The sequence below is a fragment of the Williamsia sterculiae genome (assembly GCF_900156495.1).
Lineage (GTDB): Bacteria > Actinomycetota > Actinomycetes > Mycobacteriales > Mycobacteriaceae > Williamsia_B > Williamsia_B sterculiae.
This window is the reverse complement of sequence record NZ_FTNT01000001.1, coordinates 286230-343900: the sequence shown is the minus strand read 5'-3', so window position 1 is coordinate 343900 and position 57671 is coordinate 286230. Positions and strand designations below refer to the sequence as shown.

General features: G+C 67.7%; 55 protein-coding genes (2 of these 55 cut by a window edge). 26 read left to right on the top strand and 29 right to left on the bottom strand.

Going from position 1 to position 57671, the window contains the following annotated elements; translation table 11 throughout:
- Nucleotides 1-462, bottom strand: the 5' portion of a protein-coding gene (locus BW971_RS01435) for an Rv0361 family membrane protein (protein ID WP_083709158.1). The gene continues 15 nt to the left of window position 1, outside the view; the window shows 462 of its 477 coding nt (coding positions 1-462); it begins with the start codon at nt 460-462; its stop codon lies beyond the left edge, outside the window.
- Between the two features lie 135 nt (nt 463-597).
- Between BW971_RS01435 and BW971_RS01430 the strand changes: the two genes are divergently transcribed.
- Both BW971_RS01430 and BW971_RS01425 read left to right on the top strand, forming a co-directional pair.
- Nucleotides 598-1602 (top strand): ABC transporter substrate-binding protein, encoded by a 1005-nt coding sequence (locus tag BW971_RS01430; protein ID WP_076475846.1) that lies wholly within the window; start codon nt 598-600, stop codon nt 1600-1602.
- Between the two features lie 159 nt (nt 1603-1761).
- Nucleotides 1762-3150 (top strand): FAD-dependent oxidoreductase, encoded by a 1389-nt coding sequence (locus BW971_RS01425; RefSeq protein ID WP_076475844.1) that lies wholly within the window; start codon nt 1762-1764, stop codon nt 3148-3150.
- A gap of 85 nt (nt 3151-3235) precedes the next feature.
- On the opposite strand, the gene BW971_RS01420 is transcribed toward BW971_RS01425, so the two are convergent.
- Nucleotides 3236-3670 carry a hypothetical protein gene (locus BW971_RS01420; protein WP_076476314.1) on the bottom strand — a complete coding sequence of 145 codons (435 nt, stop codon included), beginning with the start codon at nt 3668-3670 and terminating at the stop codon, nt 3236-3238.
- 288 nt (nt 3671-3958) lie between these two features.
- Here BW971_RS01420 and BW971_RS01415 point away from each other — a divergent pair, with 288 nt between their 5' ends.
- The 4 genes from BW971_RS01415 to BW971_RS01400 are packed head-to-tail and all read left to right on the top strand — an operon-like array spanning nt 3959 to nt 7644.
- Nucleotides 3959-4930: a FecCD family ABC transporter permease gene (locus tag BW971_RS01415; protein ID WP_234974204.1), complete on the top strand. Its 972-nt coding sequence runs from the start codon at nt 3959-3961 to the stop codon at nt 4928-4930.
- Nucleotides 4927-5970: a FecCD family ABC transporter permease gene (locus BW971_RS01410; protein WP_076475840.1), complete on the top strand. Its 1044-nt coding sequence runs from the start codon at nt 4927-4929 to the stop codon at nt 5968-5970. The genes BW971_RS01415 and BW971_RS01410 overlap by 4 nt, the downstream gene beginning before the upstream one ends.
- Entirely contained in the window at nt 5967-6797 is an 831-nt protein-coding gene (locus BW971_RS01405) for an ABC transporter ATP-binding protein (RefSeq protein ID WP_076475838.1), read from the top strand. The genes BW971_RS01410 and BW971_RS01405 overlap by 4 nt, the downstream gene beginning before the upstream one ends.
- Nucleotides 6798-6843: 46 nt before the next feature.
- The gene (locus tag BW971_RS01400) at nt 6844-7644 is read left to right on the top strand and encodes an enoyl-CoA hydratase/isomerase family protein (protein ID WP_076476312.1); all 801 of its coding nucleotides are present in this window, start codon (nt 6844-6846) and stop codon (nt 7642-7644) included.
- Between the two features lie 6 nt (nt 7645-7650).
- On the opposite strand, the gene BW971_RS01395 is transcribed toward BW971_RS01400, so the two are convergent.
- The 3 genes from BW971_RS01395 to BW971_RS01385 form a co-directional block, all read right to left on the bottom strand.
- Nucleotides 7651-8130, bottom strand: a complete 480-nt coding sequence (locus BW971_RS01395) for a DUF456 domain-containing protein (RefSeq protein ID WP_076475836.1) — start codon at nt 8128-8130, stop codon at nt 7651-7653.
- A 4-nt stretch (nt 8131-8134) separates the two neighbouring features.
- Complete coding sequence (gene purT / locus BW971_RS01390; protein WP_083709157.1) at nt 8135-9601, bottom strand: formate-dependent phosphoribosylglycinamide formyltransferase; 1467 nt, start codon at nt 9599-9601, stop codon at nt 8135-8137.
- Between the two features lie 72 nt (nt 9602-9673).
- Complete coding sequence (locus BW971_RS01385) at nt 9674-10018, bottom strand: UBP-type zinc finger domain-containing protein (protein ID WP_083709156.1); 345 nt, start codon at nt 10016-10018, stop codon at nt 9674-9676.
- 126 nt (nt 10019-10144) lie between these two features.
- Here BW971_RS01385 and BW971_RS01380 point away from each other — a divergent pair, with 126 nt between their 5' ends.
- The gene (locus BW971_RS01380) at nt 10145-11743 is read left to right on the top strand and encodes a Na+/H+ antiporter (protein WP_076475834.1); all 1599 of its coding nucleotides are present in this window, start codon (nt 10145-10147) and stop codon (nt 11741-11743) included.
- A 22-nt stretch (nt 11744-11765) separates the two neighbouring features.
- Here the strand turns inward: BW971_RS01380 and BW971_RS01375 are convergent, their stop codons facing one another.
- Nucleotides 11766-13307 (bottom strand): adenylate/guanylate cyclase domain-containing protein, encoded by a 1542-nt coding sequence (locus BW971_RS01375; protein ID WP_076475832.1) that lies wholly within the window; start codon nt 13305-13307, stop codon nt 11766-11768.
- A gap of 109 nt (nt 13308-13416) precedes the next feature.
- Between BW971_RS01375 and BW971_RS01370 the strand changes: the two genes are divergently transcribed.
- The gene (locus tag BW971_RS01370; RefSeq protein ID WP_076475830.1) at nt 13417-13776 is read left to right on the top strand and encodes a VOC family protein; all 360 of its coding nucleotides are present in this window, start codon (nt 13417-13419) and stop codon (nt 13774-13776) included.
- A 17-nt stretch (nt 13777-13793) separates the two neighbouring features.
- Here BW971_RS01370 and BW971_RS01365 read toward each other — a convergent pair whose 3' ends face one another.
- From BW971_RS01365 to BW971_RS01355, 3 genes are all read right to left on the bottom strand, one after another.
- Nucleotides 13794-14345, bottom strand: a complete 552-nt coding sequence (locus tag BW971_RS01365; protein ID WP_076475828.1) for an HdeD family acid-resistance protein — start codon at nt 14343-14345, stop codon at nt 13794-13796.
- A gap of 63 nt (nt 14346-14408) precedes the next feature.
- Nucleotides 14409-15752, bottom strand: coding sequence for an NAD-dependent succinate-semialdehyde dehydrogenase (locus BW971_RS01360; protein ID WP_076475826.1), 1344 nt, complete (start codon nt 15750-15752; stop codon nt 14409-14411).
- Between the two features lie 96 nt (nt 15753-15848).
- Nucleotides 15849-17135: an adenylosuccinate synthase gene (locus tag BW971_RS01355; protein ID WP_076475824.1), complete on the bottom strand. Its 1287-nt coding sequence runs from the start codon at nt 17133-17135 to the stop codon at nt 15849-15851.
- A 114-nt stretch (nt 17136-17249) separates the two neighbouring features.
- Here BW971_RS01355 and BW971_RS01350 point away from each other — a divergent pair, with 114 nt between their 5' ends.
- Both BW971_RS01350 and BW971_RS01345 read left to right on the top strand, forming a co-directional pair.
- Nucleotides 17250-17945: a hypothetical protein gene (locus BW971_RS01350; RefSeq protein ID WP_143690151.1), complete on the top strand. Its 696-nt coding sequence runs from the start codon at nt 17250-17252 to the stop codon at nt 17943-17945.
- 13 nt (nt 17946-17958) lie between these two features.
- Entirely contained in the window at nt 17959-18741 is a 783-nt protein-coding gene (locus BW971_RS01345; protein WP_076475822.1) for a site-2 protease family protein, read from the top strand.
- Between the two features lie 25 nt (nt 18742-18766).
- On the opposite strand, the gene BW971_RS01340 is transcribed toward BW971_RS01345, so the two are convergent.
- Entirely contained in the window at nt 18767-19675 is a 909-nt protein-coding gene (locus BW971_RS01340) for a cation diffusion facilitator family transporter (protein ID WP_076475820.1), read from the bottom strand.
- A gap of 367 nt (nt 19676-20042) precedes the next feature.
- Between BW971_RS01340 and BW971_RS01335 the strand changes: the two genes are divergently transcribed.
- Complete coding sequence (locus tag BW971_RS01335; RefSeq protein WP_076476306.1) at nt 20043-20960, top strand: alpha/beta hydrolase family protein; 918 nt, start codon at nt 20043-20045, stop codon at nt 20958-20960.
- Nucleotides 20957-24415, top strand: a complete 3459-nt coding sequence (gene lysX, locus BW971_RS01330) for a bifunctional lysylphosphatidylglycerol synthetase/lysine--tRNA ligase LysX (protein ID WP_083709154.1) — start codon at nt 20957-20959, stop codon at nt 24413-24415. The genes BW971_RS01335 and lysX overlap by 4 nt, the downstream gene beginning before the upstream one ends.
- A gap of 7 nt (nt 24416-24422) precedes the next feature.
- Here lysX and BW971_RS01325 read toward each other — a convergent pair whose 3' ends face one another.
- A complete protein-coding gene (locus BW971_RS01325; protein WP_076475818.1) occupies nt 24423-25535 on the bottom strand; it encodes an FUSC family protein in 1113 nt (370 codons plus the stop codon).
- Nucleotides 25522-25938 carry a DUF3151 domain-containing protein gene (locus BW971_RS01320; RefSeq protein ID WP_076475816.1) on the bottom strand — a complete coding sequence of 139 codons (417 nt, stop codon included), beginning with the start codon at nt 25936-25938 and terminating at the stop codon, nt 25522-25524. The genes BW971_RS01325 and BW971_RS01320 overlap by 14 nt, the downstream gene beginning before the upstream one ends.
- A 190-nt stretch (nt 25939-26128) precedes the next feature.
- Here BW971_RS01320 and BW971_RS01315 point away from each other — a divergent pair, with 190 nt between their 5' ends.
- The 3 genes from BW971_RS01315 (at nt 26129) to BW971_RS01305 (ending at nt 29031) form a co-directional block, all read left to right on the top strand.
- Nucleotides 26129-28141 carry an Rv0361 family membrane protein gene (locus BW971_RS01315; protein WP_076475814.1) on the top strand — a complete coding sequence of 671 codons (2013 nt, stop codon included), beginning with the start codon at nt 26129-26131 and terminating at the stop codon, nt 28139-28141.
- 19 nt (nt 28142-28160) lie between these two features.
- The gene (locus BW971_RS01310) at nt 28161-28499 is read left to right on the top strand and encodes a hypothetical protein (RefSeq protein WP_076475812.1); all 339 of its coding nucleotides are present in this window, start codon (nt 28161-28163) and stop codon (nt 28497-28499) included.
- A gap of 277 nt (nt 28500-28776) precedes the next feature.
- Nucleotides 28777-29031 (top strand): hypothetical protein, encoded by a 255-nt coding sequence (locus BW971_RS01305; protein WP_076475810.1) that lies wholly within the window; start codon nt 28777-28779, stop codon nt 29029-29031.
- 190 nt (nt 29032-29221) lie between these two features.
- Here the strand turns inward: BW971_RS01305 and fbaA are convergent, their stop codons facing one another.
- Nucleotides 29222-30262 (bottom strand): class II fructose-bisphosphate aldolase, encoded by a 1041-nt coding sequence (gene fbaA / locus BW971_RS01300; protein ID WP_076475808.1) that lies wholly within the window; start codon nt 30260-30262, stop codon nt 29222-29224.
- Between the two features lie 115 nt (nt 30263-30377).
- Here fbaA and BW971_RS01295 point away from each other — a divergent pair, with 115 nt between their 5' ends.
- Nucleotides 30378-31088: a DedA family protein gene (locus tag BW971_RS01295; RefSeq protein ID WP_076475806.1), complete on the top strand. Its 711-nt coding sequence runs from the start codon at nt 30378-30380 to the stop codon at nt 31086-31088.
- Nucleotides 31089-31103: 15 nt separating this feature from the next.
- On the opposite strand, the gene BW971_RS01290 is transcribed toward BW971_RS01295, so the two are convergent.
- The 7 genes from BW971_RS01290 to BW971_RS01260 all read right to left on the bottom strand — a co-directional run bounded on the left by BW971_RS01290 (nt 31104) and on the right by BW971_RS01260 (nt 35748).
- On the bottom strand, nt 31104-31778 hold the full coding sequence (locus BW971_RS01290; protein ID WP_234974155.1) for a TrmH family RNA methyltransferase: 675 nt from the start codon (nt 31776-31778) through the stop codon (nt 31104-31106).
- A gap of 9 nt (nt 31779-31787) precedes the next feature.
- Entirely contained in the window at nt 31788-32333 is a 546-nt protein-coding gene (gene pyrE, locus BW971_RS01285; RefSeq protein ID WP_076475802.1) for an orotate phosphoribosyltransferase, read from the bottom strand.
- A complete protein-coding gene (locus BW971_RS01280; protein ID WP_076475800.1) occupies nt 32330-33178 on the bottom strand; it encodes a type III secretion system chaperone family protein in 849 nt (282 codons plus the stop codon). Before BW971_RS01280 ends, pyrE begins: the two co-directional genes overlap by 4 nt.
- 88 nt (nt 33179-33266) lie before the next feature.
- Nucleotides 33267-33752 carry a hypothetical protein gene (locus BW971_RS01275; RefSeq protein ID WP_076475798.1) on the bottom strand — a complete coding sequence of 162 codons (486 nt, stop codon included), beginning with the start codon at nt 33750-33752 and terminating at the stop codon, nt 33267-33269.
- A 74-nt stretch (nt 33753-33826) separates the two neighbouring features.
- Nucleotides 33827-34147, bottom strand: coding sequence for a hypothetical protein (locus BW971_RS01270; protein WP_143690150.1), 321 nt, complete (start codon nt 34145-34147; stop codon nt 33827-33829).
- A gap of 80 nt (nt 34148-34227) precedes the next feature.
- Nucleotides 34228-34521 carry a hypothetical protein gene (locus BW971_RS01265; RefSeq protein ID WP_076475794.1) on the bottom strand — a complete coding sequence of 98 codons (294 nt, stop codon included), beginning with the start codon at nt 34519-34521 and terminating at the stop codon, nt 34228-34230.
- Nucleotides 34522-34773: 252 nt separating this feature from the next.
- Nucleotides 34774-35748 (bottom strand): D-2-hydroxyacid dehydrogenase, encoded by a 975-nt coding sequence (locus tag BW971_RS01260; RefSeq protein WP_076475792.1) that lies wholly within the window; start codon nt 35746-35748, stop codon nt 34774-34776.
- 89 nt (nt 35749-35837) lie between these two features.
- On the opposite strand from BW971_RS01260, the gene BW971_RS01255 reads away from it, so the two are divergent.
- The 4 genes from BW971_RS01255 to BW971_RS01240 are packed head-to-tail and all read left to right on the top strand — an operon-like array spanning nt 35838 to nt 42368.
- Nucleotides 35838-38777 carry an FAD-binding and (Fe-S)-binding domain-containing protein gene (locus BW971_RS01255; RefSeq protein ID WP_076475790.1) on the top strand — a complete coding sequence of 980 codons (2940 nt, stop codon included), beginning with the start codon at nt 35838-35840 and terminating at the stop codon, nt 38775-38777.
- A gap of 3 nt (nt 38778-38780) precedes the next feature.
- Nucleotides 38781-39974 (top strand): M24 family metallopeptidase, encoded by a 1194-nt coding sequence (locus BW971_RS01250; RefSeq protein ID WP_076475788.1) that lies wholly within the window; start codon nt 38781-38783, stop codon nt 39972-39974.
- Between the two features lie 7 nt (nt 39975-39981).
- Nucleotides 39982-41196 (top strand): aminotransferase-like domain-containing protein, encoded by a 1215-nt coding sequence (locus BW971_RS01245; RefSeq protein ID WP_076475786.1) that lies wholly within the window; start codon nt 39982-39984, stop codon nt 41194-41196.
- A complete protein-coding gene (locus BW971_RS01240) occupies nt 41193-42368 on the top strand; it encodes a M20 family metallopeptidase (protein WP_076475784.1) in 1176 nt (391 codons plus the stop codon). The genes BW971_RS01245 and BW971_RS01240 overlap by 4 nt, the downstream gene beginning before the upstream one ends.
- Nucleotides 42369-42539: 171 nt before the next feature.
- On the opposite strand, the gene BW971_RS01235 is transcribed toward BW971_RS01240, so the two are convergent.
- The 3 genes from BW971_RS01235 to BW971_RS01225 all read right to left on the bottom strand — a co-directional run bounded on the left by BW971_RS01235 (nt 42540) and on the right by BW971_RS01225 (nt 46452).
- The gene (locus BW971_RS01235; protein WP_076475782.1) at nt 42540-43919 is read right to left on the bottom strand and encodes an MFS transporter; all 1380 of its coding nucleotides are present in this window, start codon (nt 43917-43919) and stop codon (nt 42540-42542) included.
- 230 nt (nt 43920-44149) lie between these two features.
- Nucleotides 44150-45556 carry a DUF2079 domain-containing protein gene (locus BW971_RS01230; RefSeq protein WP_076475780.1) on the bottom strand — a complete coding sequence of 469 codons (1407 nt, stop codon included), beginning with the start codon at nt 45554-45556 and terminating at the stop codon, nt 44150-44152.
- Complete coding sequence (locus tag BW971_RS01225) at nt 45553-46452, bottom strand: SCO6745 family protein (RefSeq protein ID WP_076475778.1); 900 nt, start codon at nt 46450-46452, stop codon at nt 45553-45555. Before BW971_RS01225 ends, BW971_RS01230 begins: the two co-directional genes overlap by 4 nt.
- Before the next feature lie 180 nt (nt 46453-46632).
- Here BW971_RS01225 and BW971_RS01220 point away from each other — a divergent pair, with 180 nt between their 5' ends.
- Nucleotides 46633-48075, top strand: coding sequence for an amino acid permease (locus tag BW971_RS01220; RefSeq protein ID WP_076475776.1), 1443 nt, complete (start codon nt 46633-46635; stop codon nt 48073-48075).
- On the opposite strand, the gene BW971_RS01215 is transcribed toward BW971_RS01220, so the two are convergent.
- Together BW971_RS01215 and BW971_RS21420 are read right to left on the bottom strand one after the other, a co-directional pair.
- A complete protein-coding gene (locus BW971_RS01215) occupies nt 48072-49367 on the bottom strand; it encodes a DUF222 domain-containing protein (RefSeq protein ID WP_143690149.1) in 1296 nt (431 codons plus the stop codon). The genes BW971_RS01220 and BW971_RS01215 overlap by 4 nt on opposite strands.
- Before the next feature lie 33 nt (nt 49368-49400).
- Entirely contained in the window at nt 49401-49568 is a 168-nt protein-coding gene (locus tag BW971_RS21420) for a hypothetical protein (protein WP_159441814.1), read from the bottom strand.
- Between the two features lie 229 nt (nt 49569-49797).
- Between BW971_RS21420 and BW971_RS01210 the strand changes: the two genes are divergently transcribed.
- A complete protein-coding gene (locus BW971_RS01210; RefSeq protein WP_076475772.1) occupies nt 49798-50529 on the top strand; it encodes a dienelactone hydrolase family protein in 732 nt (243 codons plus the stop codon).
- 88 nt (nt 50530-50617) lie between these two features.
- Entirely contained in the window at nt 50618-50836 is a 219-nt protein-coding gene (locus BW971_RS01205; protein ID WP_143690148.1) for an ABC transporter C-terminal domain-containing protein, read from the top strand.
- Here BW971_RS01205 and BW971_RS01200 read toward each other — a convergent pair.
- Nucleotides 50827-51567, bottom strand: coding sequence for an SDR family oxidoreductase (locus BW971_RS01200; protein ID WP_076475768.1), 741 nt, complete (start codon nt 51565-51567; stop codon nt 50827-50829). The genes BW971_RS01205 and BW971_RS01200 overlap by 10 nt on opposite strands.
- A gap of 95 nt (nt 51568-51662) precedes the next feature.
- On the opposite strand from BW971_RS01200, the gene BW971_RS01195 reads away from it, so the two are divergent.
- Complete coding sequence (locus tag BW971_RS01195) at nt 51663-52058, top strand: winged helix-turn-helix transcriptional regulator (protein ID WP_076475766.1); 396 nt, start codon at nt 51663-51665, stop codon at nt 52056-52058.
- A gap of 28 nt (nt 52059-52086) precedes the next feature.
- Here the strand turns inward: BW971_RS01195 and clpB are convergent, their stop codons facing one another.
- The gene (gene clpB / locus BW971_RS01190) at nt 52087-54642 is read right to left on the bottom strand and encodes an ATP-dependent chaperone ClpB (RefSeq protein WP_076475764.1); all 2556 of its coding nucleotides are present in this window, start codon (nt 54640-54642) and stop codon (nt 52087-52089) included.
- Nucleotides 54643-54925: 283 nt separating this feature from the next.
- Between clpB and BW971_RS01185 the strand changes: the two genes are divergently transcribed.
- The gene (locus BW971_RS01185; RefSeq protein ID WP_076475762.1) at nt 54926-55222 is read left to right on the top strand and encodes a putative quinol monooxygenase; all 297 of its coding nucleotides are present in this window, start codon (nt 54926-54928) and stop codon (nt 55220-55222) included.
- A gap of 74 nt (nt 55223-55296) precedes the next feature.
- Here the strand turns inward: BW971_RS01185 and BW971_RS01180 are convergent, their stop codons facing one another.
- Complete coding sequence (locus BW971_RS01180; protein ID WP_076476303.1) at nt 55297-56193, bottom strand: DUF5995 family protein; 897 nt, start codon at nt 56191-56193, stop codon at nt 55297-55299.
- A 202-nt stretch (nt 56194-56395) separates the two neighbouring features.
- On the opposite strand from BW971_RS01180, the gene BW971_RS01175 reads away from it, so the two are divergent.
- Entirely contained in the window at nt 56396-57247 is an 852-nt protein-coding gene (locus BW971_RS01175) for a 1-acyl-sn-glycerol-3-phosphate acyltransferase (RefSeq protein WP_083709152.1), read from the top strand.
- Nucleotides 57248-57281: 34 nt separating this feature from the next.
- Here the strand turns inward: BW971_RS01175 and BW971_RS01170 are convergent, their stop codons facing one another.
- On the bottom strand, nt 57282-57671 hold the 3' portion of the coding sequence (locus BW971_RS01170) for an amidohydrolase family protein (RefSeq protein WP_076475760.1). 639 nt of this gene lie beyond the right edge of the window; 390 of the gene's 1029 nt are visible here — the last part of the coding sequence; its start codon lies beyond the right edge, outside the window; it ends in the stop codon at nt 57282-57284.

Here is a 57671-nt window from a genome sequence, read left to right as displayed (position 1 = left end):
GCACACCTTCCAGTCGTCACCCTGCTTGACCAAGGTCGTCGCGGTGACGGTGGTGTGCGAGTCCTTGCCCGCGCGATGCCAGGTGACGTTCGCGGTGGCCTGCGCACCGTCGACCGTGGTGTCTGCGATCTCGTCGATGACGAGTTGCCCCTGCGTGTCGCGCAGCTTGCCGTTGTCTGCGGTGAACGCCTGCTGGCCGGGAAAATCGGGCGCGTTCACATCATCCGCACAGGTCAACTCGCGGAATGTGGCGTAGTCGAGAGAGTTGCGTGCGGTGTACTGGTCGTTGATCACCCGCGAGATCAACGCGGAATCGGTGAGCCGGTCCGACGCCGGGTGCAGCACGTTGAGCAGTACCACGATGACGATGGTGACCGCGACGACTCCCACCGCGATGAAGAACGGCCACGCGTCGCGCCAGGATCGAGGATCGTCGGCCGGGGAAACGTCGGTGTCAGCCACGGCGCCCGAGTCTAGACGCAGTTTGACCACGGTCTTCCGACGTGCTTGGCTCGTTTAGCCAAGCCTAACCATAACCTGGCTGTCATTCAGGGAAACCGTCCGTGACGAACCGGACGAGCAAGGAGTTCCACCGCCGTGCGCCGACTCACCATCGCCCTCACCGGTGTCGTCCTGGCGGTGGCCACCGCCTGTTCGGCGCCCGCCGAGACGTCCGACTCGACCAGTTCCTCGGCGAAGGCGGAGAGCGGCGCCCTGCCGGTCACCATCTCGCACCTGTACGGCTCGACCACCATCGACAAGCAGCCGTCGCGGATCGCGACCATGGGCCCCGGTGACGGTGACCTCTTACTGGCCCTGGGTCTGAAACCGACCACGCTGACCCCCTTCGCCGACGCGAGCGGCAAGACGAACGTGTTCCCGTGGAACGAGAAGTACATCGACAAGGCGAATCCCCCGGCAGTGCTGGGCACCGCGACGTCGCAGCTCGGCGACACCATCACCCAGGCACTGGCCACCAACCCCGACCTCATCCTCGCGGTGAACCAGTCGGTGACCAAGGACCAGTACGCGTCGCTGTCGAAGGCCGCACCCACGCTGCTGCACGACGCGAAGTACCAGGACTGGCAGGTGCCGTGGACGTCGTCCACCGAGGAGATCGGCAAGGCCATCGGCATGCCCGCGGCCACCGAGAAGCTGATCGACCAAACCCGGCAGAAGTACGCCGACGCCAAGAAGCAACATCCGGAGATGGTCGGCAAGACCGCGGCGGTGGTCATCGGCGGTGCCGACGGCAGCGTGTCTCTCTACAGCCCCGGCGACGGTCGCGGACAGACCCTGACCAACCTCGGCTACACCTTCCCCGACTCGTTGAAGCCCGCCCTGAGCGGCGGCTTCTACGGTGACATCTCCAACGAGAACCTCGGCATGCTGTCCAAGCTCGACAAGCTGGTGGTGGTCGACTGGGAGGGTGCGACCGAGAAGGTCAAGGCCAATCCGGCGTTCCAGGCTCTCGACGTGGTCAAGCGGGGTGACGTGGTCTACGCCGATCAGGTCACCGGTAGCGCCATGTCGGTACCGACGGTGCTGACCATCCCGTGGGTGGTCGACCAACTGGTGCCCGAACTGACTGCCAAGTCCTGACCCGAGGAAATCCTGACCCGGCTCTGACCTGCCGGTTGCCGATCCCCCGAGCCCGGGGAACTACCATGGAATGTCGATCACCCGGGCGCTGGGTGGTGGACACCTGACGGCCCGCGAGCCGCATGCTTTCCAACGAGACGAACAGTGAGCGATCCAGACATGAGCGAGAACAATCGTCCGCTCCGCGTGGCGATCGTCGGCGCAGGCCCGGCAGGGATCTACGCGGCCGACGCCCTGATGAAATCCGACACCGCCAAAGAGCGAGGCGTGAGCATCGACCTCTACGAGCGGATGCCCGCCCCCTTCGGACTGATCCGCTACGGCGTCGCGCCCGACCATCCGCGCATCAAGGGCATCATCACCGCATTGCACAAGGTGCTCGACAAGCCTCAGGTCCGCCTGCTCGGCAACGTCGACTACGGCACCGACATCACCCTTGACGAGATCCGCGACCACTACGACGCGGCCATCTTCTCCACCGGCGCCACCGACGACCGCGGTCTGCAGATCCCCGGGGTGGACCTCGACGGCAGCTACGGTGCCGCGCAGTTCGTGGCCTGGTACGACGGTCACCCCGACTTCCCGCGCACCTGGCCGCTGGAGCAGGAGAAGGTCGCCGTCATCGGTGTCGGCAACGTGGCCCTCGATGTGGCCCGGGTGCTGGCCAAGACCGGTGACGAACTGCTGCCCACCGAGATCCCGCCGAACGTGTACGAGGGGCTCAAGGCGAACAAGGCGGTCGAGGTGCACGTCTTCGGCAGGCGTGGACCGGCCCAGGCCAAGTTCACCCCGCTCGAGCTCAAGGAGCTCGATCACTCGCCGAACATCGAGGTGGTCGTCGACCCCGAGGACATCGACTACGACGAGGGGTCGGCCGTCGCCCGCCGCGGGTCGAAGATCACCGACCAGGTGGCGACGATCATCGAGAACTACGCCATCCGGGAGCCCAAGGACGCGCCACACAAGCTGTTCCTGCACTTCTTCGAGAGTCCGGTGGAGATCCTCGGCGACGACGGCAAGGTGGTCGGGCTGCGGACGGAACGGACGCAGCTCGACGGCACCGGGAACGTGAAGCCCACCGGCAAGATGACCGACTGGGAGGTCGGGGCCATCTACCGCGCCGTCGGGTACCTGTCGGACAACCTGCCGCACGTCCCGTTCGACGAGCAGGCAGGGGTCATCCCCAACGAGGCAGGCCGGATCTTCGACGAGGGCACCCAGCTCACCGGGCTGTACACCACCGGGTGGGTCAAGCGCGGGCCGATCGGACTCATCGGACACACCAAGGGTGATGCCAACGAGACCGTCGAATGCATCCTCGACGACATGCGCGACGACGCCCTGTTGCACCCGTCGGCGCCGACCGAGGAGGCGGTGATCGACCTGCTGGAGTCCAAGAACATCCCCTACACCACCTGGGACGGGTGGTATCGGCTGGACGAGCACGAGCGTTCATTGGGCGAGGCCGAAGGTCGTGAGCGAGTGAAGGTCGTCGAACGCGAGGACATGCTCGCCGCGTCCAAGCCGGACAAGATCAACAAGGTCTGAGGGTCAGCGGACCTGAGCACGCAGAAGGGGCGGCCCGATCCACGGGCCGCCCCTTTTTCTGCGCGTTCTGCCGGATCGCAGCAGGTCAGCGAACGAACGGGTTGTCGATGCGGGTGACGTTGAACCAGAATCCGAAGTTGTCGCCGAGGGGCTCGTACTCGGCTGCCGAGGCGTAACCCGAGATCGACGACGGGAAGCACCCGAACCAGGTGGTCTTGATCTCCAGCGACTGGCCGGGCTTGAGCTCCGCCGCGAACTTCCGGCCTCCGTTGATCTCCTGGAGGTTGACGTTGTGGAAGGTGAAGTCGTACGCGGTGACCTTGAGATACCGGGTCATCGACCAGACCTTGTCGTAGGTGGTGCCCGGCTGCGCGAACTGGCAGTAGACGCCGCCGGTGACGGCGAGGTTCGGTGCCGCCGCCTGCGCCGGTGCGGTCGCGGCAACGCTCCCGGCCGCGATGCCCGCGGTCGCCAGAAGGGTCGCGGCGAGGCGCGTACCGGTCTTCTTCCATGCCGTCATGTTCACGATTGCCTCATCTCCCAGGGTTGCGAGTCGGTGTGCTGTGATTCCGACCACTTGACCACATCATCGCGCCGGGGAGCACGGTCGTTACCGAATTGCTGTGAGCCTGCCGGGAAAGCGCTGAACACTGCCGGATCGGCCCGATGCGAGGTCGGGCTCACGAGCGCGTTAGGTTAGCCTGACAACACCGACCTGTCGCCCGCCGGAGGAGCATTCGTGTCCGTCGTCGATCGCCCCGTCGAGCCCGCCGAGGCCGACGTCCGCGGATCCGGTTCACGCGTCGCGATCCTGGTCGTGTTGATCGTGCTGATCGGAGTGGTCGCGGTGGCATCCGTCGCGATCGGCTCCCGGTTCCTCGGTCCCGGTGAGGTGTGGACGGCGTTGTTCGACCGCGCCCACGCCCCCGACTACGCGGTCGGGATCGTGCGCGACCTCCGGGTGCCGCGCACCGTGCTCGGGATCGTCGCCGGACTGGCCATCGGTGCGGCGGGTGCGCTGGCGCAGGGGTTCACCCGCAACCCGTTGGCCGATCCCGGCATCCTCGGGGTCAACGCCGGCGCAGCCTGCGCGGTGGTCTGCGGGGTGTACCTGCTGCACATCACCGCCCCCATCCAGTACATGGTGTTCGGTCTGCTCGGCGCGGTCATCGCCGCGGCCGCGGTGTTCTGGGTGTCGTCGTTGAGCGGGTCGAGTCCGCTGACCCTGGTCCTCGCGGGCACGGGGCTCACCGCGTTCCTGTTGGCCATCACCTCGGCCATCGTCCTCATCGACACCGCGTCGCTGGACGCCTGGCGCTTCTGGAACGTCGGGTCGATCGCCGGTCGCGGTTTCGACGTCATCACCGCCGCGACGCCGTTCGTCGCGGTCGGCCTGGTGCTCTCGGTGATCTGCGGATTCTTCCTCAACGTGCTCGGCCTCGGCGACGACGTCAGCCGCTCGTTGGGCGTGCGGGTGGTGGAGATCCGCAGCCTCGGCGTCCTGGCGATCACCCTGTTGGCCGGCGCGGCGACCGCTGCCTGCGGTCCCATCGTGTTCCTCGGTCTGCTGGCCCCGCACGTCGCCCGCAGGCTCTGCGGTCACGACTACCGCTGGATCGTGCCGTACTCGGCGCTGCTGGGTGCGTCGATCATCATCTTCTGCGACATCGTCGGCAGGGTGGTCGCCCGGCCCGGTGAGGTCCAGTCCGGGGTGATGCTCTCGGTGCTCGGGGCGCCCTTCCTCATCGCGCTGGTCCGACGCAGGCAGGTGGCGGTGTGACCGCACGAACCCTGGTCCGTATCGGTCCCACCTCGTGGTGGTTGCGTCCCCGGGCGGCGGTCGCCGGCGTGGTGGCCATCGCGCTCATGCTCTTGCTCTTCGCCGCCGACGTGCGGATCAGCGACTACCCGCTCTCCCTGCTCGACGTGGGTCGGATCCTGCTCGGCGGGGGGACCCGGGTGGAGAACGTGGTGGTCCTCGACGTGCAACTGCCGCGGGCCCTGGTCGCGTTGCTGGTCGGTGCCGGACTGGCGATGTCGGGGGCGTTGACCCAGGCCATCTCCCGCAATCCGCTGGCCACCCCCGACGTCCTCGGTATCACCACCGGCGCATCGGTCGGCGCGGTCTTCGTCATCACCCTCGGATCGAGTCTGGGTATCGCCGGGACGGTGTCGACACCGATGGGGGCGTTCATCGGGGCACTCGGCGCCGCGTTCGCGATGTACGTCCTGGCCTGGAAGAACGGGATCGAGGCGTTCCGGCTCGTCCTGGTCGGCATCGGCCTGGCCTGGGCGCTGAGCGCGGTGGTGTCGTTCTTGCTGGTGCGAGCACAACTCAACGACGCCGCCCGGGCTCAACAGTGGATCGTCGGGTCGGTCGCGCAGGCCTCGTGGAGCAACGTGTGGCCGATGGTCGGCGTGCTCGCGGTGGCGCTGGCCGCGATGGTGGTCGGCACCAGGCAGCTGGGGATCGCAGCGCTCGGTGAGGACGTCGCGCGGTCGCTGGGGGTGCGGGTCACCACCGCCAACGCCTGGATCCTGCTGCTGGCCGTCGCGTTGGCCGCGGTGAGCGTCGCCGCGGCAGGCCCCATCTCCTTCGTCGCCCTGCTCGCCCCGCCGATCGCCATGCGGTTGACCGGTGCCGCGACTCCCCCGCCGGTCGCATCCGCACTGGTCGGAGCTTGCCTGGTGCTGGGCGCCGACCTGCTCTGCCGGACGCTGCTGCCCGAGGGTGTGCCGGTGGGCGTGGTGACCGCGGGGATCGGCGGTCCGGTACTGATCCATCTGATGATCCGAGTGGCCCGGAGGTCCGCGATATGAGTGTCCACACGGAGAAGTCGACCGAGGAGGTGACCGCTTCCCGACTGCAGGCGACCGGATTGTCCGTCGGTTACGGCGAGCGGTCGGTGATCGAGGACCTCGACCTGCAGATCGAGAGCGCGAAGATCACCACCATCATCGGGCCCAACGGTTGCGGGAAGTCGACACTGCTGCGGTCGATGGCCCGACTGCTGAAACCGACGGCGGGACAGGTGGTGCTCGACGGAACCGACATCGCCACCCAGCGCACCAAAGACGTCGCCCGCACGCTGGGTCTGCTGCCGCAGAGTCCCGAGGCGCCCGACGGGCTGACGGTGTCGGATCTGGTGTCACGCGGCAGGCACCCCCATCAAGCCTGGTACCGGCAGTGGTCGCGTGACGACGCGGCCGCGGTGGACGAGGCACTCGTGCTGACCAACACCGACCATCTCGCCGACCGTGGCATCGACGCGCTGTCCGGTGGTCAGCGTCAACGCGTGTGGATGGCGATGGTGCTGGCCCAGCAGACCGACCTGGTGATGCTCGACGAGCCGACGACCTACCTCGACCTCGCGCATGCGGTGGAGGTGCTGGAGCTGGTGACCCGGTTGCGCAGCGAGCGGTCGAAGACCGTGGTCATGGTGTTACACGACCTGAACCTCGCCGTGCGCTACAGCGACCAGGTGGTGGTGATGCGGGACGGGAAGATCCTGGCGTCGGGTGCACCTGGCACCATCGTGACCGAGGACATGCTGCGCGAGGCGTTCGATCTGAACGCCCGGGTGATCGAGGACCCGGTGTTCGGCTGTCCGCTGATCATCCCCATCGGCCGACCGGCCCGCGACTGAGCGTCGCACCGGCCGCACCGGCCGCCCGGCACACAGGATGCGAGACATGACCACACCCGACCAGCACCCGACCCGTCTCGAGCGCACCACCACCGCACTGGGTGCGGAGGTGGCCACGCTGACCTTCGCGCACGGGCCGCTGAACCTCTTCGATGACGCCATGTTCGACGCGTTGGTCGCCGACGTGGCGTCGCTGACCGCGGACCCGCCGCGGGCGGTGTTGCTCCGCGCCGACGGGAAGGCGAACTCGGCGGGGGTGGACGTACACGTCTTCGCCGGGTTGACGCCGGAGCGGGGGGCAGCACTGTGGCGGCGCCTGTTCGACGAGGTCGCGCACCCGTTGGAGCAGTTGGGCTGCCCGGTGATCTACGCCGCGCACGGGCTCACGCTGACCGCCGCATTCGAGATCGCGCTGGCCTGCGACATCATCGTCGCCGCACCGAAGGCGAAATTCGGTCTGGTGGAGATCGTGGTGGGACTGACGCCGTCGATGGGCGGTCCGCAGCGGTTGGCCGAACGCGCCGGGTCCGGTCGGGCCCGGGAACTGGTGATGACCGGAGATCTCTACGACGCGGCCACCCTGCACGACTGGGGCGTGGTGAACATCGTCACCGACGACATCGATGCCGACGCCCGCGCGCTGGCCGACCGGTTGGCCGACGGTCCCACCCGCGCCCACGACGCGACCAAACGCATCATCGCGGCCTGGCGGTCGGGTGGGGTCGCCCACGCCGACGACATCACCCCCGAGGTCTCCGGGGACCTGTTCGCCACCGACGACCTGCAGGGCGCGGTGCGCAGCTTCCTCGACAACGGCCCCGGCAAGGCGACCTACACCGGCCGCTGAATCGAGTCACAGCGCGACTGCGCCGGCGAGCCACGAGGCGCTCGCCAACAGTCCACCGACGAGTTCGATGAGCAGGGCCAGGCCGGTGGCCCGGATCGCGGTCCTCGCCCCCTGCCAACCGGCCCGCGGATCGCGTAACCGCACCCACTCCGCGAGGAAGGCACCGAGTACGAAACCGAGGAACAGCCCGACCACCGGCACCACGAAGAACCCGACGATGCCCAGCCCGCCGGCGACCAGCACCGTCCGGGTGGGTACCCCCGCCCGGCTCATCGACGACTGTGCCAGCAGGTACTTCGTCACACCGGAGATGAGCAGCAACGCCGCGGCGACCGCGAACACCATCCACGCCCAGCCGCCCACGACGATGGCCCAGACGCCGATGGCCACCGCGATCAGGCTGACACCGGGCAGCACGGGCAGCAGGATGCCGAAGAGTCCGACGACGATCACCAGACCCGTGACCACCTCCCACCCCGCGGACACGCCGCTAGCCGTCCCGACCGGTGGTCGGCCGTATCGGCGCGGGCTCCGAACCGCGGTGGCCGGTGTCGTCGTCGAACAAGGCGGCAGCCGAGATCGGGGCGGTCCCCGGCGGATCCGCGGCTCCGGCGGCGTCGGATGCGGGCTCCCGCCCGGCAGGAGGGGATTCCGGCGGAGCGGGACGCCGGGGCCCGGGAACCGGACGCACCGTGCGGGCGGCCGCGACCGCACGTCTGCGAGCCTCTGCGACGTCGTCCGCGGTGGCGATCGCCACCCCCATGCGCCGCCGGGGGAAGCTCTCCGGCTTGCCGAACAGGCGCAGGTCGGTCTCGGGCACGGCGAGCGCCGCGGCGACGTTCTCGAAGGCGATGCCGCGTTCGGCGAGCCCACCGTAGATGACGGCGGCCGCGCCGGGTGATGCCAACGTCACGTCGACCGGCAGACCGAGGATCGCTCGCGCGTGCATCTCGAACTCCGACAACCGCTGGGTGGCCAGGGTGACCAGACCGGTGTCGTGCGGACGCGGACTGACCTCGGAGAAGTACACGTCGTCACCCTTGACGAACATCTCCACACCGAACACGCCGCGGCCGCCGAGCCCACCGTCGCCGAGGGCGTTCACGATGCGGGCGGCCACCGATGTGGCCGCACCGAGGGCGCTCTCGCTCATCTCCTGCGGTTGCCAACTCTCGACGAAGTCACCGCGGACCTGATGGTGACCGATGGGTGCGCAGAACAGGGTGGCGAGACGACCGGTCGCCGGGTCGACGGTGCGCACCGTGAGCATGGTGATCTCGTAGTCGAACTCGATGAACCCCTCGACGATGACCCGTCCCCCGGTCACGCGGGCGCCCGACACGGCGGTGTCCCAGGCAGCGGCGACGTCGTCGGGACCGCGGAGCACCGTCTGCCCCTTACCCGACGAACTCATCACCGGTTTGACCACACACGGGTACCCGATACGCCGCGCGGCGGCGACGACCTGGTCGGCGGAATCGGCGAAGGCATACGGGGAGGTGGGCAACCCCAACTCCTCGTCGGCCAGCCGCCGGATACCTTCGCGGTTCATCGTCAGCTGGGTGGCCCGCGCGGTCGGGATGACCTCGGTGAGTCCCCGCCGCTCGGCGGTGAGCAGGACGTCGGTGGCGATGGCCTCGATCTCCGGGACCACGAAATGCGGCCGGACCCGTTCGATCAGTTCCAGCACCGCGTCACCGTCGGTCATGTCGATGACGTGCGAGGAGTGCGCCACCTGGTGACCGGGCGCGTCCGGGTATCGGTCGACGGCGATGACCTCCACACCCAGGCGTTGGAAGGCGATCACCACCTCTTTGCCGAGTTCGCCTGCGCCGAGCAACATCACCCGCGTCGCCGACGGCGCGTACGGGGTGCCGATGCGGCCGAGCGCGGACCCCGGGGTCGCCGGTGGAACAGAACCCGGGCTCACCGGTGGGACAGAAGGATCACTGGTCATCGCCGACCAGCCTAGCGGGACGACCCACCGCCGGAGTTCGCATCTCCCGGCCTGCTCACCACCGGCTGATCGTCAACCGACCTCGCGGTCGACGAAACACCAGCGCCAGTGCTCACCGGGCTCCACGGACCGCATCACCGGGTGGCCGGACGCCTTGAAATGGGCGTCCGAATGCCTGCGCGGACTGGAGTCGCAACACGCGACGTGTCCGCACTGCAGACATTTGCGCAGGTGCGCCCACACCTCACGACCGTCGGCCCAACAGTCCCGGCAGTAGGTCAGGTCATCGGGGTCGTCACCGTCGGCGGGTGGTTCCTGCTCCGGTCCGGGCGCGCCGAGCAGATGTTCACACCCCTGCGGTTGCAGATCCTGCGGTCGCATCAACCGGTGCATCACCGAGCGACGAGTCGGTCGCATCTCTCTCCTTCACGACACCCGATATGTTCTCTTCGGGACCCTCCCATCATCCCGCACATCCCCGCCCCACACATCCGCCGGGCCACGGTCACCCACCCGGCACATCGAGACCGATCAGGAGACTGCGTGAACGAGGCGTTGGTGATCGTCGCGGTCGCGGCCCTCGCGATCGCCGCGTTGGCCCGTCGCTATCAGATCGCGTCGCCGCTGGTGCTGGTGGTGCTCGGCATCTGCGCCGGGCTCACCCCCGTGGTGCCCGACTTCCACCTCGACCCCGACCTCGTGCTGTTCGTCATCCTGCCGCCGCTGCTGTACTCCGCGGCCCGGGACAGCTCGTACATGGCCCTGCGCCGGAACGCCCGTGCGATCGGCCTGCTGGCGATCGGCCTGCCGCTGTTCACCACGCTGGCCGTGGCGTTGGTGGCGCACTGGGTGGTCCCCGACCTGCCGTGGGCGGCCGCGTTCGTGCTCGGCGCGGTGGTCGCCCCACCGGACGCGGTGTCCGCGCAGGCCATCGGACGACGACTCGGTCTACCCAGACGGATCACCACCCTGCTGGGTGGGGAGAGCCTGCTCAACGACGCGACCTCGCTGACCGCGTACCGGTTGGCACTGGCCGCGGTGGTCGGAACCGCGACGTCGGCGTGGGACGGGTTGCTGATGTTCGCGGTCGCGCTGGTCGGCGGCGCGGTGGTCGGACTGGTGATCGGGATCGCGGTCGGGTACGTACGCCGTTGGCTCGACGATCCGCCGATGGAGACAGCGATCAGCATCCTGGTCCCGTTCGGGACCTATCTCATCGCCGAGGAGATCCACTCGTCCGGTGTGATCGCGGTGGTGGTCGCCGGCGTCTTCCTCGGGCAACGGTCGTCGCGCGCCGGTTACCTCACCCGGATGCAGGACACGGCGGTGTGGCGGTCGCTGGATGTCATCTTCGAATCGTTCGTGTTCCTGATCATCGGATTGCAGGTACCCCAGGTGATCGGGGGTCTGTCGGGTCATCCGATCGGGGTGATGGCCTGGTCGGCGATCGCGGTGCTCGCGGTGGTCATCGTGTCGCGGTTCGTCTGGATGTTCCCGGCGACCTACCTGCCGCGGCTCATACCGCGCATCCGCAGCCGCGAGGAGGCCCCGACGGTGGGCGCGATCGTGGTGACCAGCTGGTCGGGGATGCGGGGGGTGGTCAGTCTGGCGGCGGCCTTCGCCATCCCGCTGACCGTGAACGGCGGGGCCCCGTTCCCCGGTCGCGACGAGATCATCTTCCTGACCTTCGTGGTGGTGGTGGGCACGTTGCTCATCCAGGGCACCACCCTGCCGTGGGTGATCGTGGCATTGCGCGTACACGGCACCGAGCGCCAGTCCGACCTGGTGGCGCTGGCCGCCGCCCAGGATCGAGCGGGTCAGGCGGCCGTCGCCGAACTCGAGGAGCTGGCCGCCGACATCGCCGAGGAGGACGCACGCCACAAACAGGTCCTGATGCTGCGGCACTGGATCCACACCCGCAAGAACCTGGCCTGGGAGGAACTCGGTCGCAACGCCGAGGACATCGGTGAGAGCCCGACCGAGGCGTACAACCGGATGCGGACGCGGCTGGTGCAGGTCCAACGCGAGGTGTTCATCAACGAACGCGACGCCGGTCGCATCGACGACGAGGTGCTGCGGCGTGCGCTGCGCGACCTGGACCTGGCGGAGGGACTCTCGGATCGTCGCGACCGGGAGGCCTGAGGGAACTCGCGACGCCGACCCGTCAGCGTGAGGCGAACACCTGTGTCGGCTCGCCGCGACCGCGCAGGGTGACCTCCTCCTCGGCGGACCAGCGCTCGCCCTCGCGACCGTCGGCCGCGTCCACACATCGCCCCGACGCGAGGGGCTGGTCGGGCGCGCGTTTGGCCAACTCGCTGAGCCGGGCCGCTTCGTTCACCGGGTCGCCGATGACCGTGTACTCGAACCGCTGGATGGCGCCGACGTTGCCCGCCACGGCCGGTCCGAAACTCACCCCGATGCCCGCGGACAGGTCGGGCACCTCGCCGGGCAGGCGGGCCGCTATGCCCCGCGCGGTGGCCAGCGCCGCACCGGCGGGGTCGGACAACTCGATCGGGGCGCCGAAGATGGCGAGCACCGCGTCGCCCTCGAACTTGTTGACCAGCCCATGGTGACGTTCCACCTCGGTGACGATGACCTCGAAGAATCCGTTGAGGATGCTCACCACCTCGGTCGGCCGACGGTCGCTGGCCAGCCCGGTGGACCCGATGACATCGACGAACATCACCGCCACGGTCTTCTCGATACCGCCGAGTTCGGCCTCGGCGCTCAGCGCCGCGTCGGCGACGTCCTGTCCGACATGTCTGCCGAACAGGTCTCGCAGTCGTTCCCGCTCCCGCAGGCCGCCGACCATCGCGTTGAACCCCGCTTGCAGCTCGCCTAGTTCGGAGCCGTCGTAGACCACCACCTCCTCGTCGGTGTGGCCGCGACGGACCTGTTTCATGGCTGACCGCACCGAGTTCACCGGACCCTGGATGGCCATCCCGTTGAGCCAGGTCAGCAGCAGACCGGTACCCACGGCGATGGCCGCGATGACGGTGACGCCGACGAAGACGTCGGTCTTGCTGGTCTGCTCACGAAGGACACCGAACAAGACGACCATGAAGATCCCGGAGATGGGCACCCCGGAACCGATCAACCAGGAGTTGAAGGTGCGGGTACGCAGCCGCCCACGTCGTCCGGGTCCGGTGACACCGGCGCTGATGACCTTCGCCGCCACGGGTCGCAGCGAGAACTCGACGAGGATGTAGCAGATGGCGCAGACCACGATGCCGCAGAGCGCGACCACCAGCAGCACCTTGGGGATCAGGTTGGGGTCGACAGAGCCGTACAGCGAGGTGAACAGCGCCGTCGCGATCACCCAGAACGACGACACGAGCCGGGTCAGCCGCGCGGGTGCCCGCAACGCGTTCTTGGCATCCTTCTTCGTCGGTGTGCCGCCGGTATAGGTCCAGCGGAGTTGCCGCACCACCCGGCGGGTACCGAGGAACAGCCCGAGGACGAATGCTGCTGCGATGTAGATCGGCAGCACCCCGGCGCTGATCCAGATGACGTCCGTTCGATTCAGGCTCGGTTCCGGGATACCGATGGTGGTGAGCGCGATGGCCGCAGTGGCACCGATGGCGTTGGACAGGAGGATCGAGGCGGAGATCAGGATCTGGATGCGGACCCGTTGCCTGCGGGGGCTCTCGTTGACCGATCCCAACAGGATCGAACCGAAGTCGCGGTCCTTGCGCAGTATCCGCATCGTCCTCCGCCGTTGCCGCACTCGTCACGAGACGCTCGTGCGCCGTGGTGAACATACCGCGTCGATCGTCCGCAACGCTCGCACCAGCCGAGTGCATAGAGTCGAGCGGATGGAGCACATCAGCGGAATCGGTGGGTACTTTCTCCGGGCAACGGACCCGAGCGCGTTGGGTGCGTGGTACCGGGACCGCCTCGGTCTGGCTTTCGACCACACGGGGATGTGGCGCCAGGACGCCGGGCCCACCGTGTTCGGCTTCTTCGCTTCGGACACCGACTATTTCGGGTCCCGCACGCAGCAGACGATGCTGAACCTCCGGGTCGATGATCTCGGCGCCGTCGTGGAACGTCTTCGCCGCGAAGGAGTGACCATCTCGAGCCCGCCGGAGGTGATGCCCGGCGTCGGCGTGTTCGCATCGATCGTCGACCCCGAGGGCAATCGGATCGAACTATGGGAGCCCGAGCGGGACTAGACGCCGACGAAGGGGGATCAGGCGCGACGGGCCAACGTGCAGAGATTGGCCACGCTGACGACGATCAGAAGGATCGCACCCAGGGTCAGGAAGGTGCCGACCGCCAGCGCCGGAGAGGCGATCACGACGATGCCGGCCAGGATCGAGATGACGCCGGATGCGATGGTCAGCCAGCGCGGCGCCCCGAGGGGACGGTCCGACATCAGCTCGTGCACACCCTGGAAGATCCAGCCGATCCCGATGGTCAGGGCCAGCAACACCAGCGACTCGGCGGGGTCGAACAGGCAGATGATCCCGACGATGATGATGAGCACGCCCAACACACCGAACAACGCTCGCAACCCCGACGGCAGCGCCGTCCCGAACACCGCCACCGACACACGGAATCCGCCCGCGACGATGAGTGAGATCCCGAAGAGCACCGCGACCACCAACAGGGTGGGCCCGGGCCACACGAGAGCGATGATGCCGAGCAGGATGCCCAGCACCGCCGCCCCGATCAACGGCCCCCGGATGCGGGCACGCAGCGCGTCGAGACCGGACGATCGGGCATCACCGTAGGTGGTCATGCGCTCACATTAGTTGCGCAGCATGCCCATCGGCAACGGTCGCGAATCCGACATCGCACCGGGTCAGGCGATGCGGATCATCTTCTTGTTGACGAACTCGTCGATGCCGAAACGACCGAGTTCACGCCCGATTCCGGACCGCTTCACGCCACCGAAGGGCAGTTCCATGCTCTCAGCACCGACGGCGTTGACGAACACCATGCCGGCCTGCAGTCGGTCGGCCACCCGCAGCGCCTGATCGGGATCGGTGGTGAACACGTAGGAGCCCAGACCGAACGGGGTGTCGTTGGCGAGTGCGACGGCCTCCTCCTCGGAACCGACCTTGAACAGGGTCGCGACCGGACCGAACAGCTCCTCGCGGTACGAGGGTGCGGCGGTGGACACGTCGGTGAGGATGGCAGGCGGGTAGAAGGCGCCGTCGCGCTCCCCCTCGGAGGTCAGCGTCGCCCCGTCGTCCACGGCCCGCTGCACCTGGTCGGCGAGACGCTCGGCCGCCGCCACCGACGACAACGGACCGATCACCGCGGCCGTCTCGCGCACCTTGGCCGAGAACTTGGCGACGAAGTCGTCGTAGAGGTCGTCGGCGACGATGAACCGCTTGGCGGCGTTGCAGGCTTGCCCGGTGTTGTCGAAGCGCCCCTCGATGGCCGCCGCCACGGTGGCGTCGAGATCGTCGGTGGACAGCAGGATGAACGGATCGGAGCCACCGAGTTCCAGGACGACCTTCTTCAGGTTGCGGCCGGCGACCTCGGCGACTGCGGCACCCGCGCGCTCGGATCCGGTCAGCGACACACCCTGCACCCGTGGGTCGGCGATGGCGTCGGCGATCTGGGAGTTGGTGGCGTAGACGTTGACGTAGGCCCCCGCGGGAAAACCGGCGTCGAGGAAGATCTGCTGCAACGCGCCCGCCGACTCGGGACACTGGGGTGCGTGCTTGAGCACGATCGTGTTGCCCAACACCAGGTTCGGTCCCGCGAATCGCGCCACCTGGTAGTAGGGGTAGTTCCACGGCATGATGCCGATGAGCACGCCCACCCCGCTGCGGCGGATCAGCGCCGATCCCTCACCCTCGATGAGGTCGATGGGCTCGTCGGCCAGGAACTTCTCCGCGTTGTCGGCGTAGTAGGTGTAGATCGCGGCACTGAAGTCCACCTCGCCTAGCGACTGGTCGAGCGGCTTGCCCATCTCGCGCTGGATGATCCTGGCCAACTCGTCGCGACGCTCGGTGTGCAGGTCGGCGACCCTGCGGAGCAACCCCGCCCGGTCGGCGACGGTGCTGTTGCGCGACCAGTCGCGGAAGGCCTCGTCGGCCGCGGTGAGCGCCGCCTCGATCTGCTCGTCCGTGGCGGTGGTGTACTCGGCCACCACCTCGCCGGTCGCGGGATCGACTACTGCGTACAGGCTCATGCGCGGTCTCCTTCTTCCGTCGGGATGACAGGGGTCCAGCCTACCGGCGGCAGGCACGTAGGACGCGGCGGTCCGATCGTCGCCGGGAGCGGAGGATCAGAGGATCTCGCGACGCACGATCGTCTGTTCGCGACCCGGGCCGACACCGATACACGAGATGTGCGCACCCGCGAGATCCTGCAGTCGCAGCACGTAATCCTGTGCGTTCTGCGGCAATTGGTCGAAGGTCCGGCAGTCGGAGATGTCCTCCCACCAACCGGGCATCTCCTCGTAGACGGGTACCGCGTGGTGAAAACCGGTCTGGGTCATCGGCATCTCGTCGAGGCGTTCGCCGTCCACCTCGTAGGCCACACAGATGGGGACGGTGTCGAGTCCGGAGAGCACGTCGAGTTTGGTGAGGAAGTAGTCGGTGATGCCGTTGACACGGGTGGCGTAGCGGGCGATCACCGCGTCGAACCACCCACAGCGACGGGCGCGACCGGTGGTCACGCCCACCTCGCCACCGGTCTTGGCCAGGTATTCACCCCACTGGTCGAACAGTTCGGTAGGGAAGGGTCCGGACCCGACCCGAGTGGTGTAGGCCTTCAGGATGCCGAGCACCGTGTCGATGCGGTTGGGCCCGATACCCGACCCCACCGCGGCGCCGCCCGCGGTCGGATTGGACGACGTCACATACGGATAGGTCCCGTGGTCGACGTCGAGCAGGGTGCCCTGGGATCCCTCCAGCAGCACGGTCTCCTCACGTTCGAGAGCCTGGTTGAGCAGCAGTCGGGTGTCGGCGATGCGGTGGGTGAACCCCTCGGCCTGGGTCATCACCTCGTCGACCACCTTGTCGACCTCGAGGGCCCGGCGGTTGTAGATCTTGGTGAGCACCTGGTTCTTGATCTCCAGCGCGGCCTCGACCTTCTGGGCCAGGATCTTCTCGTCGAGCACATCGGCCACCCGCACACCGACCCGGGCGATCTTGTCCTGGTAGCAGGGTCCGATACCGCGGCCGGTGGTGCCGATCTTCTTGTTGCCCAGGAAACGCTCGGTCACCTTGTCGATGGCCACGTGGTACGGCATGAGCAGGTGGGCGTCGGCGGAGATGAGCAGGCCGGAGGTGTCCACGGCGCGCTCCTCGAGCCCGCCGAGCTCGTCGAGCAACACACCGGGATCGACCACGACACCGTTGCCGATGACGTTGTTCACACCCGGGGTGAGGATGCCCGACGGGATGAGGTGCAACGCGAAGGTCTCGCCGTCGGGGAGGACCACCGTGTGTCCGGCGTTGTTGCCACCCTGGTAGCGGACCACCCACTGCAGTCTGCCGCCCAGCAGATCGGTCGCTTTTCCCTTACCCTCATCGCCCCACTGGGCGCCGATCAGCACGATCGCAGGCATCTGGTCGCTCCTTCCGGCCCGGTATAGCGCCGGAACCGTGGGACAACCCTACTGGCTCGGTCGCCTGTTCACTGCATCACATCGCATCGCGTCCCACCCATTACCCTGTGCGGCGTGGGTGTGGCGGTGGTGGTGGCGGAGCAGGTCACCGAACCGCTGCCCGCGGTACTGGCCACGGCCGCCGACGCGGTGACGGAGACGACCGGCGAGCGGGGACCGTTGCGCGACGCGATGGGCACGCTGCTGGCCACCGGCCCCCGCCGACTGGTGGTGGTGGCCGGGCCCGACCACCCCGACGCCTTCCTGGCCGCGGTGCTGTCGCGGCTGATGATCGCCGACCGCCTGGACGTCGAGGTCGGCTACGTGGCGCAGACGCCGACCCCCGCCACCGTCGCCCACGAGCTGCCCACCGGTGCGGCCGCCGCGGCGTGTGCGGTGCACGGTCGGGCCGACACCCTGCCGCTGATCCGCGACGACACGGCCGCGGTGCTGATCGGTCGGGCCCGCCACATCGGCGTCGACGGTGCGCCGTTCACCGGCGAGACCTATGTGGACAGCACACTGCTGGCGCACGGGCAGATCGGCGGTGTGCTCATCGAACCGCTGGCCACCGCCCCCGGAGTGCGTGGCGGCCTGGACCGCCGATGGCGGAAGGGATGGTCGGCGGGTCGGGCGGTGCAGACCGGCGGCGTCGGGTTCCTGGTCGAACGGGACGGCATACTGGCGGACAGACCGGTCACCCGGTCGACGTTCTACCGGCACCAGCAGGACTGGCGGCTGGTGCGCAGCCGGCCGGAGGACCCGCGATGATCACCACGCGACCATGACGACCACCGCGGAGATCGCCCGCGCCGTCCGACCGGGTCCGGTCTTCGGCGGGGTGGTCGTGGCCACGGTCGCCGGCGGCCTGCTGCTCGCCCACTCCGCACCCGGCCGCAACCCCACGTCGGTCATCGGTGCGTTGTTGCTCGTGCTCGGCGGGTGGGTGGTCAGCCTGTGCCTGCACGAGTTCAGTCACGCGGTGACCGCCTTCGCCTTCGGCGACAAGAACGCCGAGTTGCGGGGCTACCTGACCCTCAACCCGCTGCGGTACGCGCACCCCGGTCTGTCGCTGGTGCTGCCGCTGTTGTTCATCCTGCTCGGTGGCATCGGATTCCCCGGCGGTGCGGTCTACGTCGAACAGTCCGGGTTCACGCGGGCGCAGCGCAGCATGGTCAGCGCGGCCGGCCCCGTGTCCAACATCGTGTTCGCGGTGGTCCTGTTGGCGATCGTGCGGGTGTACGGCCCGGAGAGCGCGTTGCAGAGCCTCAACCTCTGGGCGGCGCTGGCGATGCTGGCGCTGCTGCAGATCATGGCCGCGGTACTGAACCTCATCCCGATACCGGGTTTCGACGGCTACGGCATCATCGAGCCGTATCTGTCACCGCAGACCCGACGGTCGATCGCCCCGATCGCGCCGTACGGGTTCCTGCTGATCCTGTTGATCCTGTTGGTGCCGCAGCTGAACCGGTTGTTCTTCGACGTCGTCTACTGGCTGTTGGAACTGTCTGACGTGCCGAGCTGGCTGGCGTCCTACGGCTGGGGCCTGGTGGTGTTCTGGCGCTGACTTCGACCGGAGATCATGCGGGCGTTCACCAGGTGATGTCGCGATGGCACTGCCGCTGGATGTCGATGGGATCCACCTGGATGGTCGCGTGGCCCAGTTCGTGACTCTCGAGCACCTGCCGCGCCGCCGCCAGCACCTGCGCGTTGTCGCCGTCCGTGCCCAGATGGACGGTGGCGACGTCCATTCCGGTGGTCAGCGTCCACACGTGCAGATCGTGCACATCGGACACCTCGGGCAGCGCCGACAGGTCGCGGCGCAACTGCTCGACGTCGACGTGGGCGGGTGCCCGCTGGGCGAGGATGCGCAGGGCGTCGACGGCCAGCCGCACCGCTCGCGGTGCCACCCACAACGCGATCAGCACCGCGACGACGACGTCGGCGTATCCCCAGCCGGTGGTCAGCGCGACCACGCCGGCGATGAGCACCCCGACGGATCCGACGGCGTCCGCCAACACCTCCATGTACGCCCCGCGCACCGCGATCGACTCGCTCGCGTCGGCGCGCAGCAGCAGCATGACCGCCACATTGGCCGCGAGCCCCAGCACCGCGACCACGATCAGGGTCAGTCCGGGCACCTCGGGGTCGCTGCCGATCCTGGCGACTGCCTCGTACAGGACGAAAACCGCGACCGCGATGAGCAGCAGCGCGTTGGCTATCGCGGTGAACACCTCGGCGCGATGCCAACCGAAGGTCTTCTCACCGTCGGTACCGCCGTGTCGGGCGAGCAGCAGAGCGGTGAGTCCCATCAGCATGGCGATGACGTCGGTGGCCATGTGTCCGGCGTCGGCGATCAGGGCCAGCGAGTTCACCAGCACGCCCACGACCAGTTCGACGACGAAGAAGGTCGAGATGACTCCTGCCCCGACCGCCATCGGCCACAACCGTCGATGCCGGGCGTCGACGCCGGGGTGTGCGTGACCGTGATCGTGGCCCATTGCGCTGCCGTTCACCTCTCGCCTGTCGACCTCACCGGACCTCGCCAATATATGCGTGCCTACGCATGAATGGCAACCACCGATCGGCCCCCGATGAGGTACTGTGCGGGCGACCGTCCCACCACCGTTCGACACGGCGCGGGATCACGGTCACGCCGACTCCGTCGATGCCGATCCCCTGTGTGATCGCCTCGACGGGCGGACACCCTCCCAGCCCGCGGGCACCTCTCGACGGAGGTGCGCGCACGTACTCCTCGGACAGGTCGATCGTGATCGCGTATCCAACCGCTCTGGCCGCCACCCGGCGGTCGCCGCGACTGGCTCCTCCGACCCCGTCGCGGGTGCCCCCGTCCCGGAACCACCGTCGGTGACCAGGCGCAGCCGCTCGTTCTACGGTGCCGTGGCGCTGGCACTGATCCTCGTCGCCACCGCCTGCGGTGGTTCCCAACCCGCGGGCCCCGATCTGCATCCGGCCGGGACCACCGACGCACCCCCACCGACGTCGGCGATACGCCTGCAGTACGCCACCGCCGACGGTCACGACCCGGCGCAGAACTGGGGTGATCTGTACCTGCCGACCGGGTCGCACACCCGCCGGTCGATCCCGGTCATCGTGCTGGTGCACGGTGGCGGCTGGCTGTGTCGGGTCCCGGCCACCAGTTTCAGCCCGTTCGCCGAACACCTGGTGGCGCGCGGAGCCGCTGTCTACAACATCGAGTACCGCAGGCTCGGTTGTGGCGGTGGATTCCCCACCACGTTCGACGATGTGACCGACGCGGTCCGTGCCGTACCGGGACTGGCGCTCACCCATCCCGAACTCGACCCCACCCGTACCGTGGTGGTCGGCCATTCCGCCGGTGCTCAGCTCGCGGTGTACGCGGCGAGTCGGCTCCGCTCCGAGGGAGCCGACCGGCCGATCCGTGCGGTCAGCATCTCCGGACCGCTGGACATGCGTACCGCCGTCGCAGACGGGGACACCCGGGTGTCACGGGTCCTCGGTGGCGGACCGAGCCGCGAGTCCGACCGTTATCGCGCCGTCGATCCGATGGAGAACATCGATCCCACCCTGCCGGTCACCGCCATTCACGGGACCGCGGACCGCACCGTGCCGTACAAACAATCGCAGATCTACATCGCGGCATTGCGCGCCGCGGGCGGACAGGGTCAGGTGATGTTGTTGCCGGGTGAGAACCACACGTCGCTGCTCACCGAGGGGAGGCCGGCGCAGACGCTGGTCGTGGACCGCATCATGTCGGTGACCCTCCGCCGACCCGTCGCGCCATGACATCCACCCGACACCGCGACGGGCCCGCCGACCGTCCGGTCGTCGCCGGCGCGGCGACGGACTCGGGTGGTGCGGATCCGAGGACGCCGTCACGGCGTCGGTCGCTCGCCCGGATGTCGCCCGCGCACGCCGACCAGGTCGCGACCTGGGCCGGACGCGCACTCACGCTGGCCGCGATCGTCTCTCTCATCGGTATCCCGCTGCGCTGGTGGGACGGGGTGGACATCGCCACCGACCTGTTGGGCGTGTTCAACATCCCCGCCGACCCCAGCATCTTCGTGATCTGCCTGGTGTCGGCCCTCGGCGGTGCCGTGCGACGCCGCTTCCGGGGTGCGCACACCACCTTCCTGACCATCATGGCGCTCGCGGTGGTCAACGACGTCGCCGAGCTGACCACGGTCATCGACCAGAACATCAGCTCGCACGACGACTACTTCGGGTGGCGCAACTCCACCGCGACGTCGGTGCTCGTGCTGGCCATCGGCCTGGGCGTGATGATCACCTTCTGGCGGGCTCGCGGGGCGTTCGTCGCCCGATTGGCCCGGCGCTCCATCCGGGTGGCGTTGACCGTCATCTTCTGCGGGTTGTCACTGTCCTTCCTCGTCACCTTCGGACTGACCACCCTGTTCCCCCGTTCCCTGCGCGGCTGGGGTGAGAAGTCGGCGTGGGCGTTCCGTTCCACCTTCGGTGACCGGGTGACCGGCAACGACCCCTTCTTCCGGGGCGACCTCGGGCACCACTGGATCTACGTGGTGTCCGGTTGGCTGTCGGCGGGGGCACTGATCCTGGGGTTGCTGGTGCTGTGGCGGGCCAACCGCGACAACGAGTTCGCCGACGCCGACGAGGAACTGCGGGTGCGTCGACTGCTCGCCGAGTACGGCGAACGCGACTCCCTCGGGTACTTCGCCACCCGCCGGGACAAGTCGGTGGTGTTCTCCCCCGACGGCCGGGCCGCGGTCACCTTCCGAGTGGTAGGCAGCGTCAGTGTGGCCAGCGCCGACCCCGTCGGCGATCCCGATTCGTGGCCGGGGGCGGTCGCGGCCTGGTTGGACAACTGCCGCGCACACAGCCTGCACGCGGCGGTCCTCGCTGCGAGCGCGAGCGGATCGCGGGTGTACCGCGCGGCGGGTCTACGGGTGCTGGAGATCGGTGACGAGGCGATCATCCACGTGGAGGATTTCACCCTGCGCGGGGCCACCATGAAACCGGTGCGTCGCGCGGTCAACCGACTGACCGCAGCCGGTTACACCACCGAGGTCCGCAGGCACGGCGAGTTGAACCCCGCCGAACTCGCCGAGATCGCCGACCTGGCCGAACGCTGGCGTGGCGACGAGACCGAACGCGGTTTCTCGATGGCCCTCAACCGGGTGGGAGACACCAGCGACGGCCGCTGTGTGCTGATCACCGCGGTGGACTCCGAGGGCCGGATCCGCGGGTTCCTGTCCTTCGTGCCGTGGGGGCGGCGCGGGTTGTCGCTGGACCTGATGCGCCGGGACCGCAACGCCGAGAACGGGATCAACGAGCTCATGGTCGCCGGGGTGGTCGAGTGGTCGCGGCAGTCGGGGATCCGCCGTATCTCGCTGAACTTCGCCGTGTTCCGGTCGGTGTTCTCCGACGCCGAACGGATCGGCGCCGGGCCGATGACCCGACTGGCCGACGGGGTCCTCGGTTTCGCGTCGAAGTTCTACCAACTCGAGACGCTGTACAAGTCCAACGACAAGTACCGTCCGCTGTGGCTGCCGCGCATGCTCTGCTACGCACCGTCGCTCACGGTCATGCGCGCCGCGGTGGCCGTCGGCGTCGCCGAGGGTTTTCTCCCGCACGTGGGGCCGAGATTCCTGGTCGGCGCCAAGACCCCCACCGAGCAGCTCGCCCGTGACGACGAGTTCCGCTGTGCGGTGGCCGACCTCGATCGACTCCCCGCGAAGGACTCGGTGCCGCCCACACCGCGGTTGACCGACCAGCAACGGGCCAGGCACGCGACGTTGCGTCGGGTGGAGGAGTCCGGGAGGCAGGCCTATCCGGTTGCCGTACCCCGGACCATCGCCGTCGCCGAGGTCTGCACACAGTTCGCCGGGCTCCCCGCGGACACGCACACCGACCACCGCATCGACGTCGTCGGACGCGTCCGCGGTGTCCGTGACTTCGGCGGGCTGCTCTTCGTCGACCTGCACGAGGACGGCGCGGACATGCAGGTGCTTGGTCAGTCCGACGTGCTCGGCGGCGGCGAACTCGCCGCGTTCCGGTCATCGCTGGACGTGGGTGACCTGCTCAGCGTCGGCGGGACGGTGATGACCACGCGCACCGGGGAACTGACGGTGCTGGCCGACCGCTGGCAATTGGCGGCGAAGTGTCTGCGCCCGCTCCCCGCACCGGGCACCACCCTCGGTGACGACGTCCGGGTGCGCAACCGCACGCTGGATCTCCTGGTCGACCACGCCGCGGTGACCATGTTGCAGCGGCGGTCGGCGGGAGTGGCCGCGTTGCGCGGCTGTCTGCAACAACGCGGATTCGCCGAGGTGGAGACACCGATGTTGCAGACCGTGCACGGCGGCGCGGCCGCACGGCCCTTCACCACCCACATCAACGCCTACGACATCGACCTGTTCCTGCGGATCGCACCGGAGCTGTTCCTCAAGCGGTTGTGCGTGGCCGGGATGAGCAAGATCTTCGAACTGAACCGCAACTTCCGCAACGAGGGTGTGGACGCCACGCACAACCCGGAGTTCACCTCGTTGGAGGTGTACGAGGCCTACGGCGACTACCGGTCGATGCAGCAACTGACCCACGACCTGATCGTCGCGATGGCGACCGCGGTCAACGGTGCCCCGGTGGCCCTGCGCCCGGGTGCCGACGGCGCCGTCGAGCGGGTCGACCTCACCGGCGACTGGCCGGTGATCACCGTGCACGACGCGGTATCGCGAGCCACCGGCACGACCATCTCGTCGGCCACCCCGGCCGACGAGGTCGCGGCCGTCTGTGCACGGCACCACGTCGCGGTCACCGGCGACCTGCCCGCGGGCAAGCTGGTGATGGAGCTCTACGAGGCGCTGGTGGAGAAGCAGACCACGTTCCCGACGTTCTACTACGACTTCCCGGTGGAGGTGTCGCCGCTGGCCAGACGCCACCGCGACGATCCCGCCCTCACCGAACAGTGGGACCTGGTGGGTTGGGGTGCGGAGATGGGCACCGCCTACAGCGAGCTGACCGACCCGGTGGACCAGCGTCGCCGACTGACCGAGCAGTCGCTGGCCGCCGCCAACGGTGACGCCGAGGCGATGGCCCTCGACGAGGATTTCCTCGGGGCCCTGGAGTACGGCATGCCCCCGACGGGTGGTCTGGGTCTGGGTGTCGATCGACTGGTGATGACCCTGACCGGGGTCCCCATCCGCCCGACGCTGGCGTTCCCGTTCGCCAAACCCATCGTCGAGACACCGAGGACACAGACCCCCTGAACCGGGCTCACCGCAGGGTCGCGACGGCCGACGCGCGCCGTAGCCCGGCAACCATCAGCAGGTCGACGATGGTCGAACGCACCTGCGCCAGGATCACCGTCTCCGAGAGTCCTCCCTCGACGACCATGGCGGGATTGGCCTTGCGGGCCAGCGAGCGCAGCACCCGCGCCGCATCGGCCGAGTCGGGCTTCTGACCGGGGTCGGCGAGCATCATGTCGTGCAGCACCTCGAAAGAGCCCGCCAGGCCCTCGATGAGGTCGACGAGTTCGGGGCTGACGTGACCGCCACCCTCGGTGAGACTCATCGCCCGCCGGGCCAGGACACGGATGTTCCGCACGGAGTTGTCGATCGGATCCGCGGTCGCGGCGAGCCGGGACAACCGGTCGCGGGAACCCCAGTACAGCGGCGAGAGCAGGCTGATCTCGCGGCCACCGTTGATGTCGCTGCGCATCGCGTCGATGGACCCCTGCGTGGACCGCGCACGTTCCAGCCCTCGCTCCACGATGTCGACATCGCCGTCGCGCAGTCCGACGGCGATGTCGGTGACCACGTGCTTCATCGTCATCATCACCCCGGCGGCGTCACGACGGGCCCGCAGCACCGGGTGGGTGGGGATGATGACGACGATGAGCAGACCGATGACCCCACCGACCAGGGTGTCGACCACGCGGTAGAGCCCGCCGCTACCACCGGGCGGCAGCAGCGTCGCCACCAGACACGCCGAACTGGCCGCCTGCATGGGCACCAGCGGCCCTCGGTCCACCAGCACCGCGGCGGTCATGGCCAGGGCCACCACCACCCCGATCTGCCAGCCACCGGAACCGATGACCTTGATGATCAGGTCACCCACCCCGATGCCGATGCTGACCCCGAGGATCATCTCCACCGAGCGGCGCCACCGCTGGCCCAGTGACAGTCCCAGCGAGATGACCGCCGCGATCGGCGCGAAGAACGGTGTGGGATGGCCGAACAGATGCAGGGCGACCCACCACGAGATCCCGGCCGCCAGCGAACACTGCGCGATCGGCAACGCCGAGTTCCAGAACCGCCGGGTGCGTGAATTGACCGAAGCGGGCAGCGCCCGGTTGAGTCCCCGGAGGCGCTCGCTAAGCGAGACCAAGTTCGGTCGCCGCGGCGGGATCGCTCTCGTTGAGCAGATCGAGACAGCGGAGGTGCTCGTCCTCCTCGCCGATGTCGTGGGCGGCACGGGCCAGCACCGCGACGCACCGCAGGAACCCCTGATTGGGTTCGTGACTCCACGGCACCGGGCCGAAGCCCTTCCAGCCGTGCCTGCGCAGTTGGTCCAGACCGCGGTGATACCCGGTGCGGGCGTAGGCGTAGGCGGCGATGACCTGGCCGCTCTCGATGGCGGTCTCCGCGAGGTTGGCCCACGCGATGGATGCGGTCGGGTGTGCCGCGGCCACCGCGGCCGGGTCGGCGCCGTCGAGCAGTTCCGATTCGGCGTCTTCGTCGCCGGTCAGCAGAGTCGGTGGGGGTCCCAGGAGATCTCCGAAAGAAGTCACCGGACCATTGTGCAACGTCGGGGGTTCGCGAGACGACGACTGCCGACATCGACCCGGAGCGGCCACAACGGCATGGCGCCGGCGATTCGCTAGGCTGTACCGGCGTATCACTGCCGCCCGAGGTCCCGGTGCGGCACAGTTTCGGCCTGCGAGGGGCCACGGGTCGAGTGCTGGAAGGCGGCCACGCGGGATGTCACACCCTAGCGACGACGGCAAGTCGGTTGTCGGTAAAGCGATCTCGGCGCTACGGCGTCGTCGTCGTGGATCCCAGACCCCGGCCGCTCCACCCGCCGTCCCGGCCCGGCTGGGTCGGCCCACGGCGTCCGAGAAAGGGCCGATCGACGACGAGCAGGTCCCCACCGGGCCCGACTCCGGCCGGCCCACTGGTGACGACTCCGGCCGTCCGACTGGCGACGACTCCGGCCGGCCCACTGCAGACGACTCCGTCGTGGGATCAACCGCCGACGCACTGCTGGCCAGTCGCGCCACCGCGCCGAAGGACGCGCAGCCCGCTGAGGCCGAACCGGCGGCCGCCGAGCCGGCGGGGCCGCAGCCGGACACCGACCACGAGGCCGAGCCCACATCGGAGCCGGCCGACGAGGCTGACACGACGTCGGCCCCGGCCGAAGCCGAACCGAGCGAATCCGAGTCGAGCGAGTCCGAGTCCGAGTCCGACGAGGATGACGGGACGACCGCGGGCGAGGTCACGGCAGTGGCCGCACCCGTCGCCGGTGGCGCCGCCGTCGTGACGGCGGCAGCCGAGGACCACGACGCGGTCGATGCCGACGAGGACGGCGAATCGCAGAACGAGAAGCCGCAGGACACGGAGCACGCGGCCGCCGCATCTGACACCTCGGAATCCGACACGGTCACCGCCGACGAGTCGACGCGAGGTGCCGACGACACGCCGACGGCGCAGGACGAGTCTGAGGACGGCGACGAGGATCCCGCACTCGACGAGACAGAGGACGGGTCCACCACCCGCCCCGTCGAGGCCCACGGTGCCGACGACACCTCGGCGGAGGCGGACACGGACACGGACACCACGGAACCCGAGGCCGAGACGACGGCCGACGACGAACCGGAGCCCGGGCCGGCGAAGGACGCGTCGGCACCCGAGACCGACGACGACGATGACCAGACCTCGACCTCGGTGGCAGCGGTCGCCGCGCCGGTCGCCGGTGGTGCCGCCGTGGTGACGGCTGCCGCCGACAAACCCGAGGCGAACGAACCCGAAACGGATGACGGCCACGGTGCCGATGCCGACGACGCTCAGGCAGACACCGACACCGAGGTCGACGACACCGAGCAGTCCGCCGACGACGTCTCGTCCAACACCGAGACCGAGGACGACACGCCTTCCACGGGCACCGTCGCCGCGGTTGCCGGATCCGCGGTCGCCGCCGGAGCCGCGTCCAAGGCTGCCACCTCCACCCGGGACGAGACGGATCGGGACGCCGAGCAGCCGGACGCCGAGTCGGAGTCGGGTGATCACGGATACGACGCGACGACGACCAACGAGATACCCCGGTCGGAGTCGCGGGAGTCCGCGGACGCCGAGGCCGAGGCTGGACGGGAACCCGCGGACGCGGAAGCGACCACCGACCCGGACCCCGGCCCACAGTCGACGCGCACGACCCAGCAGACCGATCGTGACGACATCGCGTCGGGATGGAAGACGGGTACCGCGGCACCGCAGTACTTCCCGGCCGCCGACGGTTCACCCACCGCGACCAAGACCGCACCCACGCCGACCAAGGGCCGACGCGGGCTGGTGATCTGGTCGGTCCTGGCCGCCGCGGTCGCGATCGTGGTGGTGGTCGGCGTGGTCGTCGCCCTGCTGAACAACTCCGACACTCCCAAACCCCCCGCGGATCAGGCTGCCGACACCGCCTTGCAGTACGGCAAGGCGGTCTCCGGCGGCGACCTCGACACCCTGCGGAGCATCACCTGCGGCAGTCGTAAGCAGTTCTACGACACCCTCAGTGACGCGGACTACCGCAAGGATTTCGAGACCCAGCAGGCCAGCAAAGAGCTGTTCGTGATGACCGACGTCCAGGCGTCCAAGATCACCGATGCTGCCGGTGACGCGGCCCAGGTCGACGTCACCGCCCACCAACTGGCCACGCCGGAGAAGAACGTGAACGCGCGGTTGGACCTGCGTCGTGAGAACGGATCGTGGAAGGTCTGCGGGGACAAGTGACCGCCCGCCGGCGGGCATCGTGAACGGCGACTTGTCCGACCTCCCGGTGAAGTCGCCGACCCGCGGTTACGCTGTCCCGGTGCTGGTCGACCCGAACGCAGCCCTGCCCGGACGCCACCGTCGTTCCGCATCGGCGCCTGCGACCACGCGTCCGGACCACTCTGCTCGCGTTCGTCCTCCGCGACCACGGGACATCACGGCGACCACCGACATCCCGGCCCTGGCGGGCTCGTCACGGATCGACCTCGACGTGGTCGCCACGCACCGGTGGGGGCGGGCCGAGGTGGAGATCGTGTGCGCCGCCGTCACCATGATGCTGTTGGCGATCGGCGTCGTCGTCGGCATCGCGATGCTCTGACGGGCACCCGCCTCGGCTGTGCGTGCTGAGTGTGTCCCTCCAGACGGTGTCACCGTCAGATCAGCACGGCGTCGTTATCACTGCGTGACCATCGTTGCGATCGCATCGCGATCGGTGTTCCGATGGTGCTCCCGGGTCATGACTCGGGTTATCCTCGGTCCAACGCACGAACGCCTCTCGTCGCCACCGCGACCGCGCATCGACGTTGTAGGAGAAGACCCACAGTCGACCACACCCCGGTCAGACCCGCGGACGGACGATCGGGAACGGAGACATCGTGACGATGCTCAGCGACGCGACGGCGATCGACCCCACAGTCCCGTCGCCCGGCGAAGGGCACCCAGCTCAGGCACTCACGGCGCAGCCGACCGACTCCGACGACTCGGCCACGTCGCTCCTCGAGGCGGTGCTGCCCGACGAGTTGCAGCCCGACCTGCTCTTCGGCTCGCACGGCGGCGTGATGCTCGTCAGCGGACTGATGCTGACGGTGCTGGTGATTCTCACGGCCTGTTTCGGCGCCCTGCCCACCTGAGAAACCGCCACCTCGTCGTAGTCCGTCTCAACACCAGCCTGGACCACGACCCCGGGGTATCACCCGTCGGGAGGGCGACCCGCGGCCGACTTCCTCACCACTTGGTGACGCGTATGGAGACGCGCTGCCCGCGCGCTGCCTGCGCCGTCGACACGACCGCAGGCAGCGCGCACCACCACCGATCAGCGGCTCACGTGGCGCTGATGGACTTCCCGGCCGACTTCAGGTCGTTGCTGGCCTCGACGACGCGCTCGGCCATCCCGGCCTCTGCCTTCTTCAGGTAACTACGCGGGTCGTAGACCTTCTTGTTGCCCACGTCGCCGTCGATCTTGAGCACGCCGTCGTAGTTGGCGAACATGTGACCGGCCAGCGGTCGGGTGAACGCGTACTGGGTGTCGGTGTCGACGTTCATCTTGACCACGCCGTAGCTCAGCGCCTCCTCGATCTCGCTCTTCAACGAGCCGGAACCGCCGTGGAAGACGAAGTCGAACGGCTTGGAACCCTCGGGCAGGCCCAGGGTCTTCACCGCCACCTCCTGGCCGGTCTTCAACACGTCGGGACGCAGTTTCACGTTGCCGGGCTTGTACACGCCGTGCACGTTGCCGAAAGTCGCGGCCAGCAGGTAGCGACTCCCACTGTCACCGGCCCCGAGCGCGTCGAGGGTCTTCTCGAAATCCTCCGGGGTGGTGAACAGCTTGTCGTTGATCTCGTTCTCCACGCCGTCCTCCTCACCACCGACCACGCCGATCTCGATCTCCAGGATGATCTTCGCGGCGGCTGCCTTGGCCAGCAGCTCCTTCGCGATCTCCAGGTTCTCGTCCAGCGGAACCGCGCTGCCGTCCCACATGTGCGACTGGAACAGCGGGTTCCGCCCGGCGTCGACGCGCTGCTGCGAGATCTCGATCAACGGACGCACATAGGTGTCGAGTTTGTCCTTGGGACAGTGGTCGGTGTGCAGCGCCACCAGGATGTCGTACCGGTCGGCGACCACATGGGCGAACTCGGCGAGCGCCACCGCACCGGTGACCATGTCCTTCACACCCAGACCCGAACCGAACTCCGCACCACCGGTCGAGAACTGGATGATGCCGTCACTACCCGCCTCGGAGAAACCCTTCAGCGCGGCGTTGATCGACTCCGACGACGTGCAGTTGATCGCGGGGAACGCGTAACCGCCCTTCTTGGCCTTGTCCAGCATCTCTGCGTACTGCTCGGGCGTCGCGATGGGCATCGGAGATCCTCCAACCGGGTCGGGCCTCATGGGCTCGAGGTGCATGTCACCTCACAGTATGACGGTTGGGTGGGTTCAGGTTCTCCTCAGGCATCAGCCGGTAACCTTGGCACCCGTGATCGACACCGCGTTGGCCGAAACCACCACGAAAGCACTGCTCCCGGGTTTCCTCGACCCCATCACCCTGCTCGGGTACTTCGGTACCTGGGCGCTGGTCGGGTTGCTGCTGGTGATCCTCATCGAATCGGGCGTATTGTTCCCCGTCCTGCCCGGTGACTCCCTGCTGTTCGTGGCCGGGTTGGTCGCGGCGGGCGAGTCCGCGGAGGTCTCGCGCTTCGCGTCGCTGTGGCAGCTGTTGATCTTCATCCCGATCGCCGCGATCATCGGCGGTCAGATCGGGTACTGGATCGGCCGCTATGCGGGCACCACGATGTTCACGCCCGATGCCCGATTCCTCAAGGAGCGGTACCTCACCGAGGCCCACGAGTTCTTCGAGAAGCGCGGTCCGGTCACCATCTTCCTGGCCCGCTTCGTCCCCATCGTCCGCACACTGGCACCCATCGTCGCCGGTGCGGCCCGGATGAAGTTCACGGTCTTCCTCGCCTACAACGTGCTCGGCGCGGTGATCTGGGGTTGCGGCATCACGCTGCTGGGGTACTGGCTCGGCCAGTTCGAGATCATCCAGAAACTCATCGAGCCCATCTTCATCGTCATCGTGCTGATCTCGGTGGTGCCGATCATTCTCGAGTACGTCAAACGTCGCCGGGCCGAGAAATCCGCCGCACCACGAGGTGCGCAGGCGGTCGACGAGCAGCCGAAAGCCTGAGCGTCACCCGGCTCCTCAACGCCAGGCCCGGTCGATGTCCGCATGTGTGCGGACCCACGCGTGCATCGCGATACCCGCGGCCACCCCGGCGTTGATGCTGCGGGTGGACCCGAACTGGGCGATCGACACCGTCAGGTCGGCCCGAGACCGAGCGTCCATACTGACGCCGGGACCCTCCTGACCGAACAGCAGCACACAATCGCGCGGTAGCTCGGCGGTCTCGATGGGCTCGGCACCGGGGGTGTTGTCCACCGCGACCACCGCCAACCCGGCGTCGGCGGCCCAGGCCACCAGGTCGGCGACCGTCTCGTGATGATGGATGTGCTGGTAGCGATCGGTGACCATGGCGCCGCGCCGGTTCCAGCGACGACGACCCACGATGTGCACCGCGGCCGCCGTGAACGCGTTCGCGGTGCGAACCACCGTGCCGATATTCGCGTCGTGACCGAAGTTCTCGATGGCGACGTGGAACGGGTGCCGTCGGGTGTCGAGGTCGGCGACGATCGCCTCCCGGGTCCAGTACCGGTAGGCGTCGACGACGTTGCGGCGGTCCCCCTCGGCGAGCAGATCCCGGTCCAGTCGCGGGTCGTCGGGCACGGGTCCACGGACCGCCTCGTCCCACGGTCCGACACCCACCTCGGCATCACCCCGGCCCACCCATTCGGTGGGTCCGGGTTCGTCGGTGCTCACCAACGGCGTTCAGGCCAGGCCCAGGTCGCCCAAGCCCAGCAGTGAGCGGTACTCCACGCCCTCGGCCGCGATGATCGCGTCGGCGCCGGTGGCCCGGTCCACCACGGTGGCCACCCCGACCACCTCGGCGCCTGCGTCTCGGGCCGCCTGCACCGCGGTCAGCGGCGACTGCCCGGTCGTGGAGGTGTCCTCCACGATCAGTACCCGCCGCCCCTCGATGTCCGGGCCCTCGATCCGCCGTTGCATACCGTGCGTCTTGACCGCCTTGCGCACCACGAAGGCATCGACGGGTCGGCCCGCCGCATGCATGATCGACGTCGCGACCGGGTCGGCGCCCAGGGTCAGACCACCGACGGCGTGGTAGTCCCAGTCGGCGGTGAGCTCGCGCATCAATCGCCCGATGAGCCGGGACGACTCGTGCTGCAGCGTGGCCCGCCGCAGATCGACGTAGTAGTCGGCTTCTCGGCCGGACGACAGCGTGACCCGGCCGTGCACCACCGCGAGTTCGACGACGAGTTCGGCCAACCGGTCACGGTCGGTGCGGTTCTCGGTCACGCGTCTCCTCCCTGGTAGGGCTCACGTTCATGGTGGCCCGGCTGATACGGCCGCAAGGGCGGCCGCTCGGGCACCTCGTCGTCGACGGAGCGGACATGCCGTCGTGGCGGCGCAGGCGACGGCACGGGCGTGGACGCCGGCCGCTCCCCCCGCTGCGCGGATGCCACGGTGCGCGGCTCGCGGGGTCGTCCGACAGGGGCCAGCGGATCGTGCGGACCACGCGCCGGAGGTTGATCCGCGGCCGGCGGCAGCACCCGCAGCAGATCACTGAACCGGCGCACGGTCTCCAGTGCGGTGTCGAGGCGTTCGGAGTCGTTGGTCACCGGCATCGAACCCAGTGCCCACTCGTCCTCGTTCCACAGGACCTCGATGTAGCGGGGCGCGTTGGTCGCCAGCGCGACCATCCGCCGATCGCACACTCGGCGCGCCACCGACAGATGGGTGGCGAACATGACCCGCTTGCCCATCGCGCCGAGCAACTCCACATCATCCTCGGCGGGCGCCAGTGCATCCTCGTCCCTCAGGTCGACCACCACCGCCGAGCTGGAGCCGCGACGCACCGCGACGATGGTGGCCACGGCGGCGAGATCGAAGATCAGCACCTCCTGACCCCGGTACATCCCCGACGCCACGTCCTCGATCCTGACGTCGGCGCCGACGTCGGTGGTCGCCCGCTGGAAACGGCCTCGCAGGTCGTCGCCCTGGGTTCGGAAATCCAGGTCGTGACCGGACGCCCAGGCAGCACGTTCGCGCCGGACCCCGGTGGTGCGCCGGCGGTCCAACCACAGCAGGGCGGCCGCACCGGCCAGAGCCAGCGCCGCGAGGACGAAATAGAGGGCGGTCATCGTGCAACAGCGTAGTCGACCGGACCCGACGAACCGCGTACCGACCGACCGTGGTCAGCGCCGACGCACGACCGGGCCACGTCGACGATCAGTTGCCGGGCTGGCTGGCCGTGACACGGCCGTCGATGATCAGGTCGGCCACCATCGTCTGACCCTGTTGCAGCACGTGGACCACCACCAGGTCACCCACCCGGATCCCCTCGCGGCCGGCGCCGTGTACGGATTCGTAATGGGTCTGTGCGTTCAACGTCACCAGGTGTTCACGGCCGTCGCTCATCTGCACCCTGATGTCTGTCGCCGTCAGCGAACGCACCGTGCCGAGCAACATCTTGGACTTCGCCGAATCGACCCCGCTGACGGCGCCTGCGGTCTCGGTCAGGGCCGTTGACGACCCGTCGGCGGACGTGAGCATCTTGATCTCGGCCGGTGATCTGGTCGCGGCGGCGTTACGGCTCGACTCGGTGGCCCCGAGGTGCACGCAGTAGGCCAGGCCCACACCGGCGACCACCAGTCCGGCCAGACACAGCAGCACGGTCGCGCGCCCGGAACCGGCCGGTTTGCGCTCCTCGCTCACGATGGTCCCTCCGCTTGCTCGACGTCGCAGCCGAGGTTAGGAGCGAAATCTGAGATACGTCTGAGACACCGCGGTCAACCGCCCGTGCTGTCGAAGAACGCCACGTCGATCTGCCATTCGTCGGCACCGGAGGAGGTGGCGGTACATCCGAACCTGCGCTGGCCACCGAGGCCGGGTACCTGGCCGTCGATCACCCAGGTGGTGTCGTCGAGCGGAAAGACCGACACGTTCCCCAGTCGTGCCTGGTCGTCGGCGAGTTGTGCACGCACCGCGGCCACGCAGGAGTCCGTCACCGATTTCTCGGCGTCGGCCACGGTGCTGCGCCCCGCCGGGGCCTGCTCTCGGGCCGAACCCCGGTCATCCGATCCACAGGCGGACAGCAGACAGGCGGTCATCAGGATCACACCGCACGCACCGCGACCGAACGGGATCTGCGTCGGCGGTGACGGAGCGGGCGGCGTGCGAATGGGGAGCTTCAGATTCGCGAGCCCGGCGCCAGTGCGTCGTCATCGGCGAAGACGAGTCCGCCGTCGTCGAGTTGAATCGCCCATCGACGAGGGCGGACCCGCACATCGGGGGCCAGTCGGGTCGAACCGCTGTCGTCCTGTGTGCCGAAGTCCTCGATCAGGGTGCCGCGCGCGGTGCCCCCGTCGTCGGTCGTCACGGTCACCACGTCGCCCACGGCCACCTCACGAGTGGGCTCGTCACGCGGTTCGGACCTCGTGGACGCGGCGTCGTCGGTGTCGGAGTTCTTCTTCTTTCCGAGCATCTGCTGTCCTCACTGTCGTCGACCGAAGCCGGCACACCCGGCGCGAAGCCGTCGGTCTCTCGAATCGACTTCTCAGCACTGCCCGGAATCAGCGCACGTCAGCAAGCGTTCGTGCATCCGAATCCGGAATTCTTTTGCGAACTGTATCAATAGTTTGTCAGCAAGCGCCTCTGGAACGGAACACCACCAAACGGAACACCACCGAAGGGGGTCAGCGCCGACAGGTGAGGACGCACCGCCGCGGCGAGCGCATCACCCGGACACGTACCCCTTCGACTTGTCCACCGGGGCGGCAAGTGGTCGGCCTGCTCGATACCGACGCAGATTGTCGAGGAACTGTTCGGCCAACCGTGTGCGCCACCCGATCACGTCGCCGCTCATGTGTGGGGAGATGTGGACATTCGGCATCGCCCACAGCGGGCTGTCGACGGACAGCGGCTCCACCTCGAACACGTCCAGTGCGGCCGAGGCGATGGACCCCACGGTCAACGCGTCGACCAACGCCCGCTCGTCCACCAACGCTCCCCGACCCACGTTCACCAGCTGCGCGGTCTGCTTCATCGCCGCCAACACCGTCGCGTCGATCAGCCCTGCGGTCTGAGCGGTCAGCGGCGCTATCGCCACCACCGTGTCGAATGCGCCGACGCGGTCGGCGAGCTCCTCGGTTGCGAACACCTCGCCGAAGTCGGGGTCACCGGTGCGGGCGGTCCGACCGGCTCCGGTGACCTCCACGCCCACCGCGGTGAGCAGACGCGCCACCGCTCGGCCGATACCCCCGGTGCCGATGACCAGCGCGCGCGACCCCGCCACCAACTCGGTCTCCCGGTGGCGCCAGACGCCCGTCCGCTGCAGTTCGTCGGAGACGTACAGCTGTTTGCGATGGGCCAGTACCGACGCGAGCACGAACTCCGCGATCGGTCGGTCGAACACACCGTGCGCATTGGTGACCTGCACGTCGGACTCGCGCAACTCGTCGAAGAGCACCGCGTCCACCCCGGCCGCGCACACGTGCACCCACCGCAACGCGTCCGCGCGCTGCCACGCGTCGCGCAGTGTCCCCGAGAAGAAATCCCAGTTGAGCAGAACCTCGGCACCGGGGAGGTGGTCGGACAGCGTCTCGGCGGTCGTCATCGTCACGTCGGCCAGCAGAGAGATGTCGTCCAGGTTGGTCGGCGGGGCGAGGTCGTCTCGGGTGACGATCACCAGCGGGGTCCGGGAGTCGCTCATGGAACCCACCGTAGGGGAGGGTGACCAGCCAGGCGTCGCAGTTGTTCGTTCGTGTTGACAACACCTGACCCCGCGTCCACCGTGGAGCCATGAACGAGGCCGGTGAGCTCTGCGCTGCTCTGCGCGGGCTGGGCCTCGAGGCCGACGACTCGTCTCGACGGCGGTCCGAGTACGCCTACGACGCCTCCAATTACCGGCTGCTCCCGCAGGTCGTGGTGTTCCCGCGAGACGACGTCGAGGTGGCCGCCGCGGTTGCGCACTGTCATCGGGTGGGGGCCGTCGTGATACCGCGCGGCGGCGGTACGGGCATGGGCGGCAACGCCATCGGCGCCGGTGTGGTGCTGGACATGTCGCGGTACATGAATCGGGTGTTGGCGGTGGACGCCGACGCCCGTACCGCGCGGGCACAGGCGGGTATGGTGCTGACCACACTGCAGCGCGAGGTCCGTGCGGCCACCGACGGCGCGTTGACCTTCGCGCCGGATCCGTCGAGCCAGTCACGGGCCACGCTCGGTGGCGCGATCGGCAACGACGCGTGTGGGAACCATTCGGTGCGCTACGGTCGCACCACCGATCACGTCATAGAGCTGTCGGTGGTCACCGCGGACGGCCTGCGACTCACCGCGACCCGTAGCGGCTTGCGCGCCACCGATCCCGAGGACCGCGCCGCGGCGGACCGAGCGGCCGAGATCGTGACCCGGCTGCGGGCGTTGACCGCGGCCAACCTCGCGATCTTCCGCACCGACCTCGAGCGGATCCCACGCCAGGTGTCGGGTTATCACCTGGCACATCTGTTGCCGGAACACGGTTTCGACGTCGCCCGCGCATTGGTCGGATCCGAGGGGACATGCGTTGTGGTCACCTCTGCCGTCGTCGGACTGGTGACCGTGCCCTCCCGACCTCTGCTGCTCTGCCTGGGTTACCACGACGTGGTGGATGCGGCCCGAGACGTCCCCACCATGCTCGAGTACTCGCCGTCGGCCATCGAGGGCATCGACGAACGCATCGTGGCGACCATGCGGGTACGACGCGGACGGGATGCGGTGTCGGGGTTACCCGACGGGCACGCCTGGCTCTACGTCGACCTCGACGAGGAGAGCGCGCCGGATGTGGAGGCGGCCGCCGAGGAGCTGTTGCAGAAGTTGCGGGCCAACGGCAGGCTCGTCGACGGCAGGACCGTCCCCGACGCCGGTGAACGTGCCCAACTGTGGCGGGTCCGTGAGGACGGGGCGGGATTGTCGTCCCGGTTGGCCGACCCCGACTGGGAGAACGGCGGGGCCGACGCCGATGCGGGCAAGCGGTACGAGTCCTGGCCCGGCTGGGAGGATTCCGCCGTCGACCCGCACCGACTGCCGGAGTATCTCGAGGGCTTCGAGGCGCTGCTGACACAACACGGACTGACCGGGGTCATGTACGGACACTTCGGTGCCGGTTGTATGCACGTGCGGATCACCTTCGACCCGCGGACCCCCGAGGGTCGTGACACCATGATCGCGTTCTGCGAGGACGCCGCGAAACTGGTTGTGGAGCACGGTGGTTCATTGTCCGGAGAGCACGGCGACGGTCGGGCACGGTCACAGTTCCTGCCGATCATGTACTCGCCGGGGATGATCCGCGCGTTCGAGGACTTCAAGGCCGTCTGGGACACGGCGGGCCGATTGAACCCCGGCAGCATCGTCCACCCGGCGCCCGTGCAGGACAACCTCGCCCTGGCCGAGGTCCCCACCCGCGACTGGTCCACCGCCATCGATTTCGGTCACGTCGACGACCTGGGCCTGGACCCGTTCGTACACGCGGTGCAGGGATGTATCGGGGTGGGCCGTTGTCGAGCCGACAGCGGTGGCGTGATGTGTCCGAGCTACCGGGCGACCCGCGATGAGAAGGACTCCACCCGTGGCCGCGCCCGGGTGCTGCAGGAGATGGTGCGCAGCGCACCCGACGTCCGCAGCGGTTGGCGATCCGACGACGTCCGCGAGGCGTTGGACCTGTGCCTGTCCTGTAAAGCCTGCTCGTCGGACTGCCCCACCGGGGTCGACATGGCGAACTACAAGGCCGAGTTCCTCCATCAGCACTACCGCGGGCGCGCACGGCCGTTGTCGCACTACTCACTCGGGTGGATGCCCGCCTGGTTGTCGGCGGCCACCCGACTGGCACCGGTGGCCAATCGGGTGCTCGCCTCCCGATTCAGCGGCCTCGCGGCGCGCTCGGCCGGTCTGGACCCGCGACGCACCACCCCACGGCTGGCCGCACGTCGCCGCGTCCGTGACGCCCTGGCCACCCTGTCGTCGAGCACCGAGGGTGACGTGTTGCTGTTCGTCGACTCGTTCACCAAGGCGTTCCGCCCGCAGGTGGCCGCCGCGGCCGGCCGGGTGCTCGGTTCTCACCACTCGAGCGTCGGCTGCACCGCCGACGCCTGCTGCGGGCTCACCTGGATCTCCACCGGCCAACTGGATCGCGCCCGCAAGGTGCTGGAGGCCACCGCCCGGAGTCTCGACGACGGCACCGACCGGCCCATCGTGGTGCCCGAGCCGAGTTGCGCCGCGGCTCTGCGCAAAGATCTTCCCGAACTCGTTCCGACCGCCGGGGCCCGTCGGGTGGCGGCCCGGGTGCGCAGTTTCGCCACCCACGTCGGCACCATGCTCGACGACGGTTGGCGACCGCCCGTCGAACCACCCGCGTCGGCGGTACTCCAAACCCACTGTCACGAATACGCCGTGTTCGGGGCGGCCACCCAACGTCGAGTGCTGCAGCGCCTCGGCGTCGGCGACGTACACGTCGCCGACGGATGTTGCGGTGTCGCCGGTAATTTCGGCTTCGAGAAGGGTCACTACGAGGTGAGCGTGCAGGTCGCCGAACAGGCTCTGGCGCCCGCACTGCGCACCGCGTCGCCGACCGCTACGGTGCTCACCGACGGGTTCAGTTGCGCGATGGCCGTCGAACACCTGCGGGCAACCGATCCCACGGTCACGGCGCCGACCGGGATCCATCTCGCGGAGCTGATCGATCCGGGATCGCACGGAGAGGAGTGACGGGTGTATCTCGGAGCGCAGTTGTTCAGCGACGAGGAGTACGCGAGCCGACTGCAGAAGGTTCGGTTGCACATGGATCGGCAGGGTCTGTCGGCCATCGTGGTGACCGATCCGGCCAACATCTACTACCTCATCGGATACAACGCGTGGTCGTTCTACACACCGCAGATGCTCTTCGTACCCATCGAGGGCGAGATGATCTTCTTCGCCCGCGAGATGGACGCCAACGGCGCACATCGCACCACCTGGCTGCCGCCCGAGCAGATCGTCGGTTACCCGGAGAGCTATGTGCAGCGGCCGCATCTGCATCCGTTCGACTGGGTGGCCTGGGCGCTGCGGCAGCGCCACCAGATCGCGCCGGCGTCGCGGGCGGGTTCGGTGGGTTTGGAGATGGACTCGAACTTCTTCACTCCCAAGGCGTATCGCGCGCTGTTCAACGCCATCCCGGAATGGAAGCTGGTCGACAACTTCGAGCTGGTGAACTGGGTTCGGTTGATCAAGTCCGAGCCGGAGATCCAGCTGATGCGCCAGGCGGGCATGGTCTGCAGTGAGGCGATGCGAGCGGCCATCGACACCATCGATGTCGGTGTCCGGCAGTGTGATGCCGCCGCCGCCATCTCCCAGGCCCAGATCACCGGAACGGACCGATTCGGTGGGGACTACCCGGCCATCGTTCCGATGATGCCCACCGGCGACGCCGCCGACACCCCGCACCTCACCTGGCATCAGGGCGAGTTCGGCAACGACCAGGCCGTGGTCATCGAACTGACCGGTGCTCACAACCGGTACCACTGTCCGCTGGCCCGCACGGTGTCTCTGGGTGACCCCGGTAAGGAGGTCGACTATGTCGCCGAAGCCGTGGCGGAGGGTCTCAACAACGTCCTCGACGCGGTGAAACCCGGTGTCGCCACCCGAGAACTGGCGTCGGTGTGGAACTGGACACTGGCCAAGTACGGCCTGGAGAAGCCGTCTCGACTGGGTTACTCGATCGGGATCGGCTACCCACCGGACTGGGGTGAGCGGACGGTCAGCATCCGCACCGAGGACGAATCGATTCTCGAGGAGAACATGACTTTCCACATCATCGCGGGCATGTGGATGCGAGGGTACGGGTACGAGTGTTCGGAATCGATCCGCGTCGGCGCGAACGGCGCCGAGACCTTCACCAGTTTCCCGCGGGAATTGATCAGGAAGTGAGAGCAGCATGACCGCACCGACGATCCCCCTGGCCGGCCGCGCGAAAGACTTGGTCGGATCGATGATCGACTCGTCCACGTCGCTGCTCGCCGCGCAGCGCCACGACATCGTGCGGTTCGCGATGGGTTCGCCCGCCGACGAGGCCGTGCCGTCGGACGAGTTCCGACAGATCGCCGGTGAGATCCTCGACAGCAGTTCGTTCACCTACGGGGCCACGGAAGGCGAGCCACGCCTGCTCGGCCTGCTGGTGGATTACCTCGCGGGCACGGCCGACCCGGCGTCCGAAGACAGACTCGTCATCACCACCGGCGGCATGCAGGGCCTCGATCTCGCCTGCAAACTGTTCGTCGATCCCGGTGACCTGGTGATCGTCGAATCCCCGACGTACACCAACGGCAGCGCCACCGCATTGTCGTACGGCGCGCAGTTGCTCGAGGTGCCGACCGACGAGAACGGTATGGACGTCGACCTGCTCGGCGACCTCGTGGCGCGGACCCGACAGACCCCGAAGGCCATCTACACCATACCCACCTTTCAGAACCCGTCCGGGGTGACGATGTCGCTGGAGCGTCGAAAGGCGTTGCTGGAGATGGCACATCACTGGGGTGCGGTCATCATCGACGACGACCCGTACGGCCTGCTGCGTTTCACCGGCGAAGATGTCCCCACGTTCCGCACCCTCAGCCCCGACGATCCGCTGCTGTTCAGTGTGCGCACCTTTTCCAAGATCCTCGCCCCTGGCTGGCGGGTCGGGTGGGTCGACGCCGATCCGTCGTTGCGACAGTTGCTGATCAACGGCAAGCAGGCGATGGACACCTGCACCAACGTTCCCAACCAGCACATCGTCGCCGAGTACATCTCCCGCGGCGGCCTCGACGAACACCTCGCCTCGCTGCGGGTGCTCTATCGCGAGCGCAAGGACGCGATGATCGCCGCGGTGGCGAAGCACCTGCCGGGTGTCGCGTCGGTGACCGACCCCGAGGGCGGCTTCTTCTGCTGGATGACACTGGAGAACGAGTACGCCGACGTCGACACCCGCGAACTGTTCGAGATCGCTCTGGCCGAGGGGGTCGCGTTCATCCCCGGTCCGGCGTTGTCCCCTGGTGGACGTTTCCACAACGCACTCCGGTTGTGCTTCGCATCGTCCACCCCGGAACGCATCGACATCGGGATGCAGCGGTTGGCGCGGAGTCTGGAGACGCTGACTCGCGGTCGACCGTGACCACGGTCGACCCTCGTGCCGTCCTCGATCGGATCGACGACGACGCCATCACGAAGCTGACCTGCGAGCTGATCGCGGCGCCCAGTGAGAACCCCGGTGGCACCGAGGCGGCGACGGTGGCCGTGCTCGCCGCGGCGGCCGCCGACGCGGGGCTCTCGGTCAGACTGCAGGAGGCCGCACCGGGGCGGGAGAACGTGATCGCCACCCTGCCCGGCGGTGACGGTCCTGGGCTGATGTTCCTCGGTCACTCCGACGTGGTCCCCGCCGGGCCCGGCTGGACGGATGACCCGTACACCCCACGGGTCCACGACGGGCTGATCGTCGGGCGCGGCTCGACCGACATGAAAGGCGGTCTGGCAGCCATCCTCACGGCCATGCGGGCATTGGCCGGGCAGTCGCTGAGCGGCCCGGTGATCCTGGTGTGCGCGGTCGACGAAGAGGAGCACGGGGCCGGTGTGCGCCATCTGGTGCGTCATCCACCAGTCGAGCGCTACCTGGGTTGTGTGGTCGCCGAGCCGACACATCTGAAGACGGTGATCGCCTGTCGCGGTGCGTCATACATCGAGATCGGCGTGACCGGTCGGGCGGCCCACTCGGGTCGTCCGGCCGATGGTCGCAGCGCCATCGACGCCGCCGCCCGCATCGTTGAGGTGATCCGCGCCGACCACGACGCCATGCAACGGTCTCTGGATCCACTGCTGGGCGCGGGCACCTGGAACGTCGGGACCATCAGTGGCGGTCAAGGTATCTCGGTGGTCGCACCCACCTGCGAACTCGGTGTCGATCGCCGTCTGATGCCCGGCGAGAGCGTGGACGCGATCGCAGAGGTGTTGCGACAGCGCATCTCCGCGGCGGGGATCGACAGCGACGGGATCGTCGTCGATGTCCGGGCGACCATGGAGATGCCCGGATTCTCGACCCCCGAATCCCACCCGCTGGTCACCGAGGCGGTCGCCGCATTGGGCGAGGTCGGGGTGGCCACCAAGATCGGCGGATGGACCGCGGCCTGCGACGGTGGCTTCGTCAGCCGCGATCTGGGGGTGCCCGCCATCGTTCTCGGCCCCGGCGACATCAACTCCCAGGCGCACCAGCCCGACGAGTCCGTCGCCATCGCCGACCTGTCGGCCGCATCACGCGCCTACGCGCTCCTCGCCTGCCGCCTGCTCGGTTGACGCACGGCGTGCCCAGAAGCCCGCGAAAACTGCGGGAGATCGGATTTCCCGATGCTGTCGTGATCTCCCGCTGAAACATCAGCGGAAGATCGCCGAAACTGCGGGAAAAGCGCCACAATCCCCCCGTGCGCGAGCACGACAATCCCCCGTGCGCGAGCACCGGAACCCTCGTCAGGCGGCGACCTTGGTGTCCGCCTCGGCCTCGCCGGGGATCTCGGTGCCACGGATGGAGCACCCCGCGGTCTCTCGCAGGAACGGCAACGCGATCATGCCGATGGCACACGCGGCCATCATGTAGCCGGCGGGGAACAGGTCCCATCCGTCGTTCTTGGTGACCGCATCGTTGACCAGCGGTGCGGTACCGCCGAAGGCCGCCGTGGCGACGTTGTAGGAGATCGCGAAGCCGGCGTAGCGCACCTGGGTGGGGAACATCGCCGGGAACGTTGCGGAGATGGTTGCGAGTTGCGGGATGTACAACACACCGAGGATGACGAATCCCACGATGGCCCAGGCGAAACCCTGCCCCATCAGCCAGAACAGCGGCAGCGCGAAGATGAACAGACCGATCAGCGAACCCCACCACAGCGGTTTGCGCCCGACGGTGTCCGACCATCTTCCGAAGAACGGGATGAGCGCCATCATCGCCAGTTCGCCGATCAGGATGGTCACGGTGCCGGTGGTCGTGGACATACCGATGTTGTTCTGCAGATACGTCGGGAGATAGGCCAACAGAGTGTAGTTCGCGACGTTCAGCGCAATCACCATCCCGAACATCACCAGGATCGGCTGCCAGTAGTTCTTGAGCAGGTCGACGAACCGCGTCCACGCCGTCCCCTCGATGGCGTCCTCCTGCTCGAGTTCGGTGAACACCGGGGTGTCGGACATCTGTCGGCGCAGGTAGAGACCGATCAGGCCCAACGGCAGTGCGAGGAAGAACGGGATCCGCCAGCCCCAGGTCTGCATGTTCTCGTCGGAGAGGCCGAGTTCGAGGAACAGCACGAACGCGGTGCCCATGACGAAGCCCAGCAGAGTGCCGAACTCCAGGAAGCAGCCGTACCGGCCACGCTTCTTGTCCGGCGCGTACTCGGCCATGAAGGTTGCCGCGCCACCGTATTCACCACCGGTGGAGAAACCTTGGATCACGCGCAACAGGATCAACAGGATCGGCGCCCAGATCCCGGCGACCGCGTGGGTGGGGAGCACACCGATCAGTGCTGTGGCCACCGAGATCAGCAGGATGGTGGTGGCCAGGACGGCCTTGCGGCCGATGCGGTCTCCGATGGGTCCCCACACCATGCCGCCGAGAGGTCGCAGCGCGAACGAGACCGCGAAACCGAGCATGGTGCCGATGGTCCCGAGATCACCGGGAAAGAACGCGTTGGTGAGGTAGGTGGCGGTGGCCGCATAGACACCGTAGTCGTACCATTCGGTCGCGTTGCCCATCGCGGAGGCGCCGATCGCCTTGCGCAACAGTCTCCGACCTTCGGGCGTGTCCGAATCCGGCAGCGCCGTCTTGTCCGATGGCACGCTGGACGGTGAAGATGTGGTCATGCCGCCTCCTTGGGCGGGCGCGACCCGAGGGCCACGTCCTGTACGACGGTCCGTTGTGTCGAGCCTGTCGCAATCGTCGGTTCAGCAGAATCGGTGGGTACAACCTAGCGCGTGGTGTGTGGTCGTCCAAAGGAAGTTGGTCATCGTCGTGCTGTGATGGATACCGAATCGCAACGCAATCCGCTCTCTGACCTCCACCGACGCAGCAACAGCGACTGCGCGGGTGCGGGTCAATTCCGTGTCGCCAAGACGACTCCGGCGGACTCGGCGACCCGGTGGTAGCCACCTGTGGACTGCACCGCGTCGAGCGCCACGTTCACCCCCGCGTTGTCGGTGGGGTAGTAGCCATGCGTCGTGGTGTCGATCAACAACCAGTTCGGCAGTCGCGCAGTGCGTGGCAGTTTGGGGAACAGAGACACCTCATGCCGTGAGACGACCAGCGGGGCAAGGTTGTTGGTCGTCGCAACCGCGGCACCATCCGGGATGCGCTGAGCCAATGCCTTCGCCGCCGCGAACTGCGGTGGGTTGTCGTAGAACGACGGTTGCGGCAGACGGGCGAAGGCGTTGCCGTAACAGAGGGCCAACCCCACCCCAGCGCAACCCAAGGCGATCGCGGTGACCCGACGACGACCGAAGACCGTGGCACCCCAGCCCGACAACGCGTCGATGAGGGCCACGAAGACCACCGACATCAGAATCGCGTTGTAGTGGAACCCCGTACCCCAGTACAGGGTGTTGGTGCTGAGGAAACGCCAGGCCAGCGTGGGTACTGCGACCAGCATGAGTGGCGACAACACCCCGACCACGAGGACGACGACCGCGAGCAGGAACAGTGTCCCGCTGCGCGGATCACCCCACGCGATACCCCGCAGGGTACGCAACGCCGAATCGGTCGCACCCCCGGAGAACTTGGATTCGTATCCGTAGCCCGAGTCGGCGAGCGAGGGGATGATCACCTTCATCGTCACCACGGTCCAGGCGATACCCCAGACCCCGGTCACCGCCGCAGCAGTCCACACCACACGTCCACCCCGCCAGGCGACCAGCAGCGCGATGACCGCGACCGTGACACCCAAGTCCTCCTTGCAGAAGACCAACGGCGCGGCGTAGGCAAGTGCGGCGCGCCATCGCTCTTCGCAGAGGGCGACCAGGCTGAACGCGACGAGCGGAACCGCCAGGGCGATCTCGTGGAAGTCGAAGGACAGCGCCTGCACGAGTCCCCAGGAGACGGCGAAACCCACGCCGATGGCGACGCCGGCGACGACACCGAACCGCGACGTGGACAGCCGGACCACGGGGATCACGGCCAACGCGAACAACAGCGCCTGCACCACGATGAGGGTGACCGGGGTGGGAAAGATGCGGTAGATCGGCGCGATCAGTGCGATCCAGGGTTGGAAGTGATCGCCGAGGAGATTGACGTGATCACCCTCCAGCGGAACCAGCGGTGCGGTGAATCGGCTGTAGGCCCGTACCGCCTGAGTGAAGATGCCCAGGTCCCACCCGTTGGTGTCGAGTCGCTGGTAGCGGCGGACCACGAACAGGACGTAGACGACCGCGGCGGCCGCACCGGCTCCCCACCCGGTGACCCAGGCGGCTGATGGCCGGGAGATCCGGCTGCGGATCGCGGTGCTCACCGGGGGGTGGCGCGGTTCTTCGTCCCGGGCAGGATTCCGGCGTCGATGACCGACTTCACGTAGGGCCGGGTCGCGGCGATCAGTTCCGCGGCGTCGTCCACGTCGGCCCACGCGGCCGCGGCCGCCGCATCGGTCCGCTTCTCGACGTCCGCGTACAGGTCGACACCCGCGTCGGTGAGTCGTTCACCGCCCTCGTCGGCGCGTTCCAGCACACCGCGCGCGACCAGCGTCTCGACCGCCCCGTCCCAGTCGGCATCCGACCAGCCGCGCGACAGCTGACTGAACTTCCGGCCGAGCAGTCGGCGTCGCACCGTGGGATCGGGGTGTCTTGCCTCGTGGAAGACCAGGGCCTGCGCCCGATCCAGACCGGCCAGCACGAGCGCGGCGACGTGACCGTCACCGCGCCACTCACGCAGGATGGCCACCGCGCGCCACAGCCGCAGGTGGGCAGCATCGGGTGAGGTCGACCGCGCCCACGCCGACGCCAGCGTCCGCCCCGCCAGCGGCAAGCCGGCGGCGATGTCGGTGTACCGGTCCGCCAGCCGGGCGAGTTCGGGGTCGTCGACGGCGGACCCCAGGGCGCCACGCAGCGTGTCGTCGAGCAGCTGGTAGCGACGATCCGCGACCGCCGTCAGACCCACGCCCAATGCGGATTCCCAGCCCGGACGGACGACGGACGGGCTGAAGTTGAAGAAGGCCGCCGACACCACACTGGCGTCACACGGCCCCAGCGGGGCACCCCTGGCTCCGACGTAGAAGCCGGAGAGATCGAGCCCGACGTCGGTGGCCGCCTGCTGCAGGCCCGGGGCGAAGTACGCGATGACATGGAACGGCTCGAGAGTCTCGTAGGCGGAGCGGGCCAGGTCACGGGCCTCGTCGGAATTGCGTTCGATCATCGTCGGCCTCACTCATCGCTGGAAGACAGTCCTCGACACCGTAGCGACCACGAGCATCGGCATCGACGCCACACGACGTTTACACAGCCGGGCGTGCCGAACCGGCACCAACGCGCCGCACCGGTACTAGCGTCTCCATCCGTCGACATCATCGACGAGCGATCGAAAGGGCCTCCCACCATGAGTACCGACACCCCGGCGTCAACCCCGCCGCCGTCATCCGATCCGACCGCACCCGCGTCTGCACCCGGTGGTCACGGTCCCGCGCTGGGCACCAGCCTCAAACCTCGACACATCACCATGATCTCCATCGCCGGGGTCATCGGCGCGGGTCTTTTCGTCGGCTCGGCGAACGCCATCGAGAAGGCCGGACCCGCGGTCCTCATCTCGTACCTGCTGGCGGGAACGCTGGTGGTGCTGGTCATGCGGATGCTCGGCGAGATGGCCACCGCCAATCCGGACACCGGATCGTTCTCGGTGTACTCCGACCGGGCCCTGGGACGCTGGGCCGGCTTCTCGGTCGGGTGGTTGTACTGGTGGTTCTGGGTGTTGGTGATCCCGGTGGAGGCAACCGCCGCCGCGTCGATTCTCTCCGATCTCATCGGCGGGGCGCAGTGGATCTGGGCGCTCGCGGTGACCGTGTTGCTGACCGTGACCAACCTGATCAGCGTGGGTAACTACGGTGAGTTCGAATTCTGGTTCGCTCTGATCAAGGTCGTCGCGATCGTCGCTTTCATCGTGGTCGGCGCGCTGGCCATCTTCGGCGTCTTCCCCGGATCGGATGTCAGTGGCATCTCCAACCTGTGGAAGCCGGACGGGTTCCTACCGAACGGTTTCGGGGCCGTCATCGCCGGCATGTTGGTGACGATGTTCTCGTTCATGGGAACCGAGATCGTCACCATCGCAGCCGCCGAGTCGCCGAATCCGGAAGCGGGTATCAGCAAAGCCGTGAACTCGGTGATCTGGCGGATCTCGCTGTTCTACATCGGTTCGATCTTCGTGGTCGTCGCACTGCTGCCCTACGACAAGCTCGACGACGGTTCCTATCAGTCGGTGTTGGAGGCCATCGGCATCCCGCATGCGAAGCAGATCATGGACGTCGTGATCCTCACTGCGGTCGCGTCGTGCCTGAACTCGGCCTTGTACACCGCGTCGCGCATGCTGTTCTCGCTGGGAGAGCGTCGTGACGCACCGCGGGTGGTGCGCAAGCTGACGGGTAACGGGGTGCCGTGGGTGGCCGTCTTGGCGTCGATGGTGATCGGGTTCCTCGCCGTGGTCGGCAACTATGTGCTGCCGGACAAGATCTTCGCCTACCTCTTGGCAACCAGCGGTGCGGTCGCCTTGTTCGTGTATCTCGCCATTGCGACCAGTCAGTTGGTGCTCGGCCGCAAGATGCGCGCCACCGGCGGGCGCTCCGCGGTACGGATGTGGCTGTTCCCCTATCTCACGGGCGTGGTCATCGTGTTCATCATCGCCGTCCTGATCCTCATGGCCTTCGACCCGAATCAACAGCAGGCGATCGGCTTCTCGATCATCTCCGCGGTCATCATCGTCGGCCTGGGCGTCTACCGCCAGCGCACCGATCGCGCCGGTCGCGAGAAGGTCTCGGCCGGCACCGTTTAGAACGGTGGTGGGTCGTATTCGTCATCGGCTTGTCTCGCGCAACGGTTGCGTTCGCGTTCGTGGCGTCGTCGGGCGTGTTTGTCTGCCAGGCGGGGTCGGCGTCTGGTCGGTTCCTCGGGGGAGGCTGGTGGTGGCCCGTTGGGTGGGGCGGTGAACTCGATGTCACCCAGGTGCGGGTGCAGGTCGTGGCCGGTGTGGGCGGGTCCGTCGACGGTGAACCCTTCGGGGGTGGTGACCGTGACTTCGGGGTGGCCCAGGTCGTCGATGGTCTGGTCGTCGAGGAACTCGGTGAACGTTTTCACCCCATGGTGGAACGGGCATTTGGAGTTCATGTCCGCCGGGGCGGTCTGACCGCCTTGTGACGGGTTGTCGTGCTCGTATTCGGTGACATGGTCGCTGTCGCAGCGCATCGCGGGCTGGTCACATCCGGGCCACACACAGTACTGATCGCGCATCCACAGAAACCGGGCCAACGCGGCGGACGGCCGGTACGGGTCTGCGGGTTGCGCTGCGGGTGCAGACGTGGGGACGGGTCGGATGACCGTGTCCGGGCGGTGGGCGAGGTCACGGATGTGGTCGGGTGAGATGACCCCGTACCCGGGGATGAACCCCGGCCGACCGCCCTGCTCCGACGACAGGGTGGCGTGGTCGGTGACCACATGAATCACTGCAGTGGTGGCCGGCCCCGACGTGGTGGTGGTGTCCCAGCCGGTTGCGGCGGTGCACTCGGGGTCACCGCACAAACATTCCCACGTCGCACCGGTGGTCAACGCGACCAACGCATCCGACCTGCGTGCCGCCCTGGTGCGCGGATCATTCGCACAGACGTGGTCGGCGGCGGCATGCACCCGTTGCGCCAACAACAGGGTGTTCTCCGCAGTCATGCTCGCACCCACCACACCCATGCCATCGGCACCGTTCTCCGTCCAAAACGACCGGGCGTCCTTGGCGACCCGACGCCGCTCCCGCACACCATCCGGGTCGTGGGTGTACACGATCCGATCCACCATGTCCCGTAACCGGTTCGTCGACCACGACCCCTTCCGGCGTAAACACTGTGCGATCTCGCGGTCCACGGTGGCGACAATGGTCTCGTCGGTGATCAGGTCGGTGCGCGACACGATCGTGCGGATGTGTTGTGGGGCGACCTTCCCGTCCCGGAGGCACAACAACACCTGCGGTAACCGATCCCGCAACGCGACCGCCCGCGCCAACAACCCTTCCGCAGCCACCTGACTGATCGACAACACGGTGGCGATACGGGTGGCACACAACGCGGTCGAATCGATCATCCGGTAATCGGTGAGCACCTCGTCGCCGACCAACTAGGAATCCAGCTCGGCGGCAAGCCGATACCGCTGCCACTCCAGAAACGACTGCCCCGCCGTGGCGTGCACCATCTCCGCAAGCAGATCGTTGACCGGGGCGCCGGAGACGTCGCCGAGCAGCCTCAATGCTGCCGGCGACCCACCCGCCCAACGACTCTCGCCCATGTGTTCAATTATAGAGATGGGGTACGACATCGACTCCGCCTCGTGGATCAGGTCCGCGGTAAACCCCTGGCGGTGGGCGAACCGGGTCGGTTACGCTCGCCACGCCGGATCAGAGCCAAGCAAGGAGGTGGTACCCGTGAACACTTCGACGTGGGTGCTCCTCTGCGGAGTCACGGTCGGGCGATAGGTCGCCCGGGAGCACCTCTCAGGACTCCCGAAAGGCACCACCATGCATGTCATCGACGAACATCACCTCGACGACGACCTCATCGAACGACGATTCGTGTCCGGGGACATCCCCGGAATTGCCTGGATACCCGATCCATGCCCCGAACCGGTCCCCACGATCCTCCTCGGCCATCCCGGTGGTCTGAACTCGATGTACACCCGACTGTTGGGCCGCGCACGGATGTCGGCCCGTCACGGATTCGCCACTGCCACGATCGAACTGCCCGGCAGTGGTGATCGCGAACCCCTGCCCGCCATCGACGAGGTTCGGACGGAACTGCGACAGAACCTGATGTCCGGACAACCGGTCACCGATGACATCGTCGATCGGCTCGTACTGCCACTGGTCGACATCGCGGTGCCGGAATGGCAGGTCGCACTCGACGACCTCATGTCCACGCCGGAGCTCCGCGGACCGATCGGGTTCTCCGGCGGTGTGACGGCCATCGGCCTGCGGCTCGCCGGCGTCGAGCCCCGGATCGCGGCTCTTGTGTTGTTCGCCGGCAGCTTCGTCCCCCACTCCTTCGTCGAGGAGGCCGCTCGACTCAGCGTTCCCATGCACATGCTGTTGCAGTGGGACGACGAACGCAACGACCGGCAGGCGGCGCTGAACTTGTTCGATGCCTACGGATCGCACCAGAAGACGTTGTCGGCCAACATGGGCGGTCACACCGGTGTCCCCGACTTCGCTGGTGAGGAGGTGGCCCGATTTCTGGCGCGGCATCTCCACTGATCGCGGTCGAATCGACCTGGGTGACGTACCGGCCACGCGGCCTACCATGGGAACGGAACGACACTCGTCGGCCGGAGGTGAGACCACCGTGGATCCACACAAGGACCCGGAGATAGCTCAGCTGGAGAAGCGCATCGAGGAGTTGGAACGGCAGGTCGCCGAGCTGCAATCCATGTTGCGGTTCAGCCCGACACGCCGTCCCGACGACCCGACTCCGCCCGCGCGTCCACCGGGCATCTGGTGTTCCACGTCGGTGACCCGATCACCGGCATTCCCTGCGCAGTCGGCGGATTCGTCTCAGACCTGACGCGCGCCGCCTTCCACGTGGACCGTCTCGCCGGAGACGAATCCCGCACTCAGCAACCACAATGCAGCATCGGCGATGTCATCGAGGGTCCCGGTTCGGCGAACCGGGTTGCCCTCGGCCACACCGTCGAAGAAGGCTTTGCGGTCATCTGCGGGCATCGAATCCCAGGTGCCCGAGTCGATGATGCCCGGCGAGATGGCGTTCACCCGGATCGGCGCGAGTTCGACGGCCAGGTTGCTCGCCGCGAACGACACCGCACCGTTGGTGATGCCCATGATCGACAGACCTGCGGACGGTTTCCACGCGGCCACGCCCGAGAACAGCAGGAACGACCCGGTCGCAGGCATGATCGGCGCGAAGTGCTTCGCCAGCAGCAGCGGCCCGATGACCTTTGCCTCGAAGGCGGTGACCACCTTGTCGTGTTCCAGTTCGGCGACCGGCACGTTGTGGTGCGCGGCCGCGGTCACCACCACGTGGTCCACGGATCGGAGTTCGGCGGCCGCAGCCGCGATCGACGCCTCATCGGTCACATCGATGGCGATGCCACGTGCGTTGTCGATCTGCGCGGCCGCGTCGTTCGCCGATTCCATACTGCGGGCTCCGACCACGACCTTCGCTCCGGCGTCGGCGCTGCGACGGGCGATCTCACGACCGATGTTCTTCGCTCCCCCGACCACCAGTACCGTGGTCCCGGCCAGCGCGTCCTCGTTGTTCGTGTGCCCTGCGCTCATGTCTGACGTCCTCTCGTCTCGATGACCTGACGAGCTCGACAGTATGGAATAGATACCGGTACCTTCAACGAAACCGCTCGCCACCAGGAGGTTCGATGCCGACCACGGATGCGCCACCGCCCACGGCCTACAACGTGATGGCCCCGACCTGCCCGAGCCGCGTGGTTCTGCACCGGATCGGTGCGCGGTGGACGGTGTTCGTGGTGACCGCACTGGCCGACCGAACGATGCGGTTCAGCGAGCTCAAAGCCCATATCCAGGGCATCACCCCCAAGGTGCTGACCGAGACCCTCCGCGCCCTCGAATACGACGGGCTGGTCGCGCGTACCGACCTCGGCGGACAGCCCCCACACGTGGAGTATTCGTTGACCGCACTCGGACGATCGCTGTTGGTCCCGCTGGCAGCGGTCCGAGAGTGGGCGGAGACCCACGTACCCGACGTCCACGCCGCCAACGCCCGCGCCGATACGGCGAACCCCGCCCCGGCGTGATGCCGGAGCGGGGTTCGCTCGATCGTTCTCAGCTCAGGACGAGGTTCTCGCCGTCGTCGCTGACGTTCACCGGAACGGTGTCGCCGTCGGTGATCCGACCGGACAGCAGTTCCTTGGCGAGCCGGTCGCCGATCGACTGCTGCACCAGGCGGCGCAACGGCCGTGCACCGTAGAGCGGGTCGAATCCGCGGTTGGCCAACCATTCCCTGGCCTTGTCGGACACGTCGAGATCCAACCGACGGGCCGCCAGGCGCTTGCGCAGCTGATCCAGTTGGATGTCGACGATCGACACCAGCTCACCGGGCTGCAACGCGTCGAAGATCAGCACGTCGTCGAGTCGGTTGATGAACTCCGGCTTGAATGCCGCACGCACCGCTGCCATCACCTGTTCCTCGTCACCACCGGCGCCGAGGTTCGACGTCAGGATGAGGATGGTGTTCCGGAAGTCCACCGTGCGACCCTGACCGTCGGTGAGTCGTCCCTCGTCGAGCACCTGCAGCAGGATGTCGAACACATCCGGATGCGCCTTTTCGATCTCGTCGAACAACACCACCGAGTACGGGCGACGCCGCACGGCCTCGGTCAGCTGACCGCCACTCTCGTATCCGACGTATCCCGGAGGAGCACCGACAAGTCTTGCCACCGAATGCTTCTCGCCGTACTCACTCATGTCGATGCGGATCATCGCCCGCTCGTCGTCGAACAGGAACTCCGCAAGCGCCTTGGCCAGCTCGGTCTTGCCGACACCGGTCGGGCCGAGGAACATGAACGACCCCAACGGACGGTTGGGATCGGCGACCCCGGCGCGCGCACGACGGACCGCGTCCGAGACGGCCTCGACGGCCTTTGCCTGCCCGATCACGCGCCTACCCAGCTCCTCCTCCATACGAAGCAGCTTGGCCGTCTCACCCTCGAGCATGCGACCTGCGGGGATGCCGGTCCACGCGGAGACCACCTCGGCCACGTCGTCGGGACCGACCTCCTCCTTGAGCATCACGTCACCGTCACTCGGAGACCCCTCGCTCTTCGCCAATGCGGCGTCGAGATCCTTCTCCAGACCGGGGATCCGGCCGTAGCGCAATTCCGCAGCCCGTCCGAGGTCACCGTCGCGTTCGGCGCGGTCCGCCTCGATACGGAGTTCCTCGAGCTCGGTCTTCAGGTCACGCACGGAGTCGATGGCGTTCTTCTCACCCTGCCACCGGGCGGTCAACTCGTTGAGCTTCTCGCGATCGTCGGCGAGCTCCTGACGCAGCTTCTCCAGCCGCACCTTGGAGGCCTCGTCGGTCTCCTTCTCCAGCGCGACCTCCTCGACCTCGAGTCGGCGGACCACCCGTTCCACCTCGTCGATCTCGACGGGGCGCGAGTCGATCTCCATCCGCAGCCGCGACGCGGCCTCGTCGACGAGGTCGATCGCCTTGTCCGGCAGGAACCGAGAGGTGATGTACCGATCGCTGAGCACCGCCGCCGACACCAACGCGGAGTCGGTGATGCGGACACCGTGGTGCACCTCGTATCGGTCCTTCAGCCCACGCAGGATCGCGATGGTGTCCTCCACCGACGGTTCGCCGACGTAGACCTGCTGGAAACGACGTTCGAGCGCGGCATCCTTCTCGATGTACTGGCGGTACTCCTCGAGTGTGGTCGCACCCACGAGGCGCAACTCGCCACGGGCCAGCAACGGCTTGATCATGTTGCCCGCGTCCATCGCCGAGTCGCCGGTGGCACCGGCACCGACGATGGTGTGCAGCTCATCGATGAAGGTGATGATCTGCCCGGCCGAGTTCTTGATCTCGTCGAGCACGGCCTTCAACCGTTCCTCGAATTCACCGCGGTACTTCGCCCCGGCGACCATCGACCCGAGGTCCAGTGAGATCACGGTCTTGCCGCGCAGACTCTCCGGCACGTCACCCTCGATGACCCGCTGGGCGAGACCCTCGACGATGGCGGTCTTGCCGACGCCGGGTTCCCCGATGAGCACCGGGTTGTTCTTGGTGCGCCGGCTGAGCACCTGCACCACCCGACGGATCTCGGTGTCGCGACCGATCACCGGGTCGAGTTTGCCCTCACGAGCGCGGGCAGTGAGGTCGGTGGAGTACTTCTCCAACGCCTGGTAGGTGTTTTCCGGGTCAGGGCTGGTGACGCGCGAGGTGCCGCGCACCGACACGAAAGCCTCGCGCAGCTGTTCCGGGGTGGCACCGAGCTCGTGCAGTGCCTCCGCCACATCGGAATCACCGGTGGCCAGTCCGACCATCAGGTGTTCGGTGGAGACGTATTCGTCGTCGAGTTCTCCCGCGAGCTGCTGAGCAGCGGTGATCGCAGCGATGGTCTCGCGGCTCAGCTGCGGCTGACCGCTCTGACTGGCCACGGTGGGCATCTTCGCGATGAGCGCCTGCGCCCGCGATCGGACGATCGCCGGATCTGCGCCGACCGCCTTGAGCAACGGCGCCGCGATCCCGTCGGATTGGTCGAGCAACGCCACCAGCAGGTGCGCGGGCCGGACGTCGGGGTTCTTGTTGGCCGCCGCGTCCTGGACCGCGGCCTGCAAAGCGGCCTGGGTCTTCGTGGTGGGGTTGAAGCTGTCCACTGCACGCCCTTTCTTCCTGGTCATGAGTCTGTTCGTAGTCAGTGTTCATCGGGGACGACCGCCCCGTCGAGTCCTTCAACGCAGATATAGTTGAGCGTGTTCCACTCAAGATTGCCGAGGCCGCTAAAGTGACAGGTCTCACACTTGCAGGCCAGCGGTCGCATGCGCACCACAATGACCAAGGCACAGCGGCGAAGCCCACCTGATCACCCTCGGTCTCGATCGACTACAAGGGCCATCACGTCGCCGGTTGCCGACAGCAACGACCACCAACAGGGGAACCATGACCGTCACGCAACCCGTCACCGTACTCATCCACATCCGCGCCCACGCCGGCAAAGAAGACGCTGCCCGCGACGCCCTGCAGGAAGCGATTGCCACCTCGCACAAACCCGGCATGATCTCGTCCCGAGAGTTCGCCGACCCCAGCGATCCCCGATCTTTCTTCGCCATTCAGGAATGGGAGGACCAATCGTTCTTTGCAGCCCATATGGGCAGCGTCGCGGGCGACCTGCCCACCTCCACCGCGATGCTCGCCGAACCCCCGGCCGTTCGCGTCCTCTTCGAGATCAGCAGGTAGTCCCGCTGAAGGGGGATCACGGCACGTAGCGCACGTCAGCCGCGATGCATGTGCACCCATCGCTGGCGACGCACTCACCGCAACTTCAACACACCCAGTGCAGCGGCAACCGCGAGCGCGTTGTCACCGGTCGACCACAGCAGTCCGACCGAGCGGACGGCGGCCGCGCGCGTCGATAGGACCTGCAGCGCCAGACCGTTTTCGAAGGTCAGCACGTTGTAACCTATGTCGGCCGCTCGCAGCATCGGACCGGTTGCCCGTCCGGCTCCGACAACACGATCGAGACCCTCGCCGACGAAGTAGAACCGCATGGCCGGGCCGAGGTCGACGCCGTAACCCCGATTGGTCACTGCGACTATCGACTTCGCGTGCATGGCAATCGTGTCGACGATGAGGTAGAAGTCGTGCGCGTCGCTACGCGTTGCCGCGGAATCAGCGACAGCGTATGCGAGGTCGGTGGTGATGTGTGCGTTGTACCCGGACATCGCAACGCGCTGTCCGGACTGGGTGCAGTCTGCCGCGAGCAGGAAGTGGCGCCTCCAGTGTGTCGGTACCAAGCCGTCACCGAATTCGGCGTGTACGGCCTCGAGATAGCGATCGAGGAGGGCCAGGCTGATGGCCTGCGCCCGCTCGGGGTGCTGCAGGCCGGACGGCCGAGACTCGAGGGGAAGGACGGCCTCGCGTTCGGTCACCGCAAGACCCACCGCGAACAAACCCCGCCGATCATTGTGACGGACCAGGATGTCGGCGATGTTCTGCAACCGTGACACCTGGTCTCGTAGTCGCGACAGTGTCGAACCGGTGGACGTCGGCGGGTCCGAGAGCGCCATGATGTCCTGCCGCTCGCGTGACGTCAGTGCGGAACCACATCCGTGCCCAGCAGATTGTGCCGATACGGTCGCATCCATACCCGCCGCCCAGACGGCAATCGCTCCCGCGACGACGAGTGCTGTGGCGCGGATCGTCCCCATGGTTCGCTCCCCGTCCGTGCGGTTGGCGTCAGTCGTGCGAACACTACCGACGAATCCGGTCGGCTGTTCCGCTATCGAGTACATGCGCCGGTACGCACGCCGCACCACTTTCGCTGCGATGTTGCGGATCCGATCCGCTGACACGTTCTGCCCATTATGATTTCGGTATCATCGCACAACAGGGGGCGGAGGAGATCGCCGTATGGGGGCTTCGTCAGCGGGTGTACGAGATGCCGCGGCACTACTCACGGCATTGGCCGAGCAGAGCGGACGAGCCACGACCCGAACCCTCGACACCTTGACCGAGGGTGATGTGCTCGCCGCGATCGCGCGCACCGGCCGATCACTGGGTGTCGAATTCGTGCGGCGTTACCACCGTCTCGAGATCTGCGCGGTGTCGGTTCCCCAGGATCGGCCCGTGCTGTTCGTGGCAAACCACGGCTTTGGTGGCATCTTCGATCTGAATGTCTTCGCGCTGATGGCCACGCTCCGCGAACTCGATCTGCAGCGGCCGGTGACCTTTTTGGTTCACCAGATCGCCTGGACGCTGCAGGTGGGCCCATTGATCGAACCGCTGGGCGCACGACCAGCGGGTTCGGAGGAGGCCAAGAATGCATTCGCGCGCGGGGAGAACGTAGTGGTCCTTCCGGGAGGCGACCTTGACGCCTTCAAGTCCTTCCGCGAGCGAAACACCGTCTCGTTCTACGGGCGCAGCGGGTTCGCGAAGCTCGCGCGTGACTGTGACGTGCCGATCGTGCCGGTGGTGACCACGGGAGCGGGTAAGACGTTGCTCGTCCTCAGCCGCGGCGAACGTCTGGCTCGGATACTGGGCGTCGACAAGATGTTTCGCCTGAAAGCGTTACCCGTCTCCATCTCGATTCCCTGGGGGGTGTCGGTGGGTGCGGTGGGACTGCTGCCCTACTTCCCCATGCCGAGCAAACTCCGTACCCGGGTATTGCCACCGATGGAATCGTCGGGAGCTGCCGGTCCGGAGGAACTCGCCGATCAGGTCGCGACCGCCATGCAGGCCGCGGTCGACGGCCTCATCGGCTGAGCATCGACAGGACAGGGACCCGACTCGGCTCCCATCACGGTTGCAGCGCGCGAGTGATGATGCGCATCACCGTTCGGCGAGTGTCGCTGGTCAGCCGGTCCACTGTCGATCCATGTGGCGACGGTGGCGGACTGGTGGCCAATCGGGGGAACAACTGTTCGGCCGCACCGCGCTCGATGAGCCGTCGGTCGGCGTCCGACATCGCTGTGTAGTCCTCGAGACCCGCGGCGAAGTACGCACCGGCGACGGTGGGAGCGAAAGGCCAGTCGGAGCCGAACGTAATGTGGCCCGGCTCGGCGAACGCGAGCAGCGTAGGCAGTGCGGCGAAGCTCGACGACAACGCCGTGTCAAAGTAGAAGGAGCGAAAGTCGTCCAACACATCGAGGATGCTGCGCTTGGTGTCACCGGCGATGGCAGTCGCCAT

Coding starts and splice junctions, on each gene's coding strand:
- BW971_RS01400 (WP_076476312.1), top strand. CDS start 6,844: ATGACCACACCCGACCAGCACCCGACCCGTCTCGAGCGCACCACCACC.
- BW971_RS01200 (WP_076475768.1), bottom strand. CDS start 51,567: ATGAGCGCAGGGCACACGAACAACGAGGACGCGCTGGCCGGGACCACG.
- BW971_RS01220 (WP_076475776.1), top strand. CDS start 46,633: ATGAGTACCGACACCCCGGCGTCAACCCCGCCGCCGTCATCCGATCCG.
- BW971_RS01210 (WP_076475772.1), top strand. CDS start 49,798: ATGCATGTCATCGACGAACATCACCTCGACGACGACCTCATCGAACGA.
- BW971_RS01280 (WP_076475800.1), bottom strand. CDS start 33,178: ATGACCGCCCTCTATTTCGTCCTCGCGGCGCTGGCTCTGGCCGGTGCG.
- fbaA (WP_076475808.1), bottom strand. CDS start 30,262: ATGCCCATCGCGACGCCCGAGCAGTACGCAGAGATGCTGGACAAGGCC.
- BW971_RS01360 (WP_076475826.1), bottom strand. CDS start 15,752: ATGAGCCTGTACGCAGTAGTCGATCCCGCGACCGGCGAGGTGGTGGCC.
- BW971_RS01235 (WP_076475782.1), bottom strand. CDS start 43,919: ATGACCACATCTTCACCGTCCAGCGTGCCATCGGACAAGACGGCGCTG.
- BW971_RS01180 (WP_076476303.1), bottom strand. CDS start 56,193: ATGGGGACGATCCGCGCCACAGCACTCGTCGTCGCGGGAGCGATTGCC.
- BW971_RS01345 (WP_076475822.1), top strand. CDS start 17,959: ATGACGACCACCGCGGAGATCGCCCGCGCCGTCCGACCGGGTCCGGTC.
- BW971_RS01260 (WP_076475792.1), bottom strand. CDS start 35,748: ATGAGCGACTCCCGGACCCCGCTGGTGATCGTCACCCGAGACGACCTC.
- BW971_RS01420 (WP_076476314.1), bottom strand. CDS start 3,670: ATGACGGCATGGAAGAAGACCGGTACGCGCCTCGCCGCGACCCTTCTG.
- BW971_RS01370 (WP_076475830.1), top strand. CDS start 13,417: ATGGAGCACATCAGCGGAATCGGTGGGTACTTTCTCCGGGCAACGGAC.
- BW971_RS01355 (WP_076475824.1), bottom strand. CDS start 17,135: ATGCCTGCGATCGTGCTGATCGGCGCCCAGTGGGGCGATGAGGGTAAG.
- BW971_RS01270 (WP_143690150.1), bottom strand. CDS start 34,147: ATGACCGCCTGTCTGCTGTCCGCCTGTGGATCGGATGACCGGGGTTCG.
- BW971_RS01340 (WP_076475820.1), bottom strand. CDS start 19,675: ATGGGCCACGATCACGGTCACGCACACCCCGGCGTCGACGCCCGGCAT.
- lysX (WP_083709154.1), top strand. CDS start 20,957: ATGACATCCACCCGACACCGCGACGGGCCCGCCGACCGTCCGGTCGTC.
- BW971_RS21420 (WP_159441814.1), bottom strand. CDS start 49,568: ATGGGCGAGAGTCGTTGGGCGGGTGGGTCGCCGGCAGCATTGAGGCTG.
- BW971_RS01425 (WP_076475844.1), top strand. CDS start 1,762: ATGAGCGAGAACAATCGTCCGCTCCGCGTGGCGATCGTCGGCGCAGGC.
- BW971_RS01215 (WP_143690149.1), bottom strand. CDS start 49,367: ATGATCGATTCGACCGCGTTGTGTGCCACCCGTATCGCCACCGTGTTG.
- BW971_RS01375 (WP_076475832.1), bottom strand. CDS start 13,307: ATGCGGATACTGCGCAAGGACCGCGACTTCGGTTCGATCCTGTTGGGA.
- BW971_RS01265 (WP_076475794.1), bottom strand. CDS start 34,521: ATGCTCGGAAAGAAGAAGAACTCCGACACCGACGACGCCGCGTCCACG.
- BW971_RS01315 (WP_076475814.1), top strand. CDS start 26,129: ATGTCACACCCTAGCGACGACGGCAAGTCGGTTGTCGGTAAAGCGATC.
- BW971_RS01195 (WP_076475766.1), top strand. CDS start 51,663: ATGCCGACCACGGATGCGCCACCGCCCACGGCCTACAACGTGATGGCC.
- BW971_RS01405 (WP_076475838.1), top strand. CDS start 5,967: ATGAGTGTCCACACGGAGAAGTCGACCGAGGAGGTGACCGCTTCCCGA.
- BW971_RS01245 (WP_076475786.1), top strand. CDS start 39,982: ATGACCGCACCGACGATCCCCCTGGCCGGCCGCGCGAAAGACTTGGTC.
- BW971_RS01385 (WP_083709156.1), bottom strand. CDS start 10,018: ATGCGACCGACTCGTCGCTCGGTGATGCACCGGTTGATGCGACCGCAG.
- BW971_RS01255 (WP_076475790.1), top strand. CDS start 35,838: ATGAACGAGGCCGGTGAGCTCTGCGCTGCTCTGCGCGGGCTGGGCCTC.
- BW971_RS01185 (WP_076475762.1), top strand. CDS start 54,926: ATGACCGTCACGCAACCCGTCACCGTACTCATCCACATCCGCGCCCAC.
- BW971_RS01365 (WP_076475828.1), bottom strand. CDS start 14,345: ATGACCACCTACGGTGATGCCCGATCGTCCGGTCTCGACGCGCTGCGT.
- BW971_RS01175 (WP_083709152.1), top strand. CDS start 56,396: ATGGGGGCTTCGTCAGCGGGTGTACGAGATGCCGCGGCACTACTCACG.
- BW971_RS01225 (WP_076475778.1), bottom strand. CDS start 46,452: ATGATCGAACGCAATTCCGACGAGGCCCGTGACCTGGCCCGCTCCGCC.
- purT (WP_083709157.1), bottom strand. CDS start 9,601: ATGACCAGTGATCCTTCTGTCCCACCGGTGAGCCCGGGTTCTGTTCCA.